The sequence below is a fragment of the Mycobacterium sp. E796 genome, from assembly GCF_001672815.1.
GTDB lineage: Bacteria > Actinomycetota > Actinomycetes > Mycobacteriales > Mycobacteriaceae > Mycobacterium.
On record NZ_LZKK01000336.1, the window covers coordinates 1 to 53,530 of the forward strand.

Annotated in this window: 58 protein-coding genes and 1 pseudogene; 33 read left to right on the plus strand and 26 right to left on the minus strand. The window is 66.7% G+C overall.

Features of this window, described 5'->3' with window-relative positions; all coding sequences use genetic code 11:
• From A5706_RS27555 to A5706_RS27575, 5 genes are all read right to left on the minus strand, one after another.
• Positions 1-378: NAD(P)-dependent oxidoreductase (locus A5706_RS27555; RefSeq protein ID WP_197518008.1), on the minus strand; the 378-nt coding region annotated here is incomplete at its 3' end.
• Positions 378-1,274 (minus strand): alpha/beta hydrolase, encoded by an 897-nt coding sequence (locus A5706_RS27560; RefSeq protein ID WP_231985441.1) that lies wholly within the window; start codon positions 1,272-1,274, stop codon positions 378-380. The genes A5706_RS27555 and A5706_RS27560, both read right to left, overlap by 1 nt.
• Entirely contained in the window at positions 1,271-2,932 is a 1,662-nt protein-coding gene (locus tag A5706_RS27565) for an OB-fold domain-containing protein (RefSeq protein WP_068138308.1), read from the minus strand. The genes A5706_RS27560 and A5706_RS27565 overlap by 4 nt, the downstream gene beginning before the upstream one ends.
• Positions 2,914-3,210: a ferredoxin gene (locus A5706_RS27570; RefSeq protein WP_068138447.1), complete on the minus strand. Its 297-nt coding sequence runs from the start codon at positions 3,208-3,210 to the stop codon at positions 2,914-2,916. The genes A5706_RS27565 and A5706_RS27570 overlap by 19 nt, the downstream gene beginning before the upstream one ends.
• Before the next feature lie 8 nt (positions 3,211-3,218).
• Positions 3,219-4,499, minus strand: a complete 1,281-nt coding sequence (locus A5706_RS27575; protein WP_068138309.1) for an NADH-ubiquinone oxidoreductase-F iron-sulfur binding region domain-containing protein — start codon at positions 4,497-4,499, stop codon at positions 3,219-3,221.
• 31 nt (positions 4,500-4,530) lie between these two features.
• On the opposite strand from A5706_RS27575, the gene A5706_RS27580 reads away from it, so the two are divergent.
• Positions 4,531-5,004: a hypothetical protein gene (locus A5706_RS27580; protein ID WP_068138310.1), complete on the plus strand. Its 474-nt coding sequence runs from the start codon at positions 4,531-4,533 to the stop codon at positions 5,002-5,004.
• 5 nt (positions 5,005-5,009) lie between these two features.
• Here the strand turns inward: A5706_RS27580 and A5706_RS27585 are convergent, their stop codons facing one another.
• From A5706_RS27585 to A5706_RS27600, 4 genes are read right to left on the minus strand one after another with little or no spacing between them, the layout of a single operon-like run.
• On the minus strand, positions 5,010-5,876 hold the full coding sequence (locus A5706_RS27585; protein ID WP_068138311.1) for an alpha/beta fold hydrolase: 867 nt from the start codon (positions 5,874-5,876) through the stop codon (positions 5,010-5,012).
• An 11-nt stretch (positions 5,877-5,887) separates the two neighbouring features.
• Positions 5,888-6,301 (minus strand): Rieske 2Fe-2S domain-containing protein, encoded by a 414-nt coding sequence (locus A5706_RS27590; RefSeq protein WP_068138314.1) that lies wholly within the window; start codon positions 6,299-6,301, stop codon positions 5,888-5,890.
• A 1-nt stretch (position 6,302) separates the two neighbouring features.
• Complete coding sequence (locus tag A5706_RS27595; protein WP_068138317.1) at positions 6,303-7,448, minus strand: amidohydrolase family protein; 1,146 nt, start codon at positions 7,446-7,448, stop codon at positions 6,303-6,305.
• Positions 7,449-7,484: 36 nt separating this feature from the next.
• Positions 7,485-8,576, minus strand: coding sequence for an amidohydrolase family protein (locus tag A5706_RS27600; RefSeq protein ID WP_068138321.1), 1,092 nt, complete (start codon positions 8,574-8,576; stop codon positions 7,485-7,487).
• A gap of 267 nt (positions 8,577-8,843) precedes the next feature.
• Here A5706_RS27600 and A5706_RS27605 point away from each other — a divergent pair, with 267 nt between their 5' ends.
• Positions 8,844-9,503 carry a hypothetical protein gene (locus A5706_RS27605; protein ID WP_156767376.1) on the plus strand — a complete coding sequence of 220 codons (660 nt, stop codon included), beginning with the start codon at positions 8,844-8,846 and terminating at the stop codon, positions 9,501-9,503.
• Positions 9,504-9,645: 142 nt separating this feature from the next.
• Here the strand turns inward: A5706_RS27605 and A5706_RS27610 are convergent, their stop codons facing one another.
• Both A5706_RS27610 and A5706_RS27615 read right to left on the minus strand, forming a co-directional pair.
• Positions 9,646-10,548, minus strand: a complete 903-nt coding sequence (locus A5706_RS27610; RefSeq protein WP_068138326.1) for an NAD(P)-dependent oxidoreductase — start codon at positions 10,546-10,548, stop codon at positions 9,646-9,648.
• A 9-nt stretch (positions 10,549-10,557) separates the two neighbouring features.
• Positions 10,558-10,938, minus strand: coding sequence for a carboxymuconolactone decarboxylase family protein (locus A5706_RS27615; RefSeq protein ID WP_068138329.1), 381 nt, complete (start codon positions 10,936-10,938; stop codon positions 10,558-10,560).
• A 107-nt stretch (positions 10,939-11,045) separates the two neighbouring features.
• Here A5706_RS27615 and A5706_RS33310 point away from each other — a divergent pair.
• The 3 genes and pseudogenes from A5706_RS33310 to A5706_RS27625 all read left to right on the plus strand — a co-directional run.
• Positions 11,046-11,111: pseudogene (locus tag A5706_RS33310) on the plus strand (nitroreductase); the annotation flags it as partial.
• A 106-nt stretch (positions 11,112-11,217) separates the two neighbouring features.
• Positions 11,218-12,216 carry an acyl-CoA dehydrogenase family protein gene (locus tag A5706_RS27620; RefSeq protein WP_068138456.1) on the plus strand — a complete coding sequence of 333 codons (999 nt, stop codon included), beginning with the start codon at positions 11,218-11,220 and terminating at the stop codon, positions 12,214-12,216.
• A complete protein-coding gene (locus tag A5706_RS27625) occupies positions 12,200-13,375 on the plus strand; it encodes an acyl-CoA dehydrogenase family protein (RefSeq protein WP_068138331.1) in 1,176 nt (391 codons plus the stop codon). The genes A5706_RS27620 and A5706_RS27625 overlap by 17 nt, the downstream gene beginning before the upstream one ends.
• Positions 13,376-13,454: 79 nt before the next feature.
• On the opposite strand, the gene A5706_RS27630 is transcribed toward A5706_RS27625, so the two are convergent.
• The 5 genes from A5706_RS27630 to A5706_RS27650 all read right to left on the minus strand — a co-directional run bounded on the left by A5706_RS27630 (position 13,455) and on the right by A5706_RS27650 (position 18,275).
• Positions 13,455-14,873, minus strand: a complete 1,419-nt coding sequence (locus A5706_RS27630; RefSeq protein WP_068138334.1) for an alpha/beta hydrolase family protein — start codon at positions 14,871-14,873, stop codon at positions 13,455-13,457.
• A gap of 187 nt (positions 14,874-15,060) precedes the next feature.
• Positions 15,061-16,317, minus strand: a complete 1,257-nt coding sequence (locus A5706_RS27635) for a cytochrome P450 (protein ID WP_369831966.1) — start codon at positions 16,315-16,317, stop codon at positions 15,061-15,063.
• A gap of 134 nt (positions 16,318-16,451) precedes the next feature.
• Positions 16,452-16,652: a ferredoxin gene (locus tag A5706_RS27640; RefSeq protein ID WP_067152992.1), complete on the minus strand. Its 201-nt coding sequence runs from the start codon at positions 16,650-16,652 to the stop codon at positions 16,452-16,454.
• A 21-nt stretch (positions 16,653-16,673) separates the two neighbouring features.
• The gene (locus A5706_RS27645; protein ID WP_068138459.1) at positions 16,674-17,549 is read right to left on the minus strand and encodes a mycofactocin-coupled SDR family oxidoreductase; all 876 of its coding nucleotides are present in this window, start codon (positions 17,547-17,549) and stop codon (positions 16,674-16,676) included.
• 24 nt (positions 17,550-17,573) lie between these two features.
• On the minus strand, positions 17,574-18,275 hold the full coding sequence (locus A5706_RS27650) for an SDR family NAD(P)-dependent oxidoreductase (protein WP_068138339.1): 702 nt from the start codon (positions 18,273-18,275) through the stop codon (positions 17,574-17,576).
• Between the two features lie 281 nt (positions 18,276-18,556).
• Here A5706_RS27650 and A5706_RS27655 point away from each other — a divergent pair, with 281 nt between their 5' ends.
• The 10 genes from A5706_RS27655 (at position 18,557) to A5706_RS27700 (ending at position 31,296) form a co-directional block, all read left to right on the plus strand.
• Entirely contained in the window at positions 18,557-20,074 is a 1,518-nt protein-coding gene (locus A5706_RS27655) for an aldehyde dehydrogenase family protein (RefSeq protein WP_068138341.1), read from the plus strand.
• Positions 20,071-21,276: a CaiB/BaiF CoA-transferase family protein gene (locus A5706_RS27660; protein ID WP_068138343.1), complete on the plus strand. Its 1,206-nt coding sequence runs from the start codon at positions 20,071-20,073 to the stop codon at positions 21,274-21,276. The genes A5706_RS27655 and A5706_RS27660 overlap by 4 nt, the downstream gene beginning before the upstream one ends.
• Before the next feature lie 363 nt (positions 21,277-21,639).
• Positions 21,640-22,458: an ABC transporter permease gene (locus A5706_RS27665; protein WP_067011023.1), complete on the plus strand. Its 819-nt coding sequence runs from the start codon at positions 21,640-21,642 to the stop codon at positions 22,456-22,458.
• A gap of 22 nt (positions 22,459-22,480) precedes the next feature.
• Complete coding sequence (locus A5706_RS27670) at positions 22,481-23,326, plus strand: ABC transporter permease (protein WP_068138345.1); 846 nt, start codon at positions 22,481-22,483, stop codon at positions 23,324-23,326.
• A gap of 19 nt (positions 23,327-23,345) precedes the next feature.
• Positions 23,346-24,623 (plus strand): MCE family protein, encoded by a 1,278-nt coding sequence (locus tag A5706_RS27675; RefSeq protein WP_068138347.1) that lies wholly within the window; start codon positions 23,346-23,348, stop codon positions 24,621-24,623.
• Positions 24,620-25,660, plus strand: coding sequence for an MCE family protein (locus A5706_RS27680; protein ID WP_068138351.1), 1,041 nt, complete (start codon positions 24,620-24,622; stop codon positions 25,658-25,660). Before A5706_RS27675 ends, A5706_RS27680 begins: the two co-directional genes overlap by 4 nt.
• Positions 25,653-26,735, plus strand: a complete 1,083-nt coding sequence (locus tag A5706_RS27685) for an MCE family protein (protein ID WP_068138354.1) — start codon at positions 25,653-25,655, stop codon at positions 26,733-26,735. Before A5706_RS27680 ends, A5706_RS27685 begins: the two co-directional genes overlap by 8 nt.
• Positions 26,732-28,186, plus strand: a complete 1,455-nt coding sequence (locus A5706_RS27690; RefSeq protein ID WP_068138356.1) for an MCE family protein — start codon at positions 26,732-26,734, stop codon at positions 28,184-28,186. Before A5706_RS27685 ends, A5706_RS27690 begins: the two co-directional genes overlap by 4 nt.
• Positions 28,183-29,616, plus strand: a complete 1,434-nt coding sequence (locus tag A5706_RS27695) for an MCE family protein (protein ID WP_231985442.1) — start codon at positions 28,183-28,185, stop codon at positions 29,614-29,616. Before A5706_RS27690 ends, A5706_RS27695 begins: the two co-directional genes overlap by 4 nt.
• A complete protein-coding gene (locus tag A5706_RS27700; RefSeq protein WP_068138359.1) occupies positions 29,617-31,296 on the plus strand; it encodes an MCE family protein in 1,680 nt (559 codons plus the stop codon). It abuts the gene before it with no gap.
• Between the two features lie 33 nt (positions 31,297-31,329).
• Here the strand turns inward: A5706_RS27700 and A5706_RS27705 are convergent, their stop codons facing one another.
• From A5706_RS27705 to A5706_RS27715, 3 genes are all read right to left on the minus strand, one after another.
• Positions 31,330-31,845, minus strand: a complete 516-nt coding sequence (locus A5706_RS27705) for a hypothetical protein (RefSeq protein ID WP_068138364.1) — start codon at positions 31,843-31,845, stop codon at positions 31,330-31,332.
• An 87-nt stretch (positions 31,846-31,932) separates the two neighbouring features.
• On the minus strand, positions 31,933-32,520 hold the full coding sequence (locus tag A5706_RS27710; RefSeq protein WP_231985443.1) for a twin-arginine translocation pathway signal: 588 nt from the start codon (positions 32,518-32,520) through the stop codon (positions 31,933-31,935).
• On the minus strand, positions 32,517-33,167 hold the full coding sequence (locus A5706_RS27715; protein WP_156767378.1) for a hypothetical protein: 651 nt from the start codon (positions 33,165-33,167) through the stop codon (positions 32,517-32,519). Before A5706_RS27715 ends, A5706_RS27710 begins: the two co-directional genes overlap by 4 nt.
• A gap of 251 nt (positions 33,168-33,418) precedes the next feature.
• On the opposite strand from A5706_RS27715, the gene A5706_RS27720 reads away from it, so the two are divergent.
• A complete protein-coding gene (locus A5706_RS27720; protein WP_068138367.1) occupies positions 33,419-33,835 on the plus strand; it encodes a hypothetical protein in 417 nt (138 codons plus the stop codon).
• Positions 33,836-33,851: 16 nt separating this feature from the next.
• Here the strand turns inward: A5706_RS27720 and A5706_RS27725 are convergent, their stop codons facing one another.
• Positions 33,852-34,127, minus strand: a complete 276-nt coding sequence (locus A5706_RS27725) for a hypothetical protein (protein ID WP_068138371.1) — start codon at positions 34,125-34,127, stop codon at positions 33,852-33,854.
• Between the two features lie 61 nt (positions 34,128-34,188).
• Complete coding sequence (locus A5706_RS27730) at positions 34,189-34,770, minus strand: TetR/AcrR family transcriptional regulator (RefSeq protein ID WP_068138376.1); 582 nt, start codon at positions 34,768-34,770, stop codon at positions 34,189-34,191.
• A 105-nt stretch (positions 34,771-34,875) separates the two neighbouring features.
• Between A5706_RS27730 and A5706_RS27735 the strand changes: the two genes are divergently transcribed.
• The 5 genes from A5706_RS27735 (at position 34,876) to A5706_RS35065 (ending at position 39,275) form a co-directional block, all read left to right on the plus strand.
• Positions 34,876-35,661, plus strand: a complete 786-nt coding sequence (locus A5706_RS27735; protein WP_068138379.1) for a hypothetical protein — start codon at positions 34,876-34,878, stop codon at positions 35,659-35,661.
• On the plus strand, positions 35,658-36,476 hold the full coding sequence (locus A5706_RS27740; RefSeq protein WP_369831965.1) for a hypothetical protein: 819 nt from the start codon (positions 35,658-35,660) through the stop codon (positions 36,474-36,476). Before A5706_RS27735 ends, A5706_RS27740 begins: the two co-directional genes overlap by 4 nt.
• Positions 36,473-37,045 (plus strand): cytochrome c oxidase subunit 3 family protein, encoded by a 573-nt coding sequence (locus tag A5706_RS27745; protein WP_068138384.1) that lies wholly within the window; start codon positions 36,473-36,475, stop codon positions 37,043-37,045. Before A5706_RS27740 ends, A5706_RS27745 begins: the two co-directional genes overlap by 4 nt.
• Positions 37,046-37,051: 6 nt before the next feature.
• On the plus strand, positions 37,052-37,333 hold the full coding sequence (locus A5706_RS27750; RefSeq protein ID WP_068138386.1) for a cytochrome C oxidase subunit IV family protein: 282 nt from the start codon (positions 37,052-37,054) through the stop codon (positions 37,331-37,333).
• A 169-nt stretch (positions 37,334-37,502) separates the two neighbouring features.
• A complete protein-coding gene (locus A5706_RS35065) occupies positions 37,503-39,275 on the plus strand; it encodes a PE domain-containing protein (protein WP_068138391.1) in 1,773 nt (590 codons plus the stop codon).
• A gap of 83 nt (positions 39,276-39,358) precedes the next feature.
• Here A5706_RS35065 and A5706_RS27760 read toward each other — a convergent pair whose 3' ends face one another.
• Positions 39,359-40,636 carry a cytochrome P450 gene (locus tag A5706_RS27760; protein WP_068138394.1) on the minus strand — a complete coding sequence of 426 codons (1,278 nt, stop codon included), beginning with the start codon at positions 40,634-40,636 and terminating at the stop codon, positions 39,359-39,361.
• 190 nt (positions 40,637-40,826) lie between these two features.
• Here A5706_RS27760 and A5706_RS27765 point away from each other — a divergent pair, with 190 nt between their 5' ends.
• Positions 40,827-41,540, plus strand: coding sequence for a TetR/AcrR family transcriptional regulator (locus A5706_RS27765; protein WP_068138397.1), 714 nt, complete (start codon positions 40,827-40,829; stop codon positions 41,538-41,540).
• Here the strand turns inward: A5706_RS27765 and A5706_RS27770 are convergent.
• Both A5706_RS27770 and A5706_RS27775 read right to left on the minus strand, forming a co-directional pair.
• Positions 41,456-41,884, minus strand: a complete 429-nt coding sequence (locus A5706_RS27770; RefSeq protein ID WP_068138400.1) for a hypothetical protein — start codon at positions 41,882-41,884, stop codon at positions 41,456-41,458. The two genes, A5706_RS27765 and A5706_RS27770, sit on opposite strands and share 85 nt — an antisense overlap.
• Positions 41,881-42,639 carry an enoyl-CoA hydratase/isomerase family protein gene (locus A5706_RS27775; RefSeq protein WP_068138403.1) on the minus strand — a complete coding sequence of 253 codons (759 nt, stop codon included), beginning with the start codon at positions 42,637-42,639 and terminating at the stop codon, positions 41,881-41,883. Before A5706_RS27775 ends, A5706_RS27770 begins: the two co-directional genes overlap by 4 nt.
• A gap of 115 nt (positions 42,640-42,754) precedes the next feature.
• Here A5706_RS27775 and A5706_RS27780 point away from each other — a divergent pair, with 115 nt between their 5' ends.
• From A5706_RS27780 to A5706_RS27810, 7 genes are all read left to right on the plus strand, one after another.
• On the plus strand, positions 42,755-43,177 hold the full coding sequence (locus tag A5706_RS27780) for a lipoprotein LpqH (RefSeq protein ID WP_068138406.1): 423 nt from the start codon (positions 42,755-42,757) through the stop codon (positions 43,175-43,177).
• 90 nt (positions 43,178-43,267) lie between these two features.
• Positions 43,268-44,458, plus strand: coding sequence for an amidohydrolase family protein (locus tag A5706_RS27785; RefSeq protein WP_068138415.1), 1,191 nt, complete (start codon positions 43,268-43,270; stop codon positions 44,456-44,458).
• Positions 44,459-44,489: 31 nt separating this feature from the next.
• On the plus strand, positions 44,490-45,989 hold the full coding sequence (locus tag A5706_RS27790) for a FadD3 family acyl-CoA ligase (RefSeq protein ID WP_082964692.1): 1,500 nt from the start codon (positions 44,490-44,492) through the stop codon (positions 45,987-45,989).
• Between the two features lie 330 nt (positions 45,990-46,319).
• Positions 46,320-47,261, plus strand: a complete 942-nt coding sequence (locus A5706_RS27795) for a hypothetical protein (protein WP_068138421.1) — start codon at positions 46,320-46,322, stop codon at positions 47,259-47,261.
• Positions 47,258-47,911, plus strand: a complete 654-nt coding sequence (locus tag A5706_RS27800) for a twin-arginine translocation pathway signal (protein ID WP_156767379.1) — start codon at positions 47,258-47,260, stop codon at positions 47,909-47,911. Before A5706_RS27795 ends, A5706_RS27800 begins: the two co-directional genes overlap by 4 nt.
• Positions 47,912-47,921: 10 nt before the next feature.
• Positions 47,922-48,542 carry a fatty-acid--CoA ligase gene (locus tag A5706_RS27805; RefSeq protein WP_068138424.1) on the plus strand — a complete coding sequence of 207 codons (621 nt, stop codon included), beginning with the start codon at positions 47,922-47,924 and terminating at the stop codon, positions 48,540-48,542.
• 9 nt (positions 48,543-48,551) lie between these two features.
• A complete protein-coding gene (locus A5706_RS27810; protein WP_068138427.1) occupies positions 48,552-48,737 on the plus strand; it encodes a bacterioferritin-associated ferredoxin in 186 nt (61 codons plus the stop codon).
• Here A5706_RS27810 and A5706_RS27815 read toward each other — a convergent pair.
• On the minus strand, positions 48,734-50,425 hold the full coding sequence (locus A5706_RS27815) for an alpha-keto acid decarboxylase family protein (RefSeq protein ID WP_156767380.1): 1,692 nt from the start codon (positions 50,423-50,425) through the stop codon (positions 48,734-48,736). The genes A5706_RS27810 and A5706_RS27815 overlap by 4 nt on opposite strands.
• A gap of 59 nt (positions 50,426-50,484) precedes the next feature.
• Between A5706_RS27815 and A5706_RS27820 the strand changes: the two genes are divergently transcribed.
• From A5706_RS27820 to A5706_RS27835, 4 genes are read left to right on the plus strand one after another with little or no spacing between them, the layout of a single operon-like run.
• Positions 50,485-50,928: an SRPBCC family protein gene (locus A5706_RS27820; RefSeq protein ID WP_068138434.1), complete on the plus strand. Its 444-nt coding sequence runs from the start codon at positions 50,485-50,487 to the stop codon at positions 50,926-50,928.
• Between the two features lie 5 nt (positions 50,929-50,933).
• Positions 50,934-52,013, plus strand: a complete 1,080-nt coding sequence (locus A5706_RS27825; protein ID WP_068138437.1) for a CaiB/BaiF CoA-transferase family protein — start codon at positions 50,934-50,936, stop codon at positions 52,011-52,013.
• A gap of 58 nt (positions 52,014-52,071) precedes the next feature.
• Positions 52,072-52,527, plus strand: coding sequence for an SRPBCC family protein (locus A5706_RS27830; protein ID WP_068138440.1), 456 nt, complete (start codon positions 52,072-52,074; stop codon positions 52,525-52,527).
• Positions 52,528-52,530: 3 nt separating this feature from the next.
• On the plus strand, positions 52,531-52,983 hold the full coding sequence (locus tag A5706_RS27835) for an SRPBCC family protein (RefSeq protein WP_068138443.1): 453 nt from the start codon (positions 52,531-52,533) through the stop codon (positions 52,981-52,983).
• On the opposite strand, the gene A5706_RS27840 is transcribed toward A5706_RS27835, so the two are convergent.
• Positions 52,952-53,530, minus strand: a 579-nt coding sequence (locus tag A5706_RS27840) for an aminotransferase class I/II-fold pyridoxal phosphate-dependent enzyme (RefSeq protein ID WP_156767381.1), incomplete at its 5' end; no start/stop codon positions are given. The genes A5706_RS27835 and A5706_RS27840 overlap by 32 nt on opposite strands.

Genomic DNA, 53,530 nt, shown 5'->3' on the forward strand with positions numbered 1-53,530 from the left:
CGCCCCTCCACCGCCGCTGACCGGCGCATCGACGACCGAAACCCCATGAGGCTCGGCGCGTTTGGCGAGCTCGCGGCAGGTGTCGGGATGGACCGTGCTGTGCACCGCGACCACGCTGCCCGGTGTCATGGCTTCCAGCAGGCCGTCCTCGCCACCGGTAAGTTCCTCGATGTCGGCGTCGCCGACGACGCACAGGCAGACGAGATCGCTCGCCGCGGCCAGATCGGCCGGCGTCGGGGCGATCTTGGCCGGGGTATCGGCGAACGGCTCCAGCGACGCGGGCTTGCGCGCCCACAGCGTCGTCGGGTAGCCGCTCTCGATGATCCGGCGCGCCATGGGGCCGCCCTGACTGCCTAATCCGATGAACCCGACCCGCATCAACCGGCCTCCAAATCGGCTTGCGAACCCGCTGACCGCTGACCCGCGCATTCCGCCACGAAGGCAAGGACTTTCGCGTGGTAGTCGGGGGCGGTGTGGCCGAGGCTTATGTTGTGCCCGGCGTCAGATTGACGATGTACGACGAACCGGGGCGCCGCGGAGAACAGCGCACTGATCTGGGTCACCGCCGCGTCATCGGCCTGCCAGACCTTTTCGTGCTCGGCGATGCTGAAGTGCACGGGGACGCGCACGGCGGGCGCCAGCTCCGGGAAGGTCTGTCGCGCCCAATCGGAGACCATTTGGTCTTCGTATGCCGGCGCCGAGGGGGAAACCGTTGCGCCGCCGAGGACCTCGGGCGGATACAGCTCCGCAGGGCTCCACAGCAGGTCGCGCATGCCCGGCGGGCGGCGTTCGCGGGTGGCGGCTTTCAGTATCTCTTTGGCCGCGGGGTGGTAGTGCCGACCGGTGCCCGCCAGTTCGATGCCGAGCAGCTCGGCGCCGCGCGCGTCGGCGGCCATTCGCATCGTCAGTTCGCAGCCGCCAGAATGGCCCCACACGAATACGCCTGCGCCACGCGGCCGTTCGCCGAGGATGCGCTCCACCGCGCCGTAGGCGAGGTTGACGCGCTGCTCGGCGGAGGCCATCGCTTCGGGATACGGCGCGGAGCTGCCGTAGCCGGGCCGATCGAGGGCCACCACGGTGAATCCGGCCTCGGCGCCCGTGCGCAACAACGAATACGACGGGTGGCCCGGGCAGTCGAAATACAGCGCGGTGGTGCCTCCGCCGTGGATGGCGACGATCACCGCCGTGGGCTCGTCGGCATCGCTGGCCTCGGCGACCAGGGCAGACATCGGCACGCCGTCGACGATCACCAGCCGCGGACGGACGCTCGTCATGTGTCGGCCCGCAGTAAAAGCACGCCGCTGGGGGTGAGGCCCCCGCTGCTGACCACGCCGACGCGGGCGTCGGCCACCTGCCGGTCACCGGCCTCGCCGCGCAGCTGGCTGACCGCTTCGTGCAGCAGGCCCATGCCGTGGGTGCGGCCGTGCGAGAGCTGGCCGCCGTGGGTGTTGAGCGGCAATTGCCCGTCGCGGGCGATGTTCTTGCCGCCGTCCAGGAATTCCTTGGCCTCGCCGATGCCGCAGAATCCCAGCGCCTCGATCCAGGACAGGCAGTTGAAGGAAAACCCGTCGTAGAGTTCGGCGACGTCGACATCGGTGGGCCGCAACGAGGTGCGGGTCCACACATGCGCTGCCTGGCCCAGTACCTGTGGCTCGTGCGTCAAAGTGCTTTGGTCCCAATCGAGTCGCTCGACGATCTGGGTTCCGACCGCCTCCACCAGAACGGGCGGCTTGGCCAGGTCGCGGGCCACGTCGACGGCTGAGACGATGACGGCGATCGCGCCGTCACACGGCACGTCGCAGTCGTACAGCCCGAACGGCGTGGTGATGGGACGCGCGCCCAGGTAATCGTCCATCGTCATCGGCGTGCGGTAGATGGCGGTCGGGTTGAGTTCGGCGTTGGCGCGCTGGTTCAGCGCGATCCAGCCCAGCGTCTCTTTCGTTGTGCCGTAACGGTGGAAGTGCCGCTGCGCGTTCATCGCCAGCGTGTGGGCGGCCGAGGTGGCGCCGAATGGCATCTGCCACCCCGACATTCGGCCCATCGAGGGCGCGATTTTGCCCTGCTTCATCAGCTCGCCGTGGGTGGCTTCCCACACCGTCCGGAAGCACAGCACGTGGCGCGCGAGCCCACCGGCGATCGCCAACATCGCGGCGATCACGGAGCCACCCGGGCCGAACGTTTCCATCGCGCCGTTGTGCCACGTCGGCCGGATGCCCAATGCGGCCTCCAGGGCGGTGGTGCCCCCCTCGCCCATTCCCGCGACGTTGAGAGCGCCGGGGTAGGTGGACAGGCCGTCGATATCGGCGAATGTCAGCCCGGCGTCGGCGATCGCCGCCTCGCAGGCCTGAACGGTGAGCGACAGCGGCAGCTGCATCAAGCGGCGGCCGATCGGCGACATGCCGATGCCGGTGAGCGCGACCTTGTCTTCGAACTTCTCCTGGGTGAGCATGGGGCGCACGTGCTCGCCGAAGCGCTCGGGCGCGATCTCGTCGGACGGCAGGGCTGCGGGTTCGGCGTCGGGAATCGGCCGGAACAGCGGAAACCACACGTCCTCGACCTGCTCGAAAACCACCTCCACCTGTTGGCCGAGCTCGAGCCGATCCGGTTCGCACTCAACGATGTTGGTGGTCAGCCGCACGCGCTGATCCTCGGCGATCGCCACCTGGGCGACGACGTACGGCGCCGGCAGCCCCGGCAGGCTGAACCGCTCGTTGACGGTGAACCCGGCGAGCGTCGCCCGGCCGGAGAGGGCCCGCACGGCCATATTCCGGGATCGGCAGTACCGGCACACCGGCGCCGGCGGATGGATCAGCGCGTCGCAGCTCTGGCATTCCTGCAGCCGCAGCGTGCCGTCGGCGCCCGAACTCCAAAAGAACTCGTTGTCCTGCGTGATCAGGGGCAGCGGGCGTCCGGTCAACGCGTGAAACCCCATTCGGCCTCGTTCGCCTCGATGTTGACGTGCGCGGCTGGGTCGTCGTCGGTGCTCGGCGGCGGCGGCACGTCGTCCGGTCGGCGTTCGTCCATTTCCATGATGGCGTGCACCGGGCAGTCCATCAGCGCACGCATGACCGCGTCACGGTCGGCCTCGGGCACGGTGCCGTCGCCGATCAGGCACGCGTATCCCCAGTCATCGAGCGAGAAGTACGCGGGCGCGTGCCTGGCGCAGATCCCGAAGCCGTCGCAGAGGGTGCGGTCCAGGTGGATTCTCATGCCCTCGCTCACGCGTAGACCACCGCCTCCACCTCGTAGGGTCGCCCAGCGCTAAACGCGTTGGCGCGGCACGGTTCACATGACTTGTCGAGATGCTGGGCCACCGCTTGCGGGAACTGGTCGAGCATTCTGGCGGCCACGTTGGTTGCGGCGTCCAGCGTGGCGCAGGCTCCGCGCCCCCGCAGCGTCACCGACCAGTGGCGCAGCCGGTCGAGGTCCTCGGGGGTGGCGGCGCCGTCGCGGAGCGCCCCGGCGGCGGCGGCCATCGCGGCGGTGCCGTTGAAGCACGAACCGCATTGGCCCGCGTTCTCGCGATCGAAGTAGGCCAGTACCGAGGCGGCGACCGCCACCGGGCAGTCGTCGGCGATCACCGCGATCGCACCGCAGCCCAGTCCGCTGCCGAGGTCACGGAACGTCTGGTGGTCCAGCGTGGCGTCCAGCACGCTGCGATTGAGCAGCCCGGCGAAGTAGCCACCCAGCAGCGCGCCTTGGACGCGATCCGACGAAACACCGTGCAGGGCAAGCAGATCGGCGAACGGCAGGCCGTGCGGGACCTCATAGAGCCCCGGCGGCCGGCCGCCACCGGTCAAGGTCACCAGGAAGGTGCCGGGCGAGGACGGCGTGCCCAGCGAGCGGAACTCCGCCGCGCCGTGCCGCTGCAGGTAGGGCAGGTTGGCCAGGGTCTCCACGTTGCTCACCAGGGTGGGCAGCCCACCGACTCCCTTCTGAAACGGCCGCGGCGGCTTGTCCGTTGGCTTGACCGGTCCGCCGTTGATCGCGCGGGTGACCGCGGTCTCCTCGCCGGCGATGTACCCCGGGGCGACGTTGACCACCTCGATCGCGACGTCGCCGGGCGGGTACTCGGCGAGCGCGGCCTGGACACTGCGGGCCGATTCCGCGTCGGACAGGTAGACGTAGGCGCGGTCGGCGGCCACCATCGCCGCGGCCAGCCGCAGTCCGTCGAGGACCAGGTGCGGCCGGTGCCGGAGCAGCCATCGATCCTTGATCGACGCGGGTTCGCCCTCCTCGCCGTTGGCGACGACGACCGAGCCACCCGCCGCGCGCCCGTTGTCCCGCACGGCGCGCAGCTTCACCGCCATCGGAAAGGCCGCGCCGCCCCGGCCCTGCAGGCCGCTGCGTTCGACTTCGCCGAGCAGTTCGTCGGGGTCGGTGAGCGGACGATAGCCGCCGAGTTCGAGGTACGCCGCGCGGTTTTCGCCCGCGTGGCCCGGTCGATCACCCAGCAGCCGCGACGGACACCCGGGCCAGGTGGTGACGGTGATATCCATCGCCTAGCTCCCCATCGTTAGTCTGGCGCACATGCGAACCGCGGTAGTGCGCGTCAACGTGGATCCTTCCGGCGTCCTCACGGCCGAACAGCTAGGACACGGCATGACCGCACTCCTCGGGCTTGCCGGCGAGCTGGGCCTGGAAGTCGTCGAGAACAACCTGGCGGCCATGCCGGCCGGCCGCCGCGAGGTGGAGGTGCTGATCGCCGGCGACGACGCCGACGCCGTCAAGCGCGTCGGAGTCGAGTTGTGCGCCAAAGCATTTGGCGGCGCGCCGGTGGCCGGCGTGGTGACGTTCATCAGCCGTGGAACCGACGACGACGCGCACGGCGTGCTGTCCGGTTTCGGGCTCACCGGCGAGATCGTCCGGACGCCCGGCGACGACGGTTTCGACATCGTTCACGTGACCCTGCGCGAAGCCGACCTGGATCGCGTTCCGGAAAGCCGGATTCACACCGCCCTCGAGGCGTCGCTCAACTGCGAGGTTCGCATTCGCACCGTGTGAACGCATCAGGAGCCTAAGAATTCGAGGATCGCCGGGGCGGCCTGCACCCACGTGTCGAACATGTTGAAGTGCTTCACCCTTCCCGCCGCGCGGTCTTCGGACGCCCGCTCCCAGGCGTCCTCCGGCCAGGGCGGGTCGATCAGCTTGGAACCCTTGATCAGGCAGCTGACCTCCAGCGACGTCCGCTTCGGGTGATCCATGTCGTTCTCGCCGCCGCGGATGATCAAGGTGGGAACCTTGATGCGGTCGAACATTTCGTCCTCGACGCCCGGAATCGTCTGTCCGGGTTTGGAAACGAATGCGTTGAGCCAGCGCAGCATCACCTTGAGAAACTCGTCGGGGTCGAAGTCGAGGAACCGCTGCTTGTTGGCGGGGTTCTGCTCGATTCGCTCGCGCCATTCCTGCACCTTCATCACGCCGTCCATTCCGGTGCCGCGCACCGCGAGAATGCTCGGGATGATGTAGAAGGAGCCCAGCACGAAGGTGCCGTAGATGCCGCCGACGATGTTCCACACCACGAGTTTGGTGACCATCTCGGGGTAGAGCATCGTCGTCAGCATGGAATCCCTTGCGCCGCCGGAGCCGCCGGCGAGGATGCAGCGCTCGAAGCCAAGACCCGTCACCAGTTTGTGCAGGGTCTCGGCCCGCATGTGCGACTCGCTTTGGCCGTAGAACTGCACATCCGAGGCCCCGCAGTTGGGTCGGTCCCACAGCAGCACCCGATAGCCGCCGGCGGCCAACGCATCGGCCAGCGGGCGCAGGCCCTCGATCTCCTTACTGAAGCGGCCACCCGGCGTCAGGGCGATGAGGTCGCCTGTGTCACCGAGGATTTCATAGACAACGTTTCCGCCATTCACCTCGAATGTCGACACAGATGCTCCCGTCACGCCATTACCAGAACGTCGTTGCCGACGACTCGCACCGGGTAGGTGCGGATGCTCCACTCCGGCTTGACCGCGGTCGTGCCGGTCGCGAGCTCGAAACCCCATTGATGCCAGGGGCAGTAGATGAACTCCAGGTCGCGCACCATGACCGAGTCGCCGGCGGCGGTCTCGTCGACGATCGTGCGTCCGCGGGCGCGCCCCGAGCACAGCGGACCGCCCTGGTGTGGGCAGTAATTCGCGATGGCGTAGAAGGCGCCGTTGACGTTGTAGACGCCGACGCCGTGGCGCCCGATGGGCACCAATTTGTGGGTGCCGGGCGGGATTTCGTCCACGGTCGCCACGACGTGTTCGCGGCCCTGAGCGAGGCGGGGCTGGGGCGGCCTGGTGGTTGCCCCTTCTTGTTCAGACGCCAACTCAGAACACCCGGGTCTGACCCTCGAGGACCGGCACGGTCTCCGGGAGGTGGTAGGTCGCGATCCCGTTCTTGTACATCACCGCGTCCCGGGCCGCCTTCGGAAGGTGCTTGACCAACCAGCGCGGGTCGTCGAACGTCCAGTGCGGGTAGTCGGAGGAGAACAGCAGGATCTTGTCGCACTCCATCCACTCCAGGGCGCGGGTCAACTCGGTCTTGTCTTCCGGATAGTCCAGCGGCTGGGTGGTGAACTTGATGTGTTCCTTGACGTAGTCCGATGGCTTGCGCTTGATCTCGACCCGCGACTTGCGCGCTTCGTAGAGCGCGTCCATCCGCCACATCAGGGGCAGGATCCAGGTGAACGCGTGCTCGACGAACACGATGCGCAGCGTGGGGAACCGGTCGAAGACGCCGTCGAAGATCAGGCTCATGACCTGGTTGGCGGCCAGCAGCGAGTAGGTCACCATGAAATCGTGGTTGTAGCTGGGCAGCCCCACCGGCGGCGTCGGCAGCATCTCGTAGTTGCTGCGCGACAGGTGGCAGCTCACCGTGATGTCGTGCTTGGTGGCGGCCTCCCAGATGGGGTTGTACTTCGGGTGGCCCCATGACGGGCGCGGCTCGGCCTTGATCAGGATCTGCGCCATGTACGGGTGGCCGGCCCACGTCTCGATCTCGCGCGCCGCCCCCTCAGGGTCCTCGATGGCCGCGCAGATCGAACCGCGCCAGCGCTCGTGCCAGTTGTTGTGGCTGTCGAGCCAGTGGTTCGCCTGCCAGTGGTTGAGGGCGGTCGAGAACGCCTGGTGCGCCTCGGCCAACCGCGGTGTGCGCCCGCCGGGCTCCAGGATCGCGATGTCGGAGCCCGCTTGCATGATCAGTTGCCGGAAGGCCATGTCCGGGTCGCTGCAGGCGAACTCGCCGTCGGGGGGGAAGGTGTCGGCGCGCATCGCGAAGGTGTGCGCGTAGTCGGGAGCGTCGTAGTAGATCAGCTCGCCGACCTTGTGGTCCAGGAAGAACTTGCTGCGCCACGGCTCCGGGATGTACTGGGTGAGCTCGCCGCGGCGGGGCACCGGGTGGATGTCGGAGTCGACGCACCGGACGGCTATGCGCTCGGCGGCGGGAACCCGTTCGTGTATGTGAGTCAGCGTCATCTCTGTCTCCTCGATCTCCCTTGTCCTATTCTGCGACTAGCCCGCTGCCAGGTCGACCGAAATGTCGATCCCGTACAAGTTGGCCGCGTTGCGCCAGCACAGCTTGTCGCGCTGTTCGGCGGACAGTGATGCCGGCACCCGGCCGACGTGGTTGCTCTGCCAGTGCGGGTAGCTGGAGCCGAACATCACCATGTCTTCCTTGCCGGTGAAGGCGAACCACTCGCCGGCGAAGTCGGCGTCGGGCGGACCGTCGAGGCTGCCCTGCACGAAATACACGTGGCCGGGGAGGTAGTCGCTGGGGATCCGCGGCGCCCAGGGTGTCTGTTCCAGGTGGGGCCGGCCGAACGTGTCCATCCGCCAGATGAACGGCGTGAGGAAGTCCGCGGCGCCGTCGGCCCAGACGAACTTCAGGTTCGAGAAGCGCTCGAACACACCCTCGGCGATCATGTTCATCAGGTGATACAGGTAGTTCAGCGCCATGAAGCTGACGTACTGCTCGTAGGTCAGGGTGTGCCCGGACGGCGTGGGGGGAAAGCCGATGCCCTCGCCCGTTTCGATGTGCACGGCGACCGGCAGCCCCGCGTCGGCGGCGGCCTCCCATAGCGGCCAGAACTGGGGCTTGCCGTACAGCTCGCGAGATTGCAGCGGGACGCCGATCTGGACGATGCGGGGGTGGGCGCGCCATTTCTCGATTTCGCGCACGGCGCCTGCGATGTCGTCGGGGTTGACCCGGATGGTGCCGCGGAAACGCTCGCCGAACTCGGCGGAGTCCAGCCAGCGCGACACCATCATCTCGTTGTGGGCGGCGTGCAGCGCGGTGCCCAGGTGACGGTCGGGCATGATGCCGCGCCCCATCGGATGAAGGATCGCCACGTCGACGCCGCGCTTCGAAAACAGTTCGTTGCCAACGAATTCCGGATCCGAACCCGGATACTGGCGGTCCGGTCCCTCGGTGTTCGGCGCGTATTCGCCGCCCGGCGCGCCGTACCAGTCCATCTCGTAGTCGGGGAAGCCACGGCTCTTGAACGGCTCGCGCAGGAAGGAGCGCAGGTCCTTATTGGACGAAAAAAAGACGTGCACGCTCGCGTCGATCAGCGGGGTGCGGGTTCCGTCAGCGTGTTCGATCACGTAAGCCGTCCCTCGGCTCGGGAAGCCAAAGTGAGCCCGATGGGGGCATCTGATAGATAAACTAACATTCGCGTCAGTCGCCAATCAACGGTGTTTTCGGTAAGCGTCTCGGTTAATCATCGGCCCTGGTTGCCGTCGGTTTTGCTGTTATTCGGGTAAGTAGCGTTCTTGGATGAGGATAATAGCATTCTCGCGTTTGTCGGTGGACGCCGAACGGTGGCCGCCGGGCGCCGAAACGGGCCTGCGGGGGACGGTACGATCCGTCGCGTGGTGAGGGCCGTGCACGCGTCCATGGTGCGCTGGATCGGCCTTCTGTTCGTCATCGGCGCGGCCCTGTTCGCGCTCGGCGTTCTGCTCTCGCTCCTTCCCGCGTCGCCACCGCTGCTCTCGGCGTTGACCTATGCGGTGGGGGCGGTGTTCTTCACCGCCGCAGCAACGCTTCAGCTGATCCTCGCTCGCCGCGAGCTGCCCGAGGCCAAGCAGCACTCGCTGCCGCTGCGGGCGCGCACTACCGACTGGCTGTCCGCGGCCATCCAGTTGGTGGGCACGGTGCTGTTCAACGTCAACACGGTGGACGCCGCGGTGACCATCGGTGCCCGCCCGGAGCTCATCGACGTCGACGTGTGGGTGCCCGACATCGTCGGCTCCGTCGCGTTCCTGGTCTCGTCGGCGATCGCAATCGTTCCCGAGGTCCGGGCCCGGCGGCACTCCCACGTTGCCAGCGCCTCGCAGCGCATCGCGTTCCTCAACTTCGCGGGATCCGTGCTGTTTCTCGCCTCGGCCGCGGGCGCGTTGGTCCTGCGCTCGGGGGCCGACGTCAGCCTGGTGTGGGCCAACATCGGCACGTTCTTCGGCGCGCTGTGCTTCCTCGTGGCGGCGTGGCTTTTCGGCTGGCCGCCGCGCCGGCCGCAGAGCCAAATTCAGTGATCGCCAAGTGGATTCAAGCGCTAGCCGGGCCTTCGGGCGTGGCGTGTGAACCGTGGGCCTGGCCTGTGAATCGTGGCAGGAAAAATCGCCGGATTCCCTCCGCTGGTACACAATCAAAGCCGTTACTGCGCACTCAACGCGATTAGCCCGCCGGCGGCCCTACCGGACCCACGGTGACACCGGCGGCCCTCTCGAACGGCTTGATCACCGTCGTGAAATCGGAGTCCGGGCCCTCTTCGAGCGCGGCCGCCTCCCAGAGCCGGGCCACCGTTTCGGCGACGTCGGCCGGGGCGCCGAGCGCTTTCGCTTCGTCGAGATACAGCCGCACGTCCTTGACCATCAGCCCGGTGGCGAAGCCGTAGTCGAAGGTGCGCGGCAGGATCGCGCGGGGGAACTTGTCGCGGCTCGCGCTCGTCGCACCCGAACCCGCGTTGAGCACTTCGATCATCACGCCCGGGTCGAGACCGGCCTTCACGCCCATCGCGACGACCTCCGCCGTCGCGACCAACACGTTGGCCGCCAGGATGTTGTTGGCGAGCTTCATGGTCTGCGCCGCACCGGGTTTCTCCCCGATGTAGAGCGGTCGCCCGATCGCCTCGAGAGCGGTTCGTATCACGTCGAATTCGTCGCGCGGCCCGGACACCATGACGGCGAGCGAACCCTGCTCGGCTCCGCCCACGCCGCCGCTGACCGGGCTGTCGATCGCCACGATGTTCCGTTTCGCCAGCGCGTCGCGGATGTGCACCGCCGTTCGGCTGCCGACGGTTGAGAAGTCGACATACCGCTTGACGCGCGAACCCTCGATCACGCCCGCGGCCCCGGTGGCCACCTCCACGCATGCGGCCGGCGTCGGCAGGCTCGCCATGACCGTCTCGACCCGATCGGCGACCTCTTTCGACGACGACACTCCGTGCGCGCCGACGGTGACGAGGCGATCCAGCGCCGCGCCGTTCGTGTCGAAGGCGACGACATCGTGGCCTTGTTGGATGAGGCGACGCGCCATGGGAAAGCCCATGTTTCCAAGCCCGATGAACCCGACCTCCATCGCCGACTCCTAGCCCCGATCCACTTCGGCGAACGCCTCACGCGCGATGCGGAAGCTGTCGACGGCGGCCGGTACGCCGGCGTAGATCGCGACCTGGAGGAATATCTCCCGGATCTCGTCGCGCGTGACACCGTTCGTCAGCGCCGCCTTGAGGTGCGTCCGTAATTCGTTGGGGCGGTTCAGGACCGAAATCATCGCCAGGTTGAGCATGCTGCGGGTCTTGAGGGCCAGTCCGTCGCGGCCCCAGACCGCGCCCCAGCAATACTCGGTGACGAGGTCTTGCAGCGGCTTGGTGAAGTCGTCCGCGTCCGCCAACGCTTGGTTGACATACGCCTCGCCCAGCACCGCCGAGCGGATCTCGAGTCCGCGCTGGTACGTTTCGCCGTCCAATGGTCTGCTCCTTTACGCCACGTGCTCCTGATAGACCCTCCTGATAGACCTTTGTGTAGCAGCCCAGCCTCGAGGGAGATGCAATGACCGGTCCTCCGAGCTGCTGCTTGGGCGGGTCGATCTTTCTCGTCATGCAGAACTTCCTGCTGGCCGCGCGCGCCCAAGGGTTGGGGTGCCGGCCAGGCATTCGGACACCTCGTAGCCGCTTTTCGAGATTATTACTTCCGACAGGGAGAATGCTATTCTCGCGATTGGCGGTGACGACAGGAGGCGGCCCGGATGCTGTTGGAGTTCGATGCTGATCAGCGGCTGTGGCAGCAGACCGTTCGCGACGTCGTCGCCAAGCAGTGCCCGCCGTCGCTGGTGCGCAGCGTGGCCGAGGACGGCGTGGATCCGAGCCCGCTGTGGAAGTCCTACGTCGACCAGGGCTGGACGGAGCTGAACGACGCGGACAGCGCCGTGGAGCTGGCGATCGTGCTCGAGGAGCTGGGGCGCGCGACCGATCCCACCCCGTTCCTGGCGACGATGAGCCAATTCGCGCCGCTGGCCGCGGATCGGTTCGACCCGCACGAGGCCGGAACCGCGGTGTACGGCGGGGTCTGGGCGCACCGGGACGCCGACGGCTGGGTGCTGGACGGCACGGCGCGCCATGTTCTCGACGGCGATCGCGTCGACCGGCTGGCGGTGGTGACCGACGCCGGGGTGTTCGTCGTCGCGGCCAACCAGGTTTCGGCGCGCCGCTCGGCGGTGTTCGACCCCGTCCTGCACGTCACCGACCTGTCGTTCGGCGAGGTCCGGGTGCCCGACAGCGCGCGGCTCGCCGTCGACGCGGAGCGCGCGCAACACGTCGCGCTGACCGGCATGGCGATCACCATGGTCGGCGCCTGCCAACGCATCCTCGACCTGGTCCTCGAGCACGTCCGCAGCCGGCAGCAATTCGGGGTGCCGATCGGTTCGTTCCAGGCCGTCCAGCACAAGGCCGCCGACATGCACGTCGCGGTCGAACGCGCCCGGGCGCTGGCCTACTTCGCCGCACTGACGATCGCGGCCGACGATCCGCGGCGCCGGCTGGCGGCCGCGATGGCCAAGGCATCCGCGGGGGAGTGCCAGTCGCTCGTATTCCGGCACGGCTTACAGCTTTTCGGTGCGATGGGATTTACCTGGGAGAACGACCTGCAGTTCGCGCTGAAGCGGGCCAAGGCGGGCGAGCTGATGCTCGGTGGCGCGGCGCAACACCGGGCGCGCATCGCAGAGGAATACCGTGCAGCTGACTTTTGATCCCGACGTCGAGGCGTTCCGGGCGGAGTTCGCGGCCTTCCTCGACGAAAACCTGCCCGACGCAAGCGAAACGCTGGAGCGCCCGCGGTCGGTGTCGCACATGCCGCAGTGGGCGCGCGACTGGCAGCGGCTGCTTTTCGACAACGGCTGGCTCTTGCCCAGCCAGCCGCCGGAATTCGGTGGTCGCAACGCGACGGTGATTCAGCAGTTCGTCTACCTCGAGGAACTCAGCCGCCGCCGGATCTATCACAGCTTCAACCCGCAGGGCGTGAACATCGTTGCGGCGTCGCTGCTTTCGTTCGGCAACGACGATCAGAAGCGCCGCTGGGCGGTGCCGATCCTGCGGGCCGAGATCACCGCGTCGCTCGGGATGAGCGAACCCAGCGCGGGCTCCGACCTGGCGTCGTTGCGCACCCGCGCGGTGCTGGACGGCGATCACTTCGTGGTCAACGGGCAGAAGGTGTGGACCTCGGGCGCCCACGATGCCGACGTCCTGCTGACGTTCGTGCGCACCAACCCGGATGCGCCGAAGCACAAGGGAATCAGCGCGCTGATCATCCCCACCGACACCCCGGGTCTGGTGCGCCGGCCGTTCCCGTCGATCTGCGGTGCCGACGACCTGGATTTCAACGAGGTCTTCTTCACCGACGTGCGGGTGCCGGCCGAGAACCTGGTCGGTGAGCTCGACCAAGGCTGGCGGGTGGCCAACGGGTCGCTGGGGCACGAGCGCACGATGATGTGGCTGGGTTTCGCCGATCGGCTCGACAACATGATCGACGACTTCCACCCGACCACCGAAGTCGAGCGCGACCTGTACGCCAGCACGATCATGGACAAGCAGGCGCTGCGCCTGCTGGGTTCGGTTGCCCTGGCGCGTGCCTCGCGCGGCGAGGACGACGTTGCCGCGATCTCGGTGCTCAAGCTGCTCGGGTCCGAGGCCGAGCTGCGCGGCATGGAGCTGGCGTTCACGTCGGCGGGATCCGACGGGCTGATCCACCCCGGGCAGACCGGCCCGTACGCGCACATGAACCTGGACCACTACTTCGCCAGCTGGTTCGAGCGTTATGCCCGAAGCTTTTCCGGCACCATCGCCGGCGGGACCTCGGAGATCCAGCGCAACATCATCGCGCAGCGCGTGCTCGGCCTGCCCCGCGGCTAGGTTTGTGCGCCGAACGTGCGGCCAGCCGCACGCTCGTTGTCGAATGTGCGGCCAGCCGCGCGTTCGCGAGGCTAACCCACTAACTCTGGTCGTGGCCCACCACCTCGGTGTGGTTGGGGGACGCCGTGCCGGGCAACGGGATGTGGGCCACGTCCGGGGTGCCGAGCCGGCCGGCTAGCCAGGGCAACGCGGTGGCGAAAGCTGCGCTGGCAGTGGGCCAGTCGTGCCTTCCTGGCTGGGCGACCACCGCGCAGTCGATGCCGTTCGCCAGGCCGAGGCCGCACAGGGCTGCCGCTGCGGCGGCCTGGTTACCCGGGTCGGTGGCGGCGCCGCGACCGGCGACTGCCATCGCGGTGCTGTCGACGACGGTGAGGTCGCGGTGCGGCGCCGGGGCGCCGCCCGACGTGATCGCGAACCAACCGGACACTCCGGTGTAGCGGCCGTGGCGACTGATCACCGTCGTCGGGTCGAATGCCGCCCACGCGTCGGCATTTCCGCCGAACAGGCCGGCGATGGTTTGCGCCTTGCTTCCCGTGTTGGGGGTCAAGTCGCCTTCGATGTCGACGAATGTGCTGAACAGGTTGGGGTGCATGACGGTCAGATCCACCGCGCAGGTGCCGCCCATCGAGAACCCCACCACGCCCCAGTGCGACGGGTCGGGGCTGACCCCGAAATTCGAGACCATATAGGGCACCACGTCTTTGGTGAGATGGTCGGCGGCGTTGCCGCGGCTTCCGTTGACGCATTCGGTGTCGTTGTCGAACGCACCGCCCGGGTCGACGAACACGAGCACCGGCGCGTTGCCGCCATGCGCGGCCGCGAAGGCGTCGATGGTGTCCACCGCGTTGCCGGCGCGCACCCAGTCGGCGGGCGTGTTGATCATGCCGCCGATCATCAGCACGGTCGGCAGCTGCGGCGGCGGAGAGCTCGAGAACCATGCGGGCGGCAGATACACCAGTTCCTCGCGGTGCTTGAAATGCGAGGCGTCGGAAGGGATCTGCACCGGCACCAGGCGGCCGCGGGATGGCCTGACGCCGCTCGCTGCCATCGCGGTGACGGTGGCCTTGTCGGTCTGGCCAGGCAGCGGAGCGGAGGTGAGCTGGTCCCACGCGCTCTGCACCGTCTGCACGTACCCGAACCACTGGTTCAGCACCAGCAGCGAGCAGAGCACCGACAGCGGCAGGCACAGGATCGAGACGGCTCGCCGCCACCAGCGCGCGCCGCGCCAGCCCAGGATCATGACGGCCGCGGCCGTTCCGGCCAACGCGATCCACACATACAGCGCGGACGGCGCCGGCTCGGTTGCCACACGGCCGATGTACCAGTGCGCCCCGGCGGCCGCCACGCCGCCCGCGACGACGGCCACGGGCAGCCAGCACAGGAGCCAACGGCGTGATCGCCGCCCGATGGCGAGGCCCAGCGCGAGCGCGGTGGCGGCATCGACCGTCAACGGCAGCCAGCCGTGCATCAACGAGATGTGGTTACTCAGGAGCTGCATCGTGATTCCTCCTCCCGGCGGCCAGCGATCGGCGCGTGTGAGGGAAGGATCAGATGTCGGCCTCTACGAAGCCTCTACGGATTCTTGGAGCCGTGGCCCGGACGGCGAGCAGACACGAAAGCCCCTCACCACGCGGCGTGTCGGGGGCTTTTGCGTCTGCTCGCAAGGGGAACGGCGCCAGGCCGACCTAGTCGATGACGGCGGCTTCCTTGCGCTCGGTGATCGGCCTGGCCAGCTCCTGCTCGTCGCAGATGCGTTGCAGCTTGTCCAGCGTCTCGTCCAGGCCGGCGCCGACCCGTCGGCCGGGCGTGAAGGTGGCCGGCAGCTTCCGCATCCCCTGGATGACGCCGATGGTCTCGTAGTGCACGGTCCCCTCGGGGTCGCACGTGTAGTCGGGCATCCGGTCCAGGACAGCGGTCAGCATGGACTTGAACACCGTGCGCGCCACGTTCGATCCGGCGCAGCGGTGCACGCCGAGCCCAAAGCTGAAGTGCCGGTTGCCTTTGCGGTCGAGGATGATCTCGTCCGGTTCGTGGAACACAGCGGGGTCGCGGTTGGCCATGGCCCACGAAATCCACAGCCGCTCGCCCTCTTTGAAGGTGGTGCCGTCGAGCTCGACGTCATCGGAGAAGGTCCTGCCGTCGCCAGGGGCGGGGGTGAAGTAGCGCAGGAACTCTTCGGTCGCGGGATCGAGCAGCGTCTCACGCTGCTTGCTGAGCAGCTCGCGCTGATCGGGATGCTGCGAAAGCCATTCCAGCGAATGGGCCGTCAGCGCCGTGGTGGTGTCGAAGCCGCCGCCGATGATCAACCCGAGATTTCCGATGATTTCCAGATCGGGCGCGGGCTCGCCATCGATCCGCATTTCGAGCAGGGCATTGACCAAGCCGGGCCGCGGATTTTCGCGGATCTCGATCATGTTGTTGATCAGGTCGATCCCCATCTGCCGGTGCATCTCGGTGACCCGCTGGATGTCCGGCGAATGCTCCGGGGTGTACACCGCGGCGTGCGTCGGCTCGCTGTACATCTGCCAGTTCTTCAGCGGGATGCCCATCATCGCCAGGGTCAGCACGGCCGGCACGATGTTGGCCAGGTCGTCGACGAAGTCGATGCGGCCTTCCTCGATCTTCTCGTCGAGGCAGGCGCGCGTCACGTCGTCGATGAACGGCTCCCAGCGCTTGACCGCGGCCGGTGAGAGGTAGGGGTTGAGCACGGCGCGGTAGGTTTTGTGCTCGGGGTTGTCCATCTCCAGGATGCCGCCCCGGATGCCGTTGATGCGGCTGGCGGTCGGGATCGAAATGCCTTTGTACCCACGGCGTTCGTTGTTCACATCATGGTCGTTGGACACCGCCGGGCAGCGGGCGAGCTCGAAGACCTCGTGGCTGCCCGCCGCCACCCAATGTCCGCCGTAGGTGTCGCTCCAGGCCATCGGGCACCGGGCGTGCATCTCCTCGGTGATGTCTTTGAACCGCGAACGGTACTCGGGGGAGTGCCGATCGAAGTGATACCGGTTCCGCTTACGGTCGCTGTCGCTGATCTGGTCATCAACGCTGTCGTCGACGCTCAAGGCACTGTCTCCCTTTACGTTTCATCCGTGATGATGATGGCCTGCTCCGGGCAGGAGTGGGCGGCTTCGCGGACCTGATCCTCCTTGTCGGCAGGCACCACCTCGTCGATCGCCGACGAACTGCCGTCGATGTCGCTGAGCTGGAACGAATCCGGCGCGATCATCGCGCAAAGGGTGTGGCCCTGGCAGCGTTCTGAATCAACCCAGACCTTCACGACGTCTCCTTGCGACTTGTCTTAATTCTCGTAGTCGTACCACTTGAGGTAGCCGCCGGCATCGACGCGCAACTGCACGCCGGTGACGTAGCGGGCCTCGTCGGAGGCCAACCACAGGACGGCGTTGCTGATGTCCTCGGGTTCGACGTAGGGGATTTTCATCGCCTGCTGCACGCCGAAAACCGGCTCGGCGTCGGCCCGCGTCGGGCGCTCGAGGTCCGGCCGGAACGAGCGGTACATCGGCTCGCTCTGCAGCATCGGGGTGTTGGTGTTGGTCGGGTGGATCACGTTGGCGCGGATGCCCAACGGCGCCAACTCCGTTGCGAGGTCGTGGACATAACGCGACAGCGCCCGCTTGGAGTGGATGTAGGCCATGCCGCCCGGGTCGGTGCCCGGGTTGTCCTTCTTGGCGGTGTCCATCAGCGCCGCGGTGGATCCGGTGGCGACGATCGAGGCGCCCTCGCGCAGGTGCGGCAACGCGACCTGGATGGCGTTGATGGTGCCGATCAGGTTGGTGTTGATGACGTCGCACCACGCCTGCAGGGGCGGGCGGCCCTTCATGCCGGCGACGCCGGCCTGCGCCACCACGATGTCGAGCCTGCCGAACTCCGCGACCCCGTGCTCCAGGGCCGCGCTCAGTTGCCCGGCGTCGCGCACGTCGGCCTGGGCGATCACCGCGCCCTGCCCGGTCTTCTCGATGAGCCTGGCGGTCTCCTCGAGATCCTCGGGTGCCGCCATGGGATAACCGATGGTGTCGAGGTCACGGCACAGGTCGACGGCGATGACGTCGGCGCCCTCCTCGGCCAGTCGTACCGCGTGGCTGCGGCCCTGCCCGCGCGCCGCACCGGTGACGAAGGCGACCTTTCCCTTGACGCGCCCTGGTGCGCCGTCTCCCAACACTCTCTCCTTCCGTATCGCTGCTCAGGTGTTTCGGCCGCCGTTGACGCCCAAGATCTGACCCGTGATGTAGCCGGCCTCTTCGGAAATCAGAAAGGCGCACGCGGCCGCGATGTCTTCCGGCCTGCCCATCCGGCGCACCGGGGTCCGGGCGATGGTCGCCTCGATGTCGCCGAGGTATCCGTGTTGTTCCGCGGCGCGCAGCATCGGGGTGTCGATGAATCCCGGCGGTACGGCGTTCACGGTGATGCCGTTGGGCCCGTACTCGAGTGCCAGCGATTTGGTGAGGCCATTGACCGCGGACTTGGCGGCCACGTAGTGGCTCATGTAGGGCGCACCCGAATGGGTGCTCGACGACGAGATATTGACTATCCGTCCCCACCCGGCCTCGACCATGTCGGGCAGCACCGCCTGGGTCACATGAAAGACGCCGTTGAGGTTGACGTCGACCACCCGCCGCCACTCCTCGAAGGTGATGTTGGTGAAGCGCTTGAAGCCGTCCAGCCCGGCGGCGTTGACCAGGACCGTCACGGGCCCCAATTGGGCGCGGATGGCCGCGAGCGCGGCATCCACCTGCGGCCGGTCGGTGACGTCGGCGGTGAAAGCAAAATCGGCTTCCGACGGCCTGAGGTCGATCGTGGCGACGTCAAGGCCGTCGGCGCGCAGGCGCTGCGCGACCGCTTGACCGATGCCGGATCCGCCGCCGGTGACCACCGCGGTCTTCATGTCGAGGCCTCGCCCACAAATGTGGCCGTCTCAGTCACAAAGAATCTCCCTTACAATTATGAGAACCTTACTCTCGCGGCGAAGTCGCATGCAACATCGCCGTGAAACCGCGCACGGCCTGCGGCAAGGGGTCATCTAGCCCAACACATGCGCAACAACGCCGCTGGTCAACGGCCCGGTCCCATTCCTGAGACTTTCTTGAATTATCGAGACCCGAATGTAAGATTCGCCGGGGAAGAGAATGAAATTTTCGTGACCGTCACCACATGAGGGAGTAGGGGATGCCAGTGCAGGACACGGCAGAGAACACCGCGAAGACGATCGCGGATGCCGCGCCCGAGTCACAGGTCGATCGCCGACTGCTGATTGACGGCCGGCTCGTCACCGCCGACAAGACGTTCCCCTCGATCAACCCCGCCACCGGTGCGGTCATCGGGCACGCTCCGGACGCCGGCCCCGAGCAGGCCCAAGCGGCGATCGCGGCGGCCCGGCGCGCCTTCGACACGACCGACTGGTCGACCAACGTGGAGCTGCGGATCCGCTGCCTCGACCAGTTGCACACGGCGCTGGTCGAGCACGCCGAGGAGCTGCGTGAGCTGACGATCGCCGAAGTCGGCGCGACGCGGGCGCTCACGCAGGGAGCTCAGCTCGACGACCCGATCAAGATCGTGCGCTTCTACGCCGACCTGCTGCGCACCTATCAGTTCTCCGAGGATCTGGGCGAGATCGAATCGCGGGGCATGCGACACCACCGCTGGGTGGAGAAGGAAGCCGCGGGGGTGGTGGCCGCCATCATCGCCTACAACTATCCGAACCAGCTCGCGCTGGCCAAGCTGGCCCCGGCGCTGGCCGCCGGATGCACCGTGGTGCTCAAAGGCGCCCCGGACACGCCGCTGGTCACGCTGGCGCTCGGCGAGTTGATCGCCAACCACACCGACATCCCGCCCGGCGTGGTGAACGTCCTCACCTCATCGGACGCGGCCGTCGGGGTCGCGCTGACCACCAGCCCCGACGTCGACGTCGTCACCTTTACCGGGTCGACGGCCGTCGGGCGCAAGATCATGGCCGCCGCGAGCGACACCGTCAAACGGGTCTTCCTGGAGCTGGGTGGCAAGTCGGCCGTGATCATGCTCGACGACGCCGACTTCGCCAGCGCGAGCATGTTTGCGGCGTTCAGCATGGTCACGCACGCCGGGCAGGGCTGCGCGCTCACGTCCCGACTGTTGGTGCCCAGGTCGCACCATGACGAGATCGTCGAGTTGATCGCGCAGAACTTCGCCAAGGTGCGCCACGGCGACCCGGCCGATCCGAAGACGCTCATGGGGCCGCTCATCAACGAGCGCCAGCGCGACAAGGTCGACGGCATGGTCCAGCGGGCCGTCGCCGGCGGCGCGACCCTGGTCACCGGCGGCAAGCGGTTGGATCCCGGCTACTTCTATGCGCCCACGCTGCTCACCAACGTCGACCCGGACAGCGAGATCGCGCAGGACGAGGTCTTCGGCCCGGTGCTCGTGGTCATCGCGTTCGACGACGACGACGACGCGGTGCGGATCGCCAACAACTCGATCTATGGGTTGGCCGGCGCGGTTTTCAGCCGCGACCAGGACCGCGCCCTCGCGGTGGCCCGTCGGATCCGTACCGGATCGTTCTCGATCAACGGCGGCAACTACTTTGCCGCCGACAGCCCGTTCGGGGGCTTCAAGCAATCCGGCGTCGGCCGCGAGATGGGCGTCGCCGGGCTGGAGGAGTTCTTGGAAGGCAAGACTTTTGCGGTTCCCGTGGCGGGGGCGCCCGCATGAGGCCGCTGGATGGCATCCGCGTCCTGGAGGTCGCCATGTACGGGTTCGTCCCGTCGGCGGGCGCCGTGCTCGCCGAGTGGGGCGCCGACGTGGTCAAGGTCGAGCACGCCGTGACGGGCGACCCGCAACGCGGGCTGCGGCAGACCGGCATGTTGCGCGTCGAGGGCGACCCGAACCCCAACATCGAACACGCCAACCGCGGCAAGCGCAGCATCGGGCTCGACATGTCCGTGCCCGAGGGCAAAGAGGTGCTCTACGAGTTGGCCCGCCGGTCCGATGTGTTCTTGACCAGTTTTCTTCCCGCTCACCGGAAGAAGTTCGGCATCGACGTCGAGGACATTCGTACGGTCAACCCGAAGATCGTCTACGCCCGCGGGAGCGCGCTCGGTCCGCGCGGCCCCGAGTCAGAAAAGGGCGGCTACGACATGACCGCGTTCTGGTGCCGGGCCGGAACCGCCGCGACCATCACGCCGGCGGGCATGCCCGGCATGATCGCGCCCCCCGGACCGGCCTACGGCGACACCATCTCCGGCACCAACCTCGCCGGCGGCATCGCGGCCGCGTTGCTCAAGCGCGAGCGCACCGGCGAGCCGTCGGTCGTCGATGTGTCGTTGCTGGGCAGTGGCTTCTGGGCGATGGGACACACGGTCGCGTTGACCAAGCATCTCGGCCAGCGGCTGGAAACGCCGCCGCCCGGGGTGCATGGTGCGCCCAACAACCCGTTGGTGGGGCTGTACACCACGTCCGACGGACGCTACATCTCCTTCGTGATGATGCAGCCCACCAAGTTCTGGGCCGACGTTTGCCGGCACGTCGAGCTGCCGGAGCTGGCCGACGATCCGCGCTTCGCGACCGTCGAAAAAATCGCCGCGAATACACCGGAAGCCGTCGAGATCTTGACCAAGGTGATCGCAACCCGCACGCTTGCCGAGTGGAGCGAGCGCTTTGCCACGCTCGCCGGGCCGTGGGCACCCGTGCAGGACACGCTGCAGGCGGTCGACGACGCCCAAATCCGTGCCAACGACTACCTGGTTCGCGCAGGCGAACTCGATCTCGTCGCCAACCCGGTCCAGTTCGATGTCGCGGCGCCGCACACCGGCCCGGCGCCCGGATTCGCCGAACAGACCGACGAAATCCTGATGGAAATCGGACTCGATTGGGACCGCATCATCGAGCTCAAGACGGCCGGCGCGGTCACGTGAGTGCTACAGGGACCGGAGCTGTGAGAAATGTGTGAGCCGAACGCCGCTTTTCGTCCGATGAGCTGTCCGATAACGGTTTTGAGTTTTCCATTCCACCTGGACACCGCATGAGTCATAATCGCCGGACGCTTCAAGACACGAGGCCCCTCGTTTTGAAGCGCCAACTCACGCGACAGAACGGAGGAGTGGCGTGAGGATGGTAGTGGCAGCGACGCCGGAGGCGAATGCCGGAATGTGGCTGCCCGCTACGCATTTCGACTGTTCCAGCACGCGTCTGTGGCCGTCGGTCCAGCCAAATCTACAGCTTTCCGTTCAGCCGAACAAGACCATCGGTCTCGAAAATGTCGGAAGGAACTGAGGCCGATGGCGATTAAGCGTGCGGGCCCGGAGCGATGGACCGGGGGCATATCGCTCGGCCGCGGCTCCAAGCCCATGGAAGCCGTCGGTGGCCTGTTCGCGATGTCGGCCGACGCGATCAAGTTCGTGTTCCGCCGGCCCTTCCAATGGCGCGAGTTCTTGGAGCAGTCGTGGTTCGTCGCGCGGGTAGCGCTCGCTCCCACCCTGCTGGTCGCTATTCCCTTCACCGTGCTGGTCAGCTTCACGCTCAACATCCTGCTGCGCGAACTGGGCGCCGCGGACCTTTCCGGCGCGGGTGCGGCCTTCGGTGCGGTGACCCAGGTCGGCCCGCTCGTGACCGTGTTGATCGTGGCCGGCGCCGGTTCCACGGCGATGTGCGCCGATCTGGGATCGAGAACGATCCGCGAAGAGATCGACGCGATGGAAGTGCTGGGCATCAACCCCGTTCAGCGCCTGGTGACCCCCCGCATGCTGGCCGCGGGTTTGGTGGCGCTGCTGCTGAACAGCTTGGTGGTCATCATCGGCATCGTGGGCGGCTACGTCTTCTCGGTGTTCGTCCAGGACGTCAATCCCGGGGCGTTCGCCGCCGGCATCACCCTGCTGACCGGCGTGCCCGAGGTGGTCATTTCCTGCGTCAAGGCAGCGCTTTTCGGCCTGATCGCCGGCCTGGTCGCGTGCTACCGGGGATTGACGGTGTCCGGCGGCGGCGCCAAGGCGGTCGGTAATGCCGTCAACGAGACGGTGGTGTACGCGTTCATGTCGCTGTTCGTCGTGAATGTGGTTGTCACGGCTATCGGTATCCGCATGTCGGCCAAGGGTCACTGAGGAGGTGTAGGGGCGAACCGTGATGACGCTGAGAGCTACGTATCCGCGCTTGGCGCGCCAGCTCGAAAAGCCGGTCGGCACCCTGAGCCGGATCGGCGATCACACGCTGTTCTACGGCAAGGCGCTTGCCGGGGTACCCTTCGCGGTCCGCCACTACCGGCGCGAGGTCATCCGCCTGATCGCCGAAATCAGCATGGGCGCCGGAACTTTGGCCATGATCGGCGGCACGCTGGTGATCGTCGGCTTCTTGACGCTGGCCGCGGGCGGCACGCTGGCCGTGCAAGGGTATAGCTCGCTGGGCAACATCGGTATCGAGGCGCTGACCGGGTTCTTGGCGGCCTTCATCAACGTGCGCATCGCGGCGCCGATCGTCGCCGGGATCGGTCTGGCGGCCACCTTCGGCGCCGGCGTGACCGCGCAGCTGGGTGCCATGCGGATCAACGAAGAGATCGATGCGTTGGAATCCATGGCCATTCGGCCGGTTTCGTATCTGGTGTCCACCAGGATCGCGGCCGGGATGATGGCGATCACGCCGCTGTATTCCATTGCCGTCATCTTGTCGTTTTTCGCCAGCCAATTCACCACGGTGGTCCTGTTCGGCCAATCGGGCGGGCTGTATCAGCACTACTTCTCGACGTTCCTCAATCCGATCGACTTGCTGTGGTCGTTCTTGCAGGCCGTCCTGATGGCGATCACGATCTTGTTGATTCACACCTACTTCGGCTACTTTGCTTCGGGCGGACCGGCCGGTGTCGGTGTCGCGACCGGCAACGCGGTGCGAACCTCGTTGATCGTCGTCGTGTCGGTGACGCTGCTCGTCTCGCTGTCCATCTACGGCACCAACGGCAACTTCAACCTGTCGGGCTAGGAAAGGTGGTGAAAGGACAGTGACGCGTGACCTCGGGCCGGGCCCCATTCACCGGTCCGAAACCACCAGTGCCGCACGGCCCGTCGCGGCATCACCCGGGCGGCACTTCGGCGCACAGTCGTACGCGCGGCCCCTGGCCGGCCTGGCGACCATCGTCCTCATCGGCCTGGTCTTCGCCGTCGCGGTAGGCCTATTCCGGGGCTCCTTCACCACGAGCGTGCCCGTCACCGTCGTCTCACCGCGCGCCGGTCTGGTGATGAATCCGGACGCCAAGGTGAAGATGCGCGGCGTCGAGGTGGGCAAGGTCGACTCAATCGACGTGCGGCCCAACGGCGAAGCCGTTTTGCACCTGGCGATGCAACCGTCGCAGATGCACTTCATCCCGGCCAATGTGCTCGTCGACATCGCGTCCACCACGGTGTTCGGCGCGAAGTTCATCGAGCTGGTACCGCCAGCCGAGCCGTCGCCACAGTCGCTGCGCGCGGGCCAGGTGCTGGAGGGCAAGCACGTCACCGTCGAAATCAACACGGTTTTCCAACAACTCACGTCACTGCTGTCGACGATCGATCCCGCCAAACTCAACGAGACCCTCGGCGCGATCGCATCCGCGGTCAACGGCCGCGGCCACAAGATCGGCCAGATGCTGCACGATCTGGACTCGTTCCTGGCCACCCAGGAACCAAGCCTGCCCGCACTGAGCCACGACCTCGAAGCCCTGCCCGTGGTGAGCAACGCCTATGGCGACTCGGCGCAGGACCTGCTCGCCACCGCCGATAACGCGGTCCGAATCAGCAAGACGATCGTCGACGAGCAACAAAATCTGGACGCCTTCCTGATCAGCTCGATTGGCTTGGCGGACATGGGCAATGACGTGGTGGGCGGCAACCGGCAAGCGCTGACGGACGACCTGCACCTGCTGGTTCCGACCACCGATCTGCTCAACCAGTACCACCAGGCGCTGTACTGCGGCATCGCCGGGTCACTGGGCAACCTGCACGCGCCGGACCTGCCCGAGCCGATGGTCAAGGTCACCGTCGTCATCGGCCTCGGCGCGGAGCGTTACCGCTACCCGTCCAACCTGCCCAAGGTGGCGGCGACCGGTGGGCCGCAGTGTCTAAACCTTCCGGTGGTGCCCTTCGACGTTGCGCCGCCGTTCCTGGTGACCGACAACGGCTCCAATCCCTCGGCGTACGGCAACCAGCAATTGCTGCTCAACTCCGATGCGCTCAAGCAGCTGCTGTACGGGCCGATCGATGGTCCGCCGCGCAACACCATGCAGATCGGGATGCCCGGATGACCGGCTCGCGCGGGATGATCATCAAGTTCGGGGCGTTCGCCGCCGTGATGATCGTGCTGACCGTGTTCTTGTTCTTCATCTTCGGGCAGTACACCACCGGTTCGACGAACGGGTATTCGGCACTCTTCACCGACGTGTCGCGGCTGAAGACCGGAGAGACCGTGCGCGTCGCCGGCATCCGGGTGGGCACGGTCAACAGCGTCAAGCTGCGCGCCGACAAGAAGGTCGAGGTGAAGTTCGACGCCGACCGCAGCGTCGTGCTGACCACCGGCACCCGCGCGGTGGTGCGCTACCTGAACCTGGTCGGTGATCGCTACCTCGAGCTGACGGACGGCCCGGGATCCACCAAGGTGCTGCCGGCCGGGTCGCAGATCCCGCTCGATCGCACGGCACCCGCCCTCGACATCGATCTACTGCTGGGCGGCCTGAAACCCGTTACCCAGGGCCTCAACCCGCAAGACGTCAACGCGCTGAGCGCGGCGCTCATTCAGGTGTTCCAGGGCGAGGGCGGAACCCTGCAGTCCCTGCTGTCGAAGACGTCGTCGTTCTCGAACACGTTGGCCGACAACAACCAGACGGTGCAGGAGCTGATCGACAACCTCAACACCGTGGTGGCCACCGTCGACAAGGACGGCACCAAGTTCTCCGGCGCCATCGACCGCCTCGAGAAATTGGTCAGTGGATTCGACCAGGACCGCGACACCATCGGGACCGCGATAACCGCCCTGGACAACGGGACCGCCTCGATCGCGGATCTGCTCACCCGCGCCCGCCCGCCGTTGGCCGCCACGGTGGACCAGGCGAATCGGCTGGCGCCGCTGCTGGACCAGGACAAGAACCTCCTCGACACCTCGCTGCACAAGTTGCCGCACAACTACCGCAAACTGCTCAGGCTCGGGTCGTACGGCGCCTGGTTCCCCTATTACCTGTGCGGGCTGGCGCTGCGGGTGTCCGACTTGCAGTACCGGACGGTGGAAGTGGGCATCAAACACCAAACCACCGGGCGGTGCGCGGAACCGAAGGACCCCGATGAATAAGTACCGCGGAGCGGGCCTCATCAAAGCCGGATTCATCGGCGCCGTCCTCATCGCGCTGGTCATCGCGGTCGGACTGAACCCCGACCAGCTGGTGCAGCGGGCCACCACGGTCCGTTACCAGGCGCTGTTCGCCGACGCCGGGGGCCTCGCGCTGGGCAACGACGTGACGATCTCGGGGATCAAGGTCGGCAGCGTGACCGGCATGGAGCTGCAACACGGTGACGTGCTGGTGACGTTCACGGCCAAGGGGAACATCCTGCTCGGCTCGGCCAGTACCGCACACATCAAAACCGGTTCGCTGTTGGGTCAGCGGGTGCTCACGGTCGACTCCGCGGGCACCGGCAATTTGCATCCGATGGCCGTCATCCCGGTGTCGCGCACCTCCTCGCCGTACTCGCTGTCCGAGGCCGTCAACGACCTGACGACCGACCTGCAGGGAACCAACACCGAGTCGCTCAACCAGTCCCTGGACACGCTGTCGGCGACCCTGAATCAGGTTGCGCCGCAACTGGGTCCCGCGTTCGACGGGGTCAGCCGGCTCTCCCAGACCCTCAACGCCCGCAACCAGACCCTCGGGCAGCTGCTCAAGGGGGCCGCCGACGTCACCGGCGTGCTCGGGCAACGCAGCCAGCAGCTCAACACGCTGATCCTCAACGCGAACGATTTGTTGTCGATGCTGGTGGCGCGGCGCCAGGCGATCGTGCGGCTGCTGGCCAGCACGTCCGCGGTGGCCCGGCAGCTCTCCGGTGTGGTGCACGACAACGAGGCGAAGCTGGCGCCGACGCTGGAGAAGCTGAACTCCGTGACGGCGATGCTGGAAAAGAATCGCGACAACCTCGCCCAAGCGCTTCCCGGATTGGCGAAATACGAACTGACGCAGGGGGAGACCGTCTCGAGCGGTTATTACTACAACCCGTTCATCCCGAACCTTTTCCAGCTGGAATTCTTCCAGTGGCTGTTCGACTACGCCTTCGGGTTCCGCGCTTACGGCGCGCCCGGCCAACCGCCGGACACCGCCGGGCCGCGCGCGTTCTTCCCGTGGCCGTTCAACCAGGACCCGGGAGGACGGCCATGACGGGGCTCGGGGCGATTCCGCGCAACAAGCTCAAGGTGGGGCTGGCGATCGTGCTGGCGGGTCTGCTCGTGGTCGGCGCGGCGATCGCCATCCGTAACACCTTCTTTCGCCCGACGACGATCACCGCCTATTTCCCCACGGCCACCGCGATCTATCCCGGCGACGACGTGCGCGTGTCCGGCATGAAGGTCGGCACCATCTCGTCCATTCAGCCGCAGGGGACGCGGGCGAAGCTGGTGATGCACGTCGATCGCAACGTGCCCATTCCGGCGGACGCGAAGGCGGTGATCGTCGCGCAAAACCTGGTGGCGGCGCGCTACGTGCAGCTCACGCCGGCCTACCGGTCGAGTGGTCCCACCATGCGCGACGGCGCGGTGATACCGATCGAACGGACCGCGGTGCCCGTCGAATGGGATCAGGTCAAAGAGCAATTGATGCGTCTCGCAACGGAATTGGGCCCCAACAGCAAGGTGTCCACCCCGTCGGTGGCGCGGTTCATCGACAGCGCCGCCGACGCGCTGGGCGACGGCAACGGCGAGAAGCTGCACCAGACGCTGGCTCAACTGTCCGGCGTCGCCCGGGTGTTCGCCGAAGGCAGCGGCAACCTCGTCGACATCATCAAGAACCTGCAGGCCTTCATCGGGGCCCTGCGCGAAAGCAACGTCCAGATCGTGCAGTTCGACAACCGGCTGGCCACATTGACCAGCGTGCTCGACGACAACAGGTCGGATTTGGACGCGGCGCTCACGGACCTGGCGAGTGCGGTCGGCGAAGTACAGCGGTTCATCGCCGGCACTCGTGACCAGACCTCCGAACAGATTTCGCGGTTGGCCGACCTGACGCAGATCCTCGTCGACCACCAGATGGCGTTGAAAAACGTGCTGCACATCTCGCCGACCGCGCTCGCAAACGCCTACAACGCCTACGACCCGGACTCCGGCAACATCCGCGGCGGCGTCGGCCTGCAGAACTTTTCCAACCCGACGTTCGCCTGGTGCGCGGGCATCGGGGCCATCGAGAACGTCACCGCCGTCGAGACGGGCAAGCTGTGCGGCTTGTATCTGAGCCCGGCGCTGAAGGTGTTCAACCCGAACTTCCTCGTCAACTTCAACTACCTCCCGATTCCGGTCAACCCGATCCTGGCTCCCTCGTTTGCCCCGCAAAACGTTATCTACAGCGAGGACCGGCTGAAGCCCGGCGGGGAGGGACCCCGTCCCGGCCCGCCCTTGCTGCCGCCGGCCGTGTCCGCGTACACCGGGCTACCGGGCGACCCGGTTGGGCCGCCGGGTTCGGTGCCGCTGGGCCGGATCCCCGGCGCCGCGATGCCGCAGCCCCCGCCGACGGAACCGCCGCCCGTCCCACCACCACCACCCCCGCCGGCGTCGCCGCCGCCGGCCGCCCCGGCGAACGTTCAGGACATGCTGCTCCCGGGTGAAGGGGGGCAACCGTGACCGCCCGGATCGCGATTAGGCGCGTGCTCGGCATCGCCTGCTGCGTCATGCTCGCCGTGAGCGGCTGCGCGTTCAACGGCCTGAACTCGCTGCCGCTGCCGGGCGCGGTGGGACGAGGTCCGGGCGCGACCACGTACCACGTGGAACTCGCCAACGTCGTTACGATGGAACCGAATTCGCCGGTGATGATCGACGACGTCATCGTCGGCAGCATCAGCAAGATGACGGTGCGGGGATGGCACGCCGACGTCGAAATCTCGGTGCGGCCCGGCACGGTGATCCCCGCCAACGCGGTTGCCAGCGTCGGCCAGACCAGCCTGCTGGGTTCCATGCATTTGGCGCTGAATCCGCCGCTGGGCCAGCAGGGCGTCGGCCGGCTGCAGCCGGGCGCCACGATCCCGCTGAACCGGTCGTCCACCTATCCGTCGACCGAACAGACACTGTCGTCGCTGTCGGTCATCCTCAACGCCGGGGGGCTGGGTCAGTTCGGGGACATCATCCACAACTTCAACGCTGCGCTGTCCGGAAACGAAGGCGCCGTTCGCGATCTGCTCGAGCGCCTCGACCGGTTCGTGGGAACCCTCGACCAGCAGCGCGACAACCTCGTCGCGTCGATCCGCGCCCTCAATCGCCTCGCCGGCACGTTCGCCGCCCAACGCGACGTGATCACCCAGGCGCTGTACAAGATTCCGCCCGCACTGGACGTGCTGATCAAGGAGCGCCCCCGCATCACGACCGCGCTGAACAAGCTCGGGACATTCAGCAACACCGCGACCCGGCTCGTCAACGACGCGGGCGACGACTTGGTGAAGAACTTGACGAATCTGGCGCCGGCACTCGGTGCGCTCGCCGACATCGGCCCGGATTTGGACGCCGCCCTCGCGTACGCGCCGACGTTCCCGTGGACGCAGGGCATCATCGACCGCTACATCCGGGGCGACTATCTCAACGGGTATTTCATCATTGATTTGACGAACGCCGGGCTCCGCAAGGGCATCCTCCGCGGTACCCACTGGGAAAGGATCGGCGCCGAGGCCGTGCCCGGGCCCGCGGACCCCGAATACCTTCAATTCCGTTACGGGGCACCGCCTGGGGCGCCCGGGGCGCTGAGCAAGCCCGGCCCAAGAGGGGAACCGGCACCGTTCGGGCCACCGCCACCCTGGGGACGGCCGCTGCCGGGGCCGCCGCCGTCCGCGGCGCCGGGGCCGGTGAACCAGCAGTCGGCAGACGCACCACCGTCCGCGCCCCCGCCACCGCCGCCGGTGTCGCCCTTGATCGCGGGCCTGACGTGGCTCGGCCCGGATGCGCAGAAGTCGCCGACAGCGACGCTGCCCGGACCGCCGCCGGCTGGGGCCGTGCCGCCGGCCGACCAGGGCGCCCCGGTGCCCGGCGCGACGCCGACGACCAGCCAGACGGACGGGGGCTCGTAGATGCTGACCCGGTTTGTCCGAATCCAGTTGGCGATCTTCACGATCGTCGGGATCGCCGGTGTGGTGATCATGGCGTTGTGGTACGTCCAGGCGCCGACCCTGCTCGGCATCGGCAAGATGACGGTCACGCTGAAACTGCCCGCCACCGGCGGCCTGTACCGCTTCAGCAACGTGACCTACCGCGGGGTGCAGATCGGCAAGGTGACCGCCGTGGGGCTGACCCCCGACGGTGCGAAAGCCACTCTTTCCCTTGATACTTCGCCCAAGATCCCGGCGGACCTGAAGGCGGAGGTGCTGAGCATCTCCGCGGTTGGCGAGTATTACGTCGATCTGCGACCCCGCAACGACTCGCCGCCCTACCTCCACGACGGCTCGGTCATCGCGATGAACGACGCGACGATCCCGCAGCCGATCGGTCCCGTGCTCGACCAATCCAGCAAGTTGATCAACAGCATCCCCAAGGGCAAGCTCGGTCAATTGCTCGACGAGTCGTACCAGGCATTCAACGGCTCCGGTTACGACTTCGGATCGCTGTTCGACAGTTCGTCACGGCTCTCGGGTGACCTCAACGGCGTCGCCGACCAAACCCGGAACCTGACCGAAGACACCGGGCCCTTCCTGGATGCGCAAGCGCAGACCGCGGATTCGATCCGGACGTGGGCGCGCAGCCTCGCCGGGTTCAGTGGTCAGCTGGCCAAGGACGACCCACAATTTCGCACCCTGCTGCAACGGGGGCCTGGAGCCCTCAACGAGGCGTCCCGGCTGCTCGACCAGATCAAACCGACGTTGCCTGTGCTGCTCGCGAACCTGACCACAATCGGCCAGATTGGCGTGACCTATCACGCGTCAATCGAACAGCTCCTGGTCTTGCTGCCGCCGTTCACCGCGGCGATTCAGTCGTTCGTCGGCACGAAGTCGCCGACGGGATTGGCCACGGGCGCCTTCAATCTCATCGTCAGTGACCCGCCCGCATGCACGGTCGGCTTCCTGCCGCCCAGTCAATGGCGTTCCGCCGCCGACACCCGCACCATCGACACGCCGGACGGGCTGTACTGCAAACTGCCACAGGATTCGCCGATCGCGGTGCGCGGCGCCCGAAACTATCCCTGCATGGGACAGCCCGGGAAGCGCGCGCCCACCGTCGAAATCTGCGAGAGCGACAAGCCTTTCGAGCCGTTGGCGATGAGACAGCACGTCTTCGGCACTTACCCGCTGGACCCGAATCTGATCGCACAGGGCATCCCGCCCGACGACCGGATGAACTGGTACCGAGACAGAATCTTCGGGCCGGTCGAGGGAACGCCGCTGCCGCCGGGCGCGGTTCCGCGGGGAACGCCGCCGCCATCGGCGTTGCCGCCGCCCGCGGCGCCGCTCAGCCCGCTGGCGCAGATGGGGGAGGTGTCACCGATTGCGCCGATAGACGTTCCCGCTCCCTCGGCCGCGGCGGCGCCCGCAGCGGCGAGCGCGCCGCCGGCGGGGCCGCCCGCGGGGCCTTCGGCAGCGCCAAGTGCGTTCGGCCACAACGAGTCTCAGATCGGTCCATCGGTGGCGATCGCCCAGTACAACCCTCGCACCGGCGGCTATGTGACCCCGGACGGCCAGGTTTACCGGCAATCGGATCTGGTCAAGCCCACGTCGCCCAAGGCGCCGAAAACGTGGAAGGACATGTTCGCCACCTGATGCCCGCGCCGGGCCATTGACAGGTGAACGAGATCAGCTGATTTTGTCCAGCCGGAACGGCTGGTCGATGTACAGCGGCTTGTTGGTGCCGCAGGCGCCGCTGGGGCCGGACGTCTGTTCCCGTCCCGCAAGGACCGGCGACCCAAGCACGTTCTCGCCGGTCTCCGGGTTGGCGGGATAGAAATGGATGACGTCGTGGCCGACGTATGAGGTGCCGTCGGGACACGTTGTCCAATTGGGAATGTCGCGTTTGACGAACCAGGTTTTCCCTTCGTTCATGAATATCGGTGCGGTCCACCCCTGGTCGCTGACGACCGTGCCGTCGCACCGGTAGGCAGTGGAGCACGAAGTCGTGATGGTCCACGTGCTTCGCACCACCGCCTCCTGGTGGAAAATTTCGTTGGTCCGGGCCCAGTCGCCGACCACGGTGGCGGTGTACGTCCCGTTGATGGAGGGGTCGTAGGCCCATGCCGACGGGGCCACGCCCACGCCGCCCGCCACGCCGACGGCTACCACGGTTGCGCTTATCGCCATATTCATCGGACGCATCGTATGCTCCTTGAGGCGTTAAATACCGCCAATTCCAAGCGAATCGAATTCACAGACTAACACCGCCTCCGCATGTCGCGGAATGGTTTAGGTGGGGCGTTCAAGGACATCGAATTTATCGATGAGCCACGACCCATTGACCTTTGCCATCTCCACCTTCAGGCTGCTCGACGTCAAGACAGGTTCCGGCTTCGCCTTGCTGGTGGTCTTCTGCCTTATGAAGACAAGCACCACAGCCGAATTCGGGTGCAGTTCCGACACCGCGGCCTTGACCACGGTGGCGGTCGTCGTGACTTGGCCGCGCTGCGCCGACGGCCCCACGACCTGGTCGGCAAATCGTTGGTAGTAGGCCAGATAGTCCTCGGTGAGCCGGGATTTCGCGTTGGCGAAATCGCGATCAAGCGTTTCCGGCGAGTAGGACAGCAACGCCACCGCACCGTCACTGGCCGCCCTGATGACCTGGTGCGCCGCCGCGCGGTCGGTCTGCAAATCCGGACGGTAATCGAAGTAAAAAATCCGGGCCGCGTTGCCGAGGGCGGCAATAAGCAGAAGCGTCAACAGGATTGACCGCCACCGCGCCAGGCAACGACGCGTCCAGCGCCCGAGCGCGCCGTTGCGGCGGGCCGGCGCCCGCTCCTCGGCCGACTCCTCGTGCGCAGCGCTGTCGACCGTCACCGGACGAACTCGAGTCTGGAAATCTTGAGCTGCCCGGCATCGCGTTGGACGGTGACGACGATCCGCAGCTGGCGCGATTCCGGCTTAGTCTCACCGGGTTTGGTGATCTCCGATTTCGCCGCGATCAGCACAATCGCTGAATCCTGGGTCATGGACTGCACGGCGGCCGCTTGTACCGAGCCCTTGGAGACGACTTTGGACTCCTCCACCGCCTTCACGGCATCCTCGCCGCCCATCAAGATGCTGATTTTGAACGTCCCGGTTGTGTCATCGGCGAAACGTTGCAGATCTTCCCTCGCCTTGGTCGGATCGATCGTCATCATCGTCACGATGGCGTTGCGGGCGGCCGCGGCGAACTCGGAACTGCGATGCTTTTCCTGCTCGACGCCGCGGTGATGCCACACCAGGTATCCACTGCCCGCCAGCGAGGCGCAGCTGACCAAAACCGCCGCGATCGCCGCCAAGCCCCTGCGGCTCGGGCGACGGGGACGCAGCCGCCGCCATCGCGACGGCGCCGTTTCGATCCCCTTGGTGTGGGCCCGGTTGTCGAGGTCGCCGGACGCCGCCTCGAGCTGTTCGCGCAACCGTGCGGCACGGGCCCGAGCGGCGGCGGCGCGGGCGTCCGCCTCGGCGACTTCCGCGGCCACCGCAACCTCCGGAGCCGAGGTTGAGGGTGGCGTGGATGGGGGCCCAATTCGTCGATTTTCGGCGACGGTCGCCCCAGCGGGAAGCTTGCGCCGAGGCACTGGATCACCTCCTCGTCGCGCCTACAGGAGAGCCACATTATCACTGCCACGCGGGCGGGCCGGCGGACGGAGACAGCGGCTTTAGACGCAAGTCTTCTCCGAGTGAGAGAATTCTATTCCCACCGGTGGGCGAAGTAATTTAAAGTAATCCCGTGCGATTCACAGTGGCAGCGGTCGCCGTGCTCTTAGGCCTCTCGCAGGGCCTGGGTGTCGCCGTGGCGCCGCAGGCCACCGCAGCGCCGGTTAATTGCGATTACCCGGATTGCACGCCGGGCATCATGCCGCACCAGGTGCTCGGTGCGCCGTGCGACAACACCACGTACTACGTATTCGGGACCGCCGACTATTACGTGTCTTTCGCCACGCAGCCGGGACGACTGATGTTCTGCGGCTCGCCCCGGAGGTACGAGCCCCGTTGGTTCCGGTCGCCCCCGATGGCCGGCGTCAAGGTCGAGGGCTCGTCTTGCGTCGATTTCCCGGAGTACTACGTCGCGCAGGCGCCGGACGGCCTGTTCCTCGTCTGCAATGCGCATGACGGAACACAGATTTGGGAGCGCGGCGACACTTAGGCCGATTCGGCTCGACTCACGGCCGGGTGTTCGGGATCTCCGGCCAATCTTGGAAGGGACTGGGTCCCCAGTAGTCGAAGTTGTGGACCGTGCCGTCCATGTCGCGATGGTGCGCGTCGTGGCACGTAGTCGGGTCCCATTGCGGTCCCCATGACGGATCGAACATTTGGCCCGGGCACCAGTGATAGCCCACGAACGGCCACGGCGGGTTGTCGGCGTGAGCGACCGTCGCGGTGCCCAAGCCGGCGCTGACCATGATCGCCGCGGCGGCGACACGCGCGACTTTGCTCATGGGAGAACCGTACCCGAGCGACCGCCGAACCGGACCAAAAAATTCCGTGGAAGTGCCGCGATCAGTCGGCCGCGTCGATCAGCCGGCGGGTGATGCGCCCCAGCTGGGCGCGCAGGGTGTCGTCGTCGATATCGGCCACCAGAGGCGACACGACCCCGACCGCAATCGCGCCCGACAGCACTGCCGCCGACACCCGCGCGTCCTCGGCCGGGTCGTCCAGCAGCACGCCGTAGAGCCGCTGGATGAATTGCTGGAAGGGTTCGTGTTCGCCCAGCAGTCGCACGACGACGGGGTCGAATTGCAGGGTGCTTGCGGCGCCGCGACGTTCGACGGCGACGTCGATCACCCGGTCCAGCAGCAGCTCCCGCGCGGTGGACCGGTGATCGTGCGCCTCGGCCGCCTCCAAGGCCTCCTCGAGGCCGCCGAGTTCCCGCTCGGTCAACGCGATGACGATCTGCTCCTTCGTCTTGAACTGGTGGTAGACGGCGGCTTTCGTGACCCCGATGGTGTCGGCGATCATCTGCAGCGAGGTGCCGCCGACACCGTGCTCGGCGATCAACTGCAGCGCGGCATCGAGGATGCGGGTCTGCGCGGCGCTGCGCGTGATGAAACGGAACCGGCTCCTTGTCTGCGGGGAAACCACACCGGAAGCGTAGCCGATCGGCTATTGACCCGAGGATAGCCGATCGGCTAGTTTCGCTGACTAACGGGGTATTGATGCATGCCGTCACAGCGAAGGAGTCAGGCGATGTCCGACGTCGGCGAGAACAACGCTCCGGGCCGCCACTCGTCGCGAACCGCGTTGCGGCGTACCGACGGCGAGCTGATCCTGCTGTGGACGTTGCCGGCGACGGTGATCATCTGGATCGCGTGCTTTTTCCTGTTTCCGGGGTTCAATCCGCCGATGTCACCCAGCATGTCGGCCGAGCAGGTGGCCGCGTTCTATCGCGATCCCGCGCACCTGCCGCAGATCCGCTACAGCATGATCGTGTTCAACTGGTTTGGTGTGGGCCTCATCCCGATTCTGATCTTGCTCGTGATGCAAGTCCGCAGGATGGCCCACCGCACGCCCATCTTCTCGTACGCGTTGCTCGGGTGCGTGGCAGGCGGCCCCACCCTATTCCTCATCGCGAACATCTGCTGGCTGGTGGCCGCCTTCAGGCCGGAGCGAAATCCGGAGCTGACTCAGATGTTCAACGATCTGGCGTGGGTCGCCTTCACCACCGAGGTGCCCTATCTGATCGCCCAAAGTGTGATCCTTGCCGTCGCAATCTATTTCGACGACCCATCACGCCCGGTGTTTCCGCGCTGGGTGGCGCATTTCAACCTTCTCGTGGCGGCCGCGTTCGTGCCGGCGGCGTTTGTCGGCCTGGCGTTGTCGGGTCCCCTGGCATGGAACGGGACGCTGTCGTTCTGGTTGAAGAACACCGCCGTCGCGGTATGGATCGTCGTGACGGGTGTCGTTCTGGCCCAAGCGATTCGTCGCGAACGCGGTGACGAACGGTGGCGTGATCCAAGCCGGGTCACTGCATGAGGTCGGCGATGACGCCGACGGTGTCGCCGCGGGATGAGCCGCGGCGGCCGCCCGTGGGTCCTTTGCCTCACCGCATCGCCTGGCATTTCCGACACAACCCCAAGCGTGAGCTGTGGTTGGCGTGGTGGACATTAGTCGTCTTCTACGGCCTCTACGGTGTGGTCTTCTTTGTGATCACGCACACCCAGCCTCCGCCAAGCCCCGCCTGGGACACCCAGCGGGTCGTGAGGTGGTTCCACGGCAACCACTTTGGGCTACTGGTTGGCTTCGCCATCGTCTTCCTGATCACTGGAATGACCGCGATCATCAACGCCTTAATTGCCTACTCGATGCGCCGCATGTCGGTCAGCCGTGCCTTTGGCTACGTCTACCTAGTGTTGTATTCACTCAGCGCGGTGCCCGGGATGCTGCTGCTGTGTGTAGCGCTGACGGCGGGAGCCCTCCGGCGGGATCGAAATCCGGAATTAATCGTCTGGATCTACGACTTTGCTTTCCTGTCGTTCACGGGAACTATGGGTGTGTTCATGATCGGTTCGCTCGTGTGGATGCTTGCGATTCTGATCGACAGGAACCGGGTTTTCCCTAAGTGGTTCGGCTACCTGAACCTGTGCAACGCGCTCACCGAGGTCGTGGTGTCGCCAGCGTGGATCTTCCGACGCGGCGTCCTGGCATGGAACGGCCAGATTGCCTGGTGGCTGGACGTGGTCGTGTTTGGCCTATATACGGGAGTCTTCATCTTTCTGCTCAGGCGGATGATCCAACGCGAGGACTTCGGCGACGGCCCGTTGCCAGACCGCGCGAAGGCGTCGCAATGACCGCGCCGACAGAAAAGCGCACCAGGTTCGTGCCCGGCCAGCCCGACATGTGGGCCTTCGTTTTGTTCGAGACCTTGGTTTTCACAGGCTATTTCGGCTTCTACCTGTTTTATCGCGCCCGAAGCCCCGAGCTCTTCCTGCACTCCCAGGCACAGCTGGACCTGCGTATCGGGGTGTTCAACACGCTGGTCCTGCTGCTGAGCTCGTGGTCGGTGGCGCGGTGCGTCCAGTCGTCCCGGGCCGGCGCCTACCGCGCGGCGCTGCGGGACGCCTTCATCACTGCCGGGTTCGCCGCAGTGTTCCTGTCTCTCAAGGTATTCGAGTGGGCCCGGTTGGTCCGAATGGGAAATGGGTTGGACAGCAACGACTTCTTCACCTACTACTTCTTCCTCACCGGAATCCACTTCGTGCACCTGCTGATCGGCTTCGTCGTGCTCGGCGTCATCGTCTACCAACTCCGAAGTACGGCGAGGCGATCCCAGGAGATAATCGAAACCTGCGCCACATATTGGCACACCGTCGACTTCCTGTGGGTGCTCATCTTCGCGCTGCTCTACGTGGTGAGGTGATCGAACATCAAATTCAACAAGAGGCTGCTGGTCGTCTGGCTGGTGCTTGCGTCGTTGACGCTCGCCTACCTATGGATCGATCACTCGCTCGACGGAACGCTGAGGGCCAGCGCGGTGGTCACGTCGACCGTCATCGTGATCGCACTCGTCAAGGTGCGCATCATTTTTCGGGAGTTCATGGAGGTGCGTCAGGCCCCAGCCCTCCTGTGCCGACTCACCGACGCCTGGGTAGTGCTCATGGCCGTCGCACTGCTCGGCTGCTATTTCATCGGCAGGACGCTCGCCTGATAATTCGAACGTGGCTGTCAACCCGCTTGACGCGAACGCGCGTAGTGTCATGCAGATATACGCCTTGCATAACGGTTGAATAACGGTTGTCTGGCGGCGCCTTTGGCGTTTCATCCACGCTCAATAGCATCGGCCAGATCTCGTAGTACACCGACGAGCGGGTGGCGCCATGACGTTTCTCATTGCCGCACCGGCGACGGTGGTCGCGGCCGCCACGGAGCTGGCGGGCATCGGTTCGACACTGACCGCGGCCCATGCGCTCGCGGCCGCCGGAACCACCGCGGTGCCGCCCGCCGCCGCCGACGAGGTGTCGGCCGCGATCGCGTCGCTGTTCTCCGGCTACGGCCGGGCCTATCAGTCGTTGAACTCCCGGGCGGCGGCCTTCAACCAGCGGTTCGTGCAGGCGTTGAACGACGCGGGGACTGCGTACGCGGCCGCGGAGGCGGCCAACGCCTCGCCGTTGCAGGCCCTGGAGGGTGACGTGCTGGGTCTGATCAACGCGCCCACGAACGCGATGCTGGGTCGCCCGCTGATCGGCAACGGGACCGACGGGGCGCCGGGAACCGGGCAGCCCGGCGGACCCGGCGGGCTGCTGGCCGGCAACGGCGGCAACGGCGGGTCCGGCGCCGCGGGAAAACCCGGCGGCCGAGGCGGTGACGCCGGCCTGTTCGGCAACGGCGGCCGGGGCGGCGCCGGAGGCCCGGGCACGGCCGGTGCCGCCGGCTCACCAGGTGTGAACGGCGGCAACGGGGGAACGGGCGGCGCGGGCGGCCACGGAGGCCTGTTTGCCGGCGATGGCGGCGCCGGCGGTAACGGCGGTGACGGCGGTGACGGTGCCGTCGGCGGCATCGGCGGCGCAGGCGGTGCGGGCGGCCAAGGTTCGGCGATGTCCGGCCATCCGGGCGCCGACGGCGGCAAGGGCCACGACGGGACCAGCCTCGGCGGCGGCACCGGCGGTCCCGGCACCGGGGGCACCGGGTCGGGCATCTACTCGCCCTACGTCGACATCACGCTCTGGCCCGGCCCCAGCGGATACGACTTCGCGACCGCCGCCCACAACGGAGTCAAAAACGCCACGCTCGCCTTCATCAACGTCGACCCGAACGGCAACCCCTCTTGGGGCGGCTATTCGGCGTACGACGTAACGGGCGGCACCCAAAGCGCTTTCATCGACAACCAAATCGCCAACATGAAAGCCAACGGCATCAACGGGACCATCTCGTTCGGCGGCGCGTTCGGCACCGATCTCTCTGCCGTCAACGGCCAGACCCCCACCGCGCTGGCGCAGCAGTACGCATCGATTGTGAACACCTACAAGATCTACAACCTCGACTTCGACGTCGAGGGTGCGTTGCAGGGCAACACTCAAGCGATGAACACCCAGTCGAAGGCCATCGCCATCCTGCAGCAGCAGGAGGCGGCCAACGGCACGCCCGTGACCGTCTCGTACACACTGCCGGTGCTGCCCACGGGCCTGGTCGAGGGGCAGGGGGGCGGGCTGAACGTCCTGCAGATCGCCGCGACCAACGGTGTGAACGTCTCCCGCGTGAACATCATGGCCATGGACTACGGCAACGGTTTCGACCAGACCGGCAACCCCGGGATGGGCGCGTACGCGATCGATGCCGCGACGGCCACCCATACCCAGTTGATGACCCTCTACCCGTCGCTGACCAGCCAGCAGGCCTGGCACATGCTCGGGGTGACGCCGTTGATCGGAATCAACGACGACCCAAGCGAGATCTTCGGCCTCGCCGACGCGCAACAGCTGACCACCTTTGCCCAGCAGCACGACATCGGCGAGCTGTCGATGTGGGAACTGCCCCGCGACCTCACGGGCACGTTGGGCGCGGTGGACGCCGTCGACGGCAGTGGAATTGCGCAAACCCCGTTCGAGTTCTCCGGGATCTTCGAGCAGATCGAGACCGCATCGCAACCCTGATTGGGCGAGCAGTCGCAAGAGCCCCCAATCTTGTTGCGGTATGGGGGCTTTTGCGACTGCTCGGCGGTTGGGCGGGACCGCCCTTACCCGTTCGGCGTGAAGGTGAGGTGGAGTTCCCTGAGCCCGCGCAGGATGTACGTCGGCTCATAGGTATAGCGACGATCGTCGGCGGAGCCGTGCTTGGCCTCGTTGATCGTGATGTCGCTCATCCGGTCCAGGATGCGCTCGATGGAGACCCGACCCTCCACCCGGGCGAGCGGTCCGCCCGGACACGAGTGCACGCCGCGCGCGAAAGCCATGTGCTCGCGGACATTTTTGCGGCGCAGGTCGAACTCGTGCGGGTTGTCAAACCGGCGTGGGTCGCGGTTGGCCGCCCCGGGCAACACCATCACGACGGTGCCGGCGGGGATGTCGACGCCGCCGACCGTGGCTGCCCTGCGGGCCAGCCGCGAGTCGCTCTTGACGGGGCTGTCCATCCGCAGCGATTCCTCGATGAACCCGGGAATGAGGCTGCGGTCGTCGCGCAGCTGCTGCTGGATGTCGGGCCGCTCGCCGATCACCTGCAGCGCGGCGCTGAGCAGCTTGGCCGTGGTCTCCTGTCCGGCGGCGAAAAGGAATGTGGCGGAACGCACTACCTCGATGACCTCGGGTGTGGACCCGTCGGGGTACTTCGCCGACGCAAGCGACGTCAGCACGTCGTTGCGGGGCTCGCGCCGCCGGTCCTCGATGTAGTTGCAGAACTTGTCGTCGAGCCACTCCAGCGGGTTGATGCCGACCGACTGGTGATCCAGGGCGCCCACCCGCGACTCGGGGCGGTCGGCGCCCAACACGACGCGGAACTCCTTGTGGTCCTCCTCGGGAACGCCGAGCAAGTCGGCAATCACCAACGTGGCGAACGGCTTTGAGTACTCGCTGATGAACTCGCACTCGCCGTTGGTCAGAAACTCGTCGAGCTGACGGTCGGCGAGGCGCCACATGAACTCCTCGTTCTGCTTCAGTCGGCTCGGGGTCAGCAGCTTGCTCAGCACCGAGCGCGCCCGGGTGTGTTCCGGTGGATCCATCGTCACCATGTGCTCGAACATCGGGAAGTAACTGCGGTGCTGGTCGATCTGGGGGCTGATGTCGTCGCCCTCGGGCTGGAACGGCAGCGGCGGGAACGGCCCGCCGAGCGCGACGATGTTCGAGAACGTGTCGGGATCCTTGTAGACCTCGCAGGCCTCCTCGTAGCCGGTGACGGCGACGACCCCGTGGTGCGGCAGCCGCAGCACCGGGTTTTGGCTGCGCAGGTAGTCGAAGTAGGGGTGCGGATCGGGCACCAGAGATTGATCGGTGAAGAAGTCGATCGTGTCGAAGGTGGTCATAGGACTGCGTCTCCCTGGGCTGGTCTACCGGTGAGGTTCGGCGGCAAGCGGCACCGCCGCCCAATTCCGAAAGCCAAAAATGTGCTGAGCACCTGCTTAGCATGGCGGTATTGTCAGGGTCAAGGCCGCAACGCGGTGCCGCGCTACGATCCGTGGGGTCGGCACCAACGCAGAAATACGGAGCAGGGATTTGACTTCGGCCCGCAGAATCGGGGCGCCGGACGCGAAGAACCGCGCCCTGCTGCTCGACGCGGCCGAGCGGCTGATGGTCGACGAAGGCTACGCCGCGGTGACGTCGCGCCGTCTGGCGAGCAAAGCGGGTTTGAAGCCACAGCTGGTGCACTACTACTTCCGGACCATGGACGAGTTGTTCCTCGAGGTCTTTCGCCGCCGCGCCGAGGAGGGTCTTCAGGTGCAAGCTCGCGCCCTGGACTGCCCTCAGCCGTTGTGGGCGCTGTGGCGATTCGGCACCGATCCCGCATTCACCCGCATCTCAATGGAATTCATGGCGCTGGCCAATCACCGCAAGGAGATGCGAGCCGAAATCGCCTACTACGCCGAGCGTTTCCGCGAGGAACAGCGCCAGGCGGTGGCCGCCGCGCTGCAGCGCTACGGCGCGGATGGCGAGTGGGACGGTGGGGACGTGCCGCCGGTCGTGTGGACGGTCCTGATGACCAGCCTGTCGCGGTTCTTGGTGCTCGAGCAGGCGGTCGGTATTTCCGGCGGCCACGCCGAAACTTTAGAGCTGGTCGAAAGTTACCTGCGCCGCCTGGAAGGCGAGCCGCAGCCCATCGAGGGCGTGCCGCAAAGCTGGATGGTTCACCAGGTCCGCAGCGAACAGAGCGCGCCCTTGGGGCCGATGTTGGAGACCACGACCTTGCCGTCCACCGACAGGTCGCACTGAATCCCGCCCTGCGCCAAGGGTTCACGACCGGTGGTGGCGGTGACCATCGCCCACTGATCGGGGTTCAACAGGTTCACCGGCTGGACCCACGGCTTACCCGGCGCGACGTCGGCGTGGACCTGCGGGGTGAACGCGTAGTTGTTGTGGCTGTAGTCGGAGAAGAGCGTGGGATCCTGATCCTGGTAGAAGATGTCGACGTAGGCCGGACTCTTGGCCGAGACGATGTACACGACCTGATGCCAGACCGGGTCGGCGTGCGCCCGTCCGGGGCCCGCCAGCAGGCCCGTCAGCGCCAGCAACATCGCCGAGCCGACGCCCAACAGTCTCTTCGCGGTGCTGATCATGTCGCTCCTTCGGCTGCCGGGCGCGGACTGGCGGTGCGGTTCATCACCCGCTCTGCGGCCTGCCAGTGGGCGTCGGCAACCCACAGCCGTGCAAAGGATGCTATCGCTTCGTCCGGGGAAACGCCGCTGATTACGCGCTTTATCTCGGCCGCCGGGTGGCGGGCCAGCGACGTGGCGATCGATCGCCAGCCCTCGTCGAAGGAAGCCCGCGGAAACACCAGATCCACCAAGCCGATCCGCTCCGCCTCGGCGGCGTCGAGGACGGTTCCGGTGCCCGCCAACAGCAACGCCTTGCTCTTGCCGACGATCGCGGCCAGTCTCTCTGCGCCGCCCCAGGCCGGCATGATCTCCAACGCCACCTGGTTGAAGGCGATCTTGATGTCGTCGGCGGCCACTCGGATGTCCGCTGCCACCGCGACTTCGGCGCCACCCCCGAAGGCGTGGCCGTTGAGGGCGGCGACGACCGGGGCGGGGAATGCGGCGAGCTGATCGCAGATGGACCGCATCCGTTTCGCCATCGCCGCGGCGTCTTCTTCCGTCCGCAGGGCGCTCAGCTCCTTGAGGTCGCCCCCCGAGACGAACGCCCGGTCGCCGGCGCCCTTGATGACCAGGGTCCGCGCGCCCGCCGCGGCATCGATCGCCTTCTCCAGCTGCGCCATGGTGTCGGGCGCGATGGCGTTGCGGGCGTGGGGGCGATCGATGGTGAGCACCGCGAGCCCGTCATCAAGATCGGGGCTGTACTCCAGGTCCACCATGGGTCACCGCTCCAATTAAGGACAGCCGAAAAGCCGATATTGGCATTCTCTTTCGGGGAGAATAACATCATCGCAGCAGGTCCCGAAGCTCGTCACCCAGGATCGAGGTGGCCCAGTGGCTAACCGAATGGTGGTCGTCGCCGCCGCCGCGCTTGCCGTCGCCGGCCTCGGCGCCTGCAGTCCCAAGGCGCAAACGCAACTCTCCAGCACCGCGTCGGTGACCGTCAACGGAAACGACGCGAAGATCAACGTCGTCAAGTGCAGCCAGTTGGAGTGGTACCGCACGATCGACATCGGCGGCGACTTCGCCGGGGCCAAGGTCGTCATCGACCAACGAGTGGAGCCGCTCACCGCCCAATCCGTGCGCATCCAAAATCTGGGTGGCTTCACCGGCATGTATTCGAAGGACGACGGCGGTAACGCCGACATGAGCTTGAGCGGCGAGAAATTCACGATCACGGGCACGGCCAACGGCTTCAAGACCGACAAGCCGAACGAACCGGCTTCCGCCTCGTTCAAGATCATCGCCAACTGCTGACCGCGCAGGACCGAGCGCCCGAGGAGGGGGCACGTTGCGAACCGGCGCCTATAGAGAATAGTATTCTCGCAAATTGCGAAGGAGGATCTCATGGGCCAGTTGTCACATCGGGAGGACGTCCCGTTTCCGATCTTTGACGCGGATAACCATCTCTACGAGCCGCCGGAGGCGCTGACCAAGTTCCTGCCCAAGGCCTACAAGGACTACGTCCAGTACGTGCAGATCAATGGGCGCACCAAGATCGCCATCCGCGGCCACATCAGCAACTACATTCCCAACCCGACCTTCGAGGTCGTCGCCCGGCCGGGCGCCTGGGAGGAGTACTTCAAGTACGGCAACCCGGACGGCAAGAGCAAGCGCGAGCTCTTCGGCGAGCCGATGCGCGCGATCCCGGCGTTCTTCGAGCCCGGCCCGCGCCTGGAGAAGATGAACGAGCTGGGGTTGGACCGCACCCTGATGTTCCCGACCCTGGCCAGCCTGCTCGAGGAGAGGCTGCGCGACGACCCGGTCGCCATCCACGTTCTGATCCACGCGCTGAACGAGTGGCTCGACGAGGTCTGGGGCTTCAACTACCAGAACCGGATCTTCACCACCCCGGTCATCACCCTGCCAATCGTGGAGAAGGCGATCGAGGAACTGGAGTGGGCGGTCAAGCGCGGGGCCCGCTGCATCCTGATCCGCCCGGCCCCGGTCCCCGGCTTCCGTGGCCCCCGGTCGTTCGCGCTGCCCGAGTTTGACCCGTTCTGGGAGCGGGTCGTCGAGCACGACGTGCTGGTCGGCATGCACTCCAGCGACAGCGGCTACTCCCGCTACACCTCCGAATGGGACGGCGCCGAACAAGAGATGTTGCCGTTCCAGACCAATGCGATGGGCATCCTCAACGAGTGGCGCCCGATCCAGGACGCGGTGGGCTCGTGGGTGATTCACGGCGCGCTGTACCGCCACCCGAAGCTGAAGGTCGCCATCGTTGAGGCCGGTTCGAAGTGGATGACCCCGCTGCTGGACGGCCTGGCCGAGGTCTTCCGTAAGGCCCCGGAGGCGTTCCCGAGCGACCCGGTCGAGGTGGTCAAGAACCGGATCCACGTGAGCCCGTTCTTCGAGGACGGCATCGACGACCTGATCAACCTCGTCGGCGTGGATCAGGTGCTGTACGGCTCGGACTGGCCGCACCCGGAGGGGCTGGCGGAGCCGACGTACTACGTCAACGCGCTGTCGCACCTGTCGGTCGACGACCAGGCCAAGATCATGGGCGGCAACCTCGGTCGGCTCGTCACGGTGTGACGCACCGGCTGATCCTGGCCGGGCGGTGACGATGCAGAGCGCGAAGCGCGATGAGGTGGGGGCACCTCCCGCTCGCGGGGGAGAGCCGGCCAATCCAAATTGGCAGACCATCCCCGAGATGGTCTTGAGCGCGGCGGACCGCTTCGGTGACGCGGAAGCGGTTGTCGACGGTCCGCTGCGCTTGACGTTCAACGAGGTCGTCGAGCGGATCCGTTGCGCCGCAGGCGCGTTCGCGAGCCTCGGTGTCAATAAGGGTGACCGCGTCGCGATCTGGGCGCCCAACTCGGCGGAGTGGATCATCGCGGCTTTCGGGCTGCTCACCGCGGGCGGCGTGCTGGTGCCGGTCAACACGCGGTTCAAGACCGAAGAAGCCGGCGACATCATCGCCCGCAGCCGAGTCAAGGCCGTCCTGGTGCAGAAGGGCTTTCTCGGCCAGGACTACACCGCACCGGCGGGGACGCCCGTCATCGACCTGAAGTCCGACTTTCTTTCCTGCGGTAGCCCGTTCGAGCGGGCGGTCAACGGCAACGACATCTCGGACATCATCTTTACCTCGGGCACGACCGGCCGCCCGAAGGGCGCGATGATGAATCATCGCCAGACGCTGCGGATGTACGAGGAATGGGCGACGCTCGCCGATCTGCGTCAAGGCGACCGCTACTTGCAGATCAACCCCTACTTCCACACCTTCGGCCTGAAGGCGGGACTGGTCACGTCCTTCCTGCGCGGCGCGACGATGCTGCCGGTCGCGGTCTTCGACGTCGACACGGTGGTGGATCTGATTGCGCACGAAGGCATCACGATGCTGCCCGGGCCGCCGACGCTGTACCACTCGCTGCTCGCGATTCAAGACAAGTCCAAGCTGTCGACGCTTCGGGCCGGTGTGACCGGCGCCGCCGACATCCCCGTCGAGCTGATTCGTCGCATCCACGACGAATTGCCGTTCCAGACGCTGATGACCGGTTACGGGCTCACCGAGGCCGGGAACGTCACGCTGTCGCTGCCCGGCGATTCCTTCGAGGACGTGGCCACGACCGCAGGCGTGCCCTGCGAGGGAGTCGAGGTGCGCATCGCCGACGACGGCGAGGTGCTGGTTCGCGGCTACGGCGTCATGCAGGGCTATCTCGACGATCCCGTCGCCACCGCGGAGGCGATCGACGCCGACGGCTGGCTGCACACCGGAGATCTGGGCAGTTTCACCGAGGCGGGCCGCCTCCGGATCGTCGGGCGCAAGAAGGACATGTTCATCGTCGGCGGATTCAACGCGTATCCCGCCGAGATCGAAGGCTTCCTGATGAACCACCCGGCCGTCGCGCAGGCGGCGGTGATCGGCGTTCCCGACGAGCGGCTCGGCCAGGTAGGCAAGGCGTTCGTGGTCCGCAAAGACGGCGAATACACCGTCAGCGCCGACGAATTGATCGGCTGGTGCCGCGAACGCATGGCGGGCTTCAAGGTGCCGCGCTCGGTGCAGTTCCTGGAGTCCTTGCCCCTCAACGCCACCGGCAAGGTGGTCAAAGACTTACTGCGCTAGCCCCGGGCGGCCTCTCCGTATGCCCGATAAGAGAACCCCGTTTCCACAGCTTGTTGTGCATTTGTACAGCGACGCCGCGGCGACATGGGCAGGCCTCTCAGGAGAGGGTGATAACGTGGCTCTCCTGGTCGCCGCGACATTCGCGGCGGAAGAATATCGGCGCAGATGCTCGCCGCTAATGCGCTTCCCGAGTAGGGTGGCCCAACGGCGACGACGCCTTGCTGGGACGCCGTGGCCCGCCGTCGGCGGACGGAAGCAAGGTAGCGCGGGCAAGCGGTAGAGGAGTTTGGCATTGAGTCACGAGCAGCCTCGTTCTCGGGCTGGTGAGCGGTGAGTGGCGGCGCCCGCCAGAACGCCGCTGACACGAAATCGGTTCCGGTGAACGAGGACGAGACCCCCAGCACTGCCGCCGAAATCCGGGCGCTGGCCGAACAGGCCGAGGCGGAAGCCCAAGAAGCGGAAGCCCTTGCCGCCGCCGCCCGCGCCCGGGCCCGCGCCATCCAGTTGCGCCGCGAGGCCGAACTCGCGGAGGCCCAGCTCTCCGAAACCAAGGAAGCAGCCACCGAAGAAGCCGTCGCAGCAGAAGACGAGGCGGACGCAGCAGGATCCGTCCAGGCCGAGGTGCCCGACGCGGCGTCCGAGGTGAAGGCGGACGAGACCGAGGCCGCCGAAGACGCCGAAGCTGCCGACACCGAAGAGCCGGTCGCCGAGGCCGACGCCGACGAGGCCGGGGCGCCCGCGCCGGCCAGCCGCCGGCTCCGCCTGACCCGACGGCTTCGCCGCCCCAAGTGGTCCACCCTCGCCGCTTCCCTGGCGATCATCGTGATCCTCGTGGCCTTCGCGGGCAGTGGCTACATGATCAAGGAGCACCGCGACGCGGTCCGGCAGCGACAGCGCGCCGCCGAGTTCGTCGCCGCCGCGCGCCAGGGCGTCGTGACGTTGACGTCGCTGGACTTCAACAACGCCAAGCAAGGCGTGCAGCGCATCCTGGAGAACTCCACGGGCACTTTCAAGGACGACTTCCTGAAGATGGCCGACGATTTCACCAAGGTGGTGGAGCAGTCGAAGGTGGTGTCGCAGGGCAGCGTTCAGGCTGCGGCCGTGGAGCTGGACTCGATGACGAAGGATTCGGCGGTGGTGCTGGTGGCCTCCACCTCCGAGGTCACCAATGCGGCCGGCGCCAAACAGGATCCGCGTAACTACCGGCTAATCGTGACGGTCACTCGCGACGGTGGCCAGCTCAAGATATCGAAAGTCGAGTTTGTGCCGTGACCGCAGACGAAAAATCGGTCCAAGACACCGCGGAAGTCGAGGAGACGGCGGAGGCCGAAGAGACGACCGAGGTAGCAGAACAGGCGGAGCCCGCCGAGGACATCGACGATTACGGTAAAACGCCCGGCCGCTGGAAGCGCCTTGCCGCCCAGGCGAAGAAACGGTCGGCCGGCAAGGTGGTCCCGGCCGTGCTGGCGTTGCTCGTGATCGCCTCGCTGAGCCTGCTTGGCTGGCAGTACTGGTACTCCTATCGGCCGGACCGCGCGACCGATGCGTCGGCCGCGAAGTCCGCCATCTCCGCCGCAAGCGACGGAACGGTGGCGGTGCTGTCGTATTCGCCCGACACCCTCGACCGCGATTTCACTTCCGCGAAGTCACACCTGACCGGCGACTTCTTGTCCTACTACGACCAATTCACCCAGCAGATCGTCGCCCCCGCGGCCAAGCAGAAATCGGTGAAGACCAGCGCCGTGGTGCTGCGCGCCGCGGTGTCCGACCTGCGCCCGGATTCGGCCACCGTGCTGTTGTTCGTCAACCAGAGCACGCAGAGCAAGGATCGGCCGGAGCCGACGTTCACCAACAGCAGCGTGACGGTCACGCTGACGAAAGCCAATGGGAAGTGGCTCATTTCGTCGTTCAACCCGGTCTAGGACAACCACGTTGAGCACCGGTGACATTCACTCGATGGTGATCGCATCGGACTATCGCGTCCCCGACCCGACCCGGGTGTGGCCGCTGCTCGAGCGCAACAAGGCGGCGCTCGCCGACATCGGCGCCCACCATGTGCTGGTGTACACGTCCACCCACGAGCACGGGCGCGTGCTGGTGATGATCGGGGTGCACAGCCGCGAGCCCATCGTGGAGCTGCTGCGCTCGCGGGTCTTCTTCGACTGGTTCGACGCCGCCGGCGTCGAGGACATACCCGCAGTCTTTGCCGGCGAGATCATCGACAGATTTGTTCCGCAACCGTCGCCCAAACCGGCCGCGCCCGGCGTGGTGGTGTGCGCGATCGCGTCCGTCGAGGACGTCGCGACCCTGACCGCGGGATTCCGCGCGGCCATGGACGGGCTCGCCGGGGCAGGCGTCCGAAAGACGTCGGTATTCCAGGCTTTTGACGACGACCGCGAGGTGCTGATCCTGTCGGAGTTTCCCGACGAGGTCGCCGCCCAGCGTTGGATCGACCATCCCGACGCCGCGGCGCAATGGATGTCGGGCGTGGGCGTCGGCGCCCACCCGCCGGTGTTCGTCGGCCGGCTGTACGACACGATGCGCATCGACTGAGCGCCGCTGATGTTCGTCTGCCTCTGCAACGGCGTCACCAGCCACACGGTCGCCGAATGCGTCGCCGCCGGGGCGTCCACGACCAAGGAGGTCGCCCAGGCCTGTGGGGCCGGCGCCGATTGCGGGCGCTGCCGGCGCACCGTGCAGGCGATGCTGCGCGCCTCAACCCCGGACCGGGCGGGGCGCCCGCGCTAGCCTTCCCGGCGGCGCGCGTTAGCCTCCGGCGACATGGATCCGACGAGTTGGCCGAGCAGACGCGGGATCTCCAGCCGCGGCAGGACCACCTCGACGAAGACCATGCGGTCCTGATGCTGCGCCGCCGCGGTGAACGCGTCGTCGAGTTCGCCGTAGGCCTGCGCGCGGAACGCCAGGTGGTTGGAAACCCCCAGCGCGCGCGGGACGTCGGTCCAGCTCCAGCTCACGATGTCGTTGTACGGGGCCATCTTCCCGTGGATCGCCCGTTCGACGGTGTAGCCGTCGTTGTTGACCACCACGATGACCGGGGACAGTCCCTCGCGGGAGAAGATGCCGAGTTCCTGCACGGTCAGCTGCGCGGCGCCATCACCGATCAGCAGAACCGTCCTGCGGTCCGGATGCGCCACCGCGGCCCCGACCGCCGCGGGCAGCGTGTAACCGATTGAACCCCAAAGCGGTTGGCCGATGAAGGTGACGCCGTGCGGCAACCGATGATCCGCCATTCCGTAGTACGAGGTGCCCTGGTCGGCCAGCACCACGTTGCCCGGTGTGAGCGCGACGCACAGCCGGTCCCAAACCATTTGTTGGGTGAGTGGTTGATCGCGCGGCGGGGGTGGTGGCAGGGGCTCGGCCGGCGGGGCCTGCACGGGGGGCGACGTGATCCCGCGCCGGGCCAGGATGTCGGCCAGCGCCTCCAGCGCGGCGCCCATCTCCATCGGCGCGAAAACCTCACCGGCCACACTGCTTTGGTACTGTCCGACGTCGATGGTCCGCGCCGGGTCGATCCGCTGGCTGAAGAAGCCGCTGACCATGTCGGTGAAAACGACCCCCGCTGTCACCAGCACCGGCGCGTCCTCGATTGCCGCGCGCACCCGTTCGGCGCTGGCCGAACCGGCATAGATGCCAAGAAAATTGGGGGAGCTCTCGTCGAGCAGGCTCTTTCCCCACATCAACGTGGCGTGCGGCACCACGTCCGCCGCAAGCAACGCCTCAAGCTCCTTGACGGCTTGCAGCCGGTGCACCAGCAAGTCGGCCAGCACGGTCAGCTGATGATCGCCGATGAGTTGGGTGGCGGCCTCGATGAACAGCGACAGTGCGCGCGGGCTGGTGCCACCGGTGTAGCGCGGCAGCGGCGCGTCGGGCGGTTCGGTGGGGAAGCGGGCCACGTCGGTGGACAACAGCAGGTATCCGGGCCGTTTTTGCTCGCGTACCTCCGAGAGCACCCGATCGATCTCTCGGCATGCCGTAGCCGGCATGAGATTCGCCTGGGCGCAGGTGATTTCGCGACTGATCCGAAAGAAGTGCTCGAAGTCGCCGTCGCCGAGGGAATGGTGCAGCGCGCGCCGGGCGCCCTGGGCGTCTTTGGACGGGCCGCCGACGATGTGCACGACGGGCACGTGCTCAGCGTAGCTGCCGGCGATCGCATTGGTGGCCGACAGCTCACCCACCCCGAATGTCGTTACCACGGCCGACATTCCGCGCAGCCGCCCGTACCCGTCGGCCGCATAGCCGGCGTTGAGCTCGTTGGCGCTGCCCACCCACCGAATGGTCGGATGGGCGACGATGTGGTCCAGGAATTCCAGGTTGTAGTCGCCGGGAACGCCGAAGATCTCGGAGACACCGAGTTCGGCGAGGCGGTCCAGTAGGTAGTCACCGACGGTGCAGACGAGGGGATCAGTCACAAGCACGACGGTACGCCCGGTCCAAACCGTTCCAGCCGACACGCTGCTTCGCCTATTGTGCGGGCATGGCTATCAAAGAATCCCGCGACATCGTCATCGAAGCGAGCCCCGAGGAGATTCTGGACGTCATCGCCGACTTTGAAGCGATGCCCGAATGGTCGGACCCGCATCAGAGCGCGGAGATCCTCGAGACCGGGGACAACGGGCGGCCCAGCAAGGTGAAGATGAAGGTCAGGACCGCGGGCATCACCGACGAACAGGTGGTGGCCTACACCTGGAACGGCAACGACGTGAGCTGGACGCTGGTCAGCTCCGGCCAGCAGAAGTCGCAGGACGGCAAGTACACCTTGGTTCCCCAGGGAGACGCGACCCTGGTCAAGATGGAGATCCGCGTCGACCCCAACGTGCCGCTGCCCGGCTTCGTGCTCAAACGGGCCGTCAAGGGCACGATCGACTCCGCGACCAAGGCCCTGCGCGAGCGGGTGCTTGCGGTGAAGAAGGGCAACTAGTCGCGGTGACGAGCGAGGGTCCCCTGGCCGGGGTGCGGGTCATCGAACTCGGCGGCATCGGGCCGGGGCCGCATGCCGGGATGATGCTTGCCGACCTCGGCGCCGACGTGGTGCGCGTGCGCCGGCCTGGCGGCCTGACCATGCCGCCGGAGGACCGCGACCTGCTGCACCGCGGGAAGCGGATCGTCGACCTCGACGTCAAGTCGCAGCCTCAGGCGCTGCTGGGGCTGGCCGCCAAGGCCGACGTGCTGCTCGACTGCTTCCGGCCCGGCACCTGCGAGCGGCTCGGCATCGGACCCGAGGACTGCGCGGCGGTCAATCCGCGGCTGATCTTCGCGCGCATCACCGGCTGGGGACAGCACGGACCGGTGGCACACACGGCGGGCCACGACATCAACTACCTCTCGCAGACCGGCGCGCTCTCGGCGCTCGGGCATCGGGACCGGCCGCCGATGCCGCCCCTGAACCTGGTCGCCGACTTCGGTGGCGGTTCGATGCTGGTGCTCCTGGGCATCACGGTCGCGCTGTACGAGCGGGAACGGTCGGGCCGGGGCCAGGTCGTCGACGCCGCGATGGTGGACGGGGTCAGCCTGCTCGCCCAGATGATGTGGACCATGAAGTCGACCGGTTCGCTGCGCGACGAGCGCGAATCGTTTCTGCTCGACGGCGGCGCCCCGTTCTACCGGTGCTACGAGACCGCCGACGGCAAGTACGTCGCCGTCGGCGCCATCGAGCCGCAATTCTTCGCGGCGCTGCTCGACGGGCTCGGCCTGTCGCCCGACGAGGTGCCTGCCCAGCTCGACATCGGTTCGTATCAACGGATGTACGACATCTTCGCGAAGCGCTTCGCCAGCCGGACCCGCGACGAATGGACGGAGACCTTCGCCGGCACCGACGCGTGCGTCACCCCGGTGTTGACCTGGAATGAGGCGGCCGCCGACGACCATCTGAACGCCAGGTCGACGTTGATCACCGCGCACGGCGTGAAACAGGCCGCTCCCGCACCGCGCTTCTCCCGCACCCCGGCCGGACCGGTCGGGCCGCCGCCCGCAGCAACCACTCCGCTCGACGAAATCGGCTGGTAAGTAGAGATTTACGCGAACCCCACCCGCGTGTGGGGCGCTGGGGTTACTTTGTTCTGTAGTGGCCGTAAAAGCATCACGGGAATTCGTCGTTGACGCGCCGCCGGAAGTGGTCATGGAGGCGCTGACAGACGTCGGCGTCCTGTCATCGTGGTCGCCGCTACACAAACACATCGAAGTGATCGACCGTTATCCCGACGGACGCCCACACCACGTCGAGACCAAGATCAAGATTCTGGGGCTGGTCGACAACGAGATCCTGGAATACCACTGGGGCCCCGACTGGGTCGTCTACGACGCCAAGCGGACCGCCAAACAGCACGGCCAGCACATCGAGTACAACCTCAAGCCCGAGGGCCTCGACAAGACGCGGGTGCGTTTCGACATCACCGTCGAGCCGGCGGGACCCATTCCGGCGTTCGTCGTCAAGCGAGCCACGGAAAAAGTTCTCGACGCCTCGGTGAAGGGGCTCAGCGAGCTGTTGACCGGCGGCGGGAAACCGGGCGGTGCGACTTAGCCAGTGGCCGTACAAGCATCGTCGGAAATTGTCATCGACGCGCCGCCGGAAACCATCATGGATGCGCTCGCCGACATGGAGAACGTGCCGTCGTGGTCCGCGGTGCACAAGAAGGCCGAGGTCATCGACACCTATCCCGACGGGCGACCGTTCCACGTCAAGGTGACGATCAGGGTGATGGGAATCTTCGACACGCAGTTCCTCGAGTACCACTGGGGCCCGGACTGGATGGTCTGGGACGCCGAAAAGACCATCCACCAACACGGCCAGCACGGCGAGTACAACCTGACCCGCGAGGGTGACGACAAAACCCGGGTGCGATTCGGCATCACCGTCGAACCGTCGGCGCCGCTGCCCGAGTTCGTGATCAGCCGGGCCCGCAAGAAGATCCTGCATGCCGCGCTGGAGGGACTCCGGAAGCGGGTTATGGGCCCCGCAGCGCCGCGAGGCGCCTGATTGCCTCGTCGAGGGTGGCCTCGCGTTTGCAGAACGTGAAGCGCACCAAGTGATTCCACACGTCGGCATGGGGTGCCGCGGGATCGCAGAACGCCGACATCGGGATGGCCGCCACGCCGACCTTCTCCGGGAGCGTCGCGCAAAAGGCGGTGCTGTCGTCGTAGCCGAGCGGGCGCGGGTCGGCGCACAGGAAATAGGTGCCGTTGCTGTCGTGCAGCGCAAAGCCGATCTCGCTCAGCCCGGCGGCCAGCCGGTCCCGCCTGCCTTGCAAGGAGCGGCGAAGCTCGGCGACCCAGGCGTCCTCGGTGTCCAGCGCGAGAGCCACCGCGGGCTGGAACGGCGCACCGCCGACGTAGCTCAGATACTGTTTGGCCGCGCGCACGCCGGCGATGAGTTGCGCTGGGCCGCAGGCCCACCCGATCTTCCATCCGGTGCAGTTGAACATCTTGGCCGCGCTGGAGATCGTGATGGTGCGCTCGGCCATGCCGTCGAAGCCGGCCAGCGGGAGGTGGCGGTTGGCGTCAAAAACCAGGTGCTCGTACACCTC

Bases quoted from the DNA above. Each gene is read 5' to 3' on its own strand.
- A5706_RS27690 (WP_068138356.1), top strand. From the start codon at position 26,732: ATGACGGGGCTCGGGGCGATTCCGCGCAACAAGCTCAAGGTGGGGCTG.
- A5706_RS27700 (WP_068138359.1), top strand. From the start codon at position 29,617: ATGCTGACCCGGTTTGTCCGAATCCAGTTGGCGATCTTCACGATCGTC.
- A5706_RS27745 (WP_068138384.1), top strand. From the start codon at position 36,473: ATGACCGCGCCGACAGAAAAGCGCACCAGGTTCGTGCCCGGCCAGCCC.
- A5706_RS27560 (WP_231985441.1), bottom strand. From the start codon at position 1,274: ATGACGAGCGTCCGTCCGCGGCTGGTGATCGTCGACGGCGTGCCGATG.
- A5706_RS27630 (WP_068138334.1), bottom strand. From the start codon at position 14,873: ATGCAGCTCCTGAGTAACCACATCTCGTTGATGCACGGCTGGCTGCCG.
- A5706_RS27705 (WP_068138364.1), bottom strand. From the start codon at position 31,845: ATGCGTCCGATGAATATGGCGATAAGCGCAACCGTGGTAGCCGTCGGC.
- A5706_RS27740 (WP_369831965.1), top strand. From the start codon at position 35,658: ATGAGGTCGGCGATGACGCCGACGGTGTCGCCGCGGGATGAGCCGCGG.
- A5706_RS27665 (WP_067011023.1), top strand. From the start codon at position 21,640: ATGGCGATTAAGCGTGCGGGCCCGGAGCGATGGACCGGGGGCATATCG.
- A5706_RS27635 (WP_369831966.1), bottom strand. From the start codon at position 16,317: ATGCACGCCCGGTGCCCGATGGCCTGGAGCGACACCTACGGCGGACAT.
- A5706_RS27760 (WP_068138394.1), bottom strand. From the start codon at position 40,636: ATGACCACCTTCGACACGATCGACTTCTTCACCGATCAATCTCTGGTG.
- A5706_RS27595 (WP_068138317.1), bottom strand. From the start codon at position 7,448: ATGACGCTGACTCACATACACGAACGGGTTCCCGCCGCCGAGCGCATA.
- A5706_RS27725 (WP_068138371.1), bottom strand. From the start codon at position 34,127: ATGAGCAAAGTCGCGCGTGTCGCCGCCGCGGCGATCATGGTCAGCGCC.
- A5706_RS27580 (WP_068138310.1), top strand. From the start codon at position 4,531: ATGCGAACCGCGGTAGTGCGCGTCAACGTGGATCCTTCCGGCGTCCTC.
- A5706_RS35065 (WP_068138391.1), top strand. From the start codon at position 37,503: ATGACGTTTCTCATTGCCGCACCGGCGACGGTGGTCGCGGCCGCCACG.
- A5706_RS27575 (WP_068138309.1), bottom strand. From the start codon at position 4,499: ATGGATATCACCGTCACCACCTGGCCCGGGTGTCCGTCGCGGCTGCTG.
- A5706_RS27655 (WP_068138341.1), top strand. From the start codon at position 18,557: ATGCCAGTGCAGGACACGGCAGAGAACACCGCGAAGACGATCGCGGAT.
- A5706_RS27685 (WP_068138354.1), top strand. From the start codon at position 25,653: ATGAATAAGTACCGCGGAGCGGGCCTCATCAAAGCCGGATTCATCGGC.
- A5706_RS27680 (WP_068138351.1), top strand. From the start codon at position 24,620: ATGACCGGCTCGCGCGGGATGATCATCAAGTTCGGGGCGTTCGCCGCC.
- A5706_RS27670 (WP_068138345.1), top strand. From the start codon at position 22,481: ATGACGCTGAGAGCTACGTATCCGCGCTTGGCGCGCCAGCTCGAAAAG.
- A5706_RS27790 (WP_082964692.1), top strand. From the start codon at position 44,490: ATGCAGAGCGCGAAGCGCGATGAGGTGGGGGCACCTCCCGCTCGCGGG.
- A5706_RS27735 (WP_068138379.1), top strand. From the start codon at position 34,876: ATGTCCGACGTCGGCGAGAACAACGCTCCGGGCCGCCACTCGTCGCGA.
- A5706_RS27820 (WP_068138434.1), top strand. From the start codon at position 50,485: ATGGCTATCAAAGAATCCCGCGACATCGTCATCGAAGCGAGCCCCGAG.
- A5706_RS27650 (WP_068138339.1), bottom strand. From the start codon at position 18,275: ATGAAGACCGCGGTGGTCACCGGCGGCGGATCCGGCATCGGTCAAGCG.
- A5706_RS27565 (WP_068138308.1), bottom strand. From the start codon at position 2,932: ATGGGGTTTCACGCGTTGACCGGACGCCCGCTGCCCCTGATCACGCAG.
- A5706_RS27660 (WP_068138343.1), top strand. From the start codon at position 20,071: ATGAGGCCGCTGGATGGCATCCGCGTCCTGGAGGTCGCCATGTACGGG.
- A5706_RS27810 (WP_068138427.1), top strand. From the start codon at position 48,552: ATGTTCGTCTGCCTCTGCAACGGCGTCACCAGCCACACGGTCGCCGAA.
- A5706_RS27570 (WP_068138447.1), bottom strand. From the start codon at position 3,210: ATGAGAATCCACCTGGACCGCACCCTCTGCGACGGCTTCGGGATCTGC.
- A5706_RS27610 (WP_068138326.1), bottom strand. From the start codon at position 10,548: ATGGAGGTCGGGTTCATCGGGCTTGGAAACATGGGCTTTCCCATGGCG.
- A5706_RS27770 (WP_068138400.1), bottom strand. From the start codon at position 41,884: ATGATCAGCACCGCGAAGAGACTGTTGGGCGTCGGCTCGGCGATGTTG.
- A5706_RS27775 (WP_068138403.1), bottom strand. From the start codon at position 42,639: ATGGTGGACCTGGAGTACAGCCCCGATCTTGATGACGGGCTCGCGGTG.
- A5706_RS27785 (WP_068138415.1), top strand. From the start codon at position 43,268: ATGGGCCAGTTGTCACATCGGGAGGACGTCCCGTTTCCGATCTTTGAC.
- A5706_RS27620 (WP_068138456.1), top strand. From the start codon at position 11,218: ATGCTGTTGGAGTTCGATGCTGATCAGCGGCTGTGGCAGCAGACCGTT.